This is a genomic window from Phyllobacterium endophyticum (assembly GCF_003010935.1).
GTDB lineage: Bacteria > Pseudomonadota > Alphaproteobacteria > Rhizobiales > Rhizobiaceae > Phyllobacterium > Phyllobacterium endophyticum.
The window spans coordinates 113545-169417 of the sequence record NZ_PGGN01000002.1; the positions used below are offsets into that span (position 1 = coordinate 113545).

Sequence of the window (55873 nt, forward strand, 5' to 3'; positions counted from 1 at the left end):
GCGTCCGCCTCGCCAAATCGTTGAAAGGTTCGGCGCGGGCGGTAGGAGCATTCCGGGTCGCCGAAATGGCCGAAGCCATCGAACAGGCGCCAAGCGATAGCAGAAAGATCAGGGATATGGAGCCCGTGATCGATGACGTTCGCGACTATATAGCTGCGATCACGCGCTAGGATCAAAATCGGTCGATAGGCTTAAGTCACGCCATTTTCGGTCCGCCTCGGTCTTGGCGACGTCGTTGTTTTCAACCGCGTTCACGGCGTCGCTTCCTAGAAGCAGTCTCAGCGGCGGCTCATCCAGACCGGCGATCTGGACGATGACTTTGGCCGCCTTGGCGGGATCGCCTGGTTGCCTGCCATCGTAGTCGCGCTGGAAACGGGCGGCCGCACCGACTGTCTGAGCATATTCTGGGCGTCCATCGCGGATCGTCGTCGAAGCACCGGCAAAGTCCGTGCGAAAGCCACCCGGCTCGATGACCGTCACTTTGATGCCGAGTGGGCCAACTTCCTTGGCGAGCACTTCCGAGAAACCCTCCACGCCCCATTTCGCGGCGGAATAGGGCGCGCGGCCTAGCGCTCCTATCCGGCCTCCGACTGACGAAAACTGAATGATATGTCCCGATTTCTGTTCACGCATAACCGGGATCGCGGCCTTGGTGACATTGATGACACCGAACAGATTGGTCTCGATCTGTGCTCTGAACTCGTCGAGACTGGTATCCTCGATTGCGTTGACATTGCCGTAGCCCGCATTGTTGACGAGAACATCCAGCCGGCCAAATGTATCGACAGCGCTTTCTATTGCGGCCTGCGAAGCTGCCGCATCGGTGACATCGAGTGCAAGCGCACGAACCCTGTCGCCATGGCGTTCCACGAGATCGGAGAGCTGGGATGGATCGCGCGCTGTCGCTACGAGATTGTCACCAGCTTGTAGAACTGCTTCCGCCAGAGACCGGCCGAGGCCTCTGGAACTGCCCGTAATCAACCAGACCTTTGCCATTCATACCTCCTTGGCTATCGGGAGGCATATAGCCCGGACAGTATCATCTTGAAAGAAGGCACCTGTTGGAACTATACATACCTTCTGGTAACAAGGGATCTGCAATGACGGCGAAACCTCCACAGCAATTCATCGATTTCTGCGACACGATGACTGATGAACAGGACGAATTTGCGCGCGAAATGCTCGAGCGGGTGTCGGCAAAGTGGCCGCTGCGAACCTTGCAGATTTTGCAGGCCGCAGGTGGTCCATTGCGGTTCTCCCGCGTGCTCGAGCGTGTTGGAGGCATCAGTCAAAAGGTGTTGACGCAGACTTTGCGCATGCTGGAGAGGGATGGGCTGATTACACGAACGCTCTATCCGCAGGTGCCGCCCCGGGTGGAATATGAGTTGACGCCGCTTGGCTACGAGCTGCTCTTGCAGACGGTGCCGCTTTGGCACTGGATCATAGAGCATCTTCCGGTCTTCACGGCCGCGCGCAGCGGGGCTGGCCACACGCCCTGACAGCTGCGTCAGGTTATACAATTGACTTGCCGGGCAAAAACCCTATGTGAGCGGTAACTTCCTGCTTTGGGGCGAATTTCATGGCAAAGATCACTTTTGTCACTCATGACGGCGCGCGTATCGATACGAATGCGGAGAACGGCTCGACCGTGATGGAAAATGCAATCCGCAACGCGGTGCCGGGCATCGATGCGGAGTGCGGTGGTGCCTGCGCCTGTGCCACATGCCACGTCTACGTCGACGAAGAGTGGACTGCCACGACGGGCGAGCCGGAGGCGATGGAAGAGGACATGCTGGATTTCGCCTACGATGTTCGTCCGAACTCCAGATTGTCCTGTCAGATACGGGTCTCGGACGATCTCGATGGGCTCGTCGTTCACGTTCCGGAGCGCCAGGCCTGATTGGTCTCGGCTGATATCTCAACGACCCATTAGAACAGCGGCCGCGAAGGCTGTATCACGCGGCTTCGCCATGCATTCTCTTGACCTTGGCGAGCGCAATCGCTACGCGCATGGCAGCCCGCGCCTAAACGCGCCAGCCATGCTCACTTTATTCGCGCGATATTTCACGACCGGCATGAGGACTTTTCAATGAGCGAGATTATCAAAACCGATGTTGTCATCATTGGCGCCGGGCCTGTCGGTCTGTTTGCCGTGTTCGAGCTTGGACTCTACGATCTAAAATGCCATCTGATAGATATTCTCGATCGTCCCGGCGGCCAATGTGCCGAACTCTATCCTGAAAAGCCCATCTACGACATTCCTGCCTGGCCGATCATCAGCGGACACGACCTCACCGAAAAGCTGATGGAGCAGATCAAGCCGTTTGCGCCGCAGTTTCATTTCGACCGCATGGTTACGAAACTCGAGCGCCAGCCTGACGGTTCGTTCCACGTCGAAACCGACGAGGGAGAGGTGTTCGAGGCCAAGGTCGTTGTGATCGCGGCCGGCGGCGGCTCGTTCCAGCCGAAACGTCCACCGGTTCCGGGCATCGAAGCCTATGAGGGCAAGAGCGTCTTTTACTCGGTACGCCGCATGGAGGAATTTCGCGATCAGGACATCTTGATAGCCGGGGGCGGCGACAGCGCGCTCGATTGGGCGCTAAACCTGCAGCCGATTGCCCGCAGCCTCACCGTGGTTCACCGCCGTGCCGAATTTCGCGCCGCGCCCGACAGCGTCAAGAAGATGTTCGAACTGGTCGACAGTGGCAGCGTTCGCTTCGAACTGGGTCAGGTCTCCGGGCTGAAAGGCGGGGACGGCCAACTCACCCATGCAACAATCAAGGGTGCCGAGGGTGAAATAGACATTCAGGTAACGCGCCTCCTGCCGTTCTTCGGTCTGACCATGAAGCTTGGCCCCATTGCCGATTGGGGGCTTAACCTGCACGAGAATCTCATTCCGGTGAGCGTCGAAACGTTTGAGACATCCGAATCTGGTATCTTTGCGATCGGGGATATCAATACCTATCCCGGCAAGTTGAAGCTCATTTTATCGGGTTTCCACGAGGCAGCACTGATGACACAGGCGGCCAAGCGTATCGTCAGCCCTGGCGAGCGAATTATATTCCAGTACACGACGTCTTCGACCAGCCTGCAGAAGAAACTCGGCGTGGATTGATCTGATCAGGGGCTTTTCGCAAATTCGCGCTTCAGGCGAAATACCAGCAACCGTTCGAAGCGGCTGTCGAAGTTTACGGCTTCGACTCTGTCGAACTGTATTTGCTTCAGATCGTGCTGCTTCATCAGCTTGGCTGTCAGGCCGTCGATATCGGTTTTCAATCGTGCACAATCGTTGCGCCAGGAGAGGCCCTTGATCGCGCGTTCCATGTCACCCGCAGCCGTGCGCGCGATGCCAATGTGGCTTTCTTCGTGCCGCCTGATATCGGCCGAAAGCGTGTCCCATATAATCGCAAGATCCGCCTGCGCGGTGCGCCGCTGCTTCCAGCGCGGCAGGTAAACCGTGGCATGTACGGTGATATCCGCGTCGACCACGCGGCAATTCTTGCCGTCCGAGCCATATTTGATTCGGCTCTCGAAGCGCATCTTCGTCATGCCTGGATGCCGCTGGCCGGTCTTCTGCAGCACCGGTCCACGACGATAAAGCTCACGGTCAAGGTCCGCCGCCGTCCGTCCGTTGAGCGTGAAATAGTCGTACTTGCGCAAGACGGTGGCTGCATCGGCGGCAGGCATGGCGCAAAACAGCGCCATCACAAGTGCTGTAGTTCTGGCAAAAACATTCATCAGGCGTTTTCCTTCGCTTCGCCAAACTCTGCACGATCCAGAGACTGCCGTCAAAAACATTGCAGATGAATTGACGCCGCTCACGATCTGTTCAAAAACAGGTCAATGTTTCGAAAGCATCACGGGAGCTCCACAATGCAACGGGAATGGCAATTGGCCCATGGGAGGTCTCTCACCCTAGGCGACCGGGCGCTGATTATGGGCGTTCTCAATGTAACACCGGACTCCTTTTCCGATGGCGGGGTGCACTATTCCCTGGATCAGGCTTTGGAGGGCGCGCGGGCAATGATCGCAGAGGGCGCTGCCATCATCGATGTGGGCGGAGAGTCCACTCGCCCTGGCGCCAGTCGTGTGGAACCTGCCGTCGAGCAATCGCGTATATTGCCAGTCATCGAGGCGCTCGCAAAAGAGACGGATATTATCATCTCAGTCGATACCTATCGCGAGGAAACTGCGCGCGTCGCCGTCGCTGCCGGCGCCCATATCGTCAATGATGTGTGGGGCGTACAGCGCGAACCGGCGATTGCCGATCTCGCGGTCGAGACCGGAGCAGGGCTCGTCATCATGCATACGGGGCGAGAGCGGGAACGTGATCCGGACGTTATCGTCGATCAGTTTGCGTTTCTCAACCGCTCGCTCGAAATCGCCAAAGTGGCCGGTGTTTCGCGCAACCAGATCGTTCTCGATCCGGGTTTCGGTTTTGCGAAGGACACGGCGGAAAACATTGCGTTGATGGATCGTTTTGCCGAGCTTGAGGCTTTCGGCTATCCGTTTCTCGTGGGGACATCGCGCAAGCGCTTTCTAAGGGCGACCTCTGGAGGTGAGCAACAGGAATGGGATGCCGCTACGTCCGCCTCATCGGCGATCTTGCGCATTGCCGGTGCTGACATATTTCGAGTGCACAATGTCGCGATGAGTCAGAGCGCACTCGCCTTGGCGGACGCCGTATTGCAATCGCGCAGGGCGAGGTAATGACGGCCTCGAACCGCAACGCGTGGCTTGGCCTCGGCGGTAACATCGGCGATCCGGTTACATCTATGGCGAAGGCATTGCGCGATCTCGATGGGCGAGGCGATACGCGTGTCCTCAGCGTGTCGCCAGTCTATAAGACGCCGCCTTGGGGCAAAATCGATCAGCCCTGGTTCCACAATGCCTGTGCCGAGGTCGAGACCTCGCTGGATCCGGAAGCATTGCTTGCAGCTTGCCTCGACGTGGAACAGCGCCTGAAACGCCAGCGGCTTGAACGCTGGGGCCCGCGCATCATCGACATCGATGTGCTGGCCTATGAAGGCCTTGAAAAGTTCGAGAGCCCGACATTGACCTTGCCGCACCCGCGCATGACCGAACGCGCCTTCGTCATGGTTCCGCTTGCAGATATCGCTCCCGATCTGGTGATCAGCGGCAGGACTGCCTCGCATTGGTCTGCGCTATGCGACCGAACAGGCGTCGACATTGCCCGCAACGATGCGAACTGGTGGAAGTGAAAGGGTCGGCTGAAAGCGGCTGGCGGTCCGATATTTTCAGTTTTCGGCGATACTGCCAACCGCCGTACCGTCGACGCGTTTCAAGGTCATTCCGACGACTGGAATAAGGGCCTCGTCGAGCCGCACCGAAATCGTGACGTTCATTGTGTTGTCGTCGTTGAATTTGGCTTGCATGGCGCCGTTCAATTGTTTGCGGCTGATGGCGAGCACAACACGGTTGCCGGAGACATTGCCGCCAGTGATATCGAGGCCCTTGCCGGCGGAACCATCGAGGAAGCTGCCCTTGTAGCTGTTGCCGGCGCGAACAATGGTCGCTTTCATCGGCTGGTTGAAGATGCCGACGCGGCAGCTTCCGTCAAGCGTCATTCCGGCCTTTTCCGCCGGCGTGCTGCCATCCAGCGTGCATACGAATTTGGTGCCCTTGTACTTGCCCGCTACGATTTCGCCGGGGCCAACCCATTGACCTTCGACGGTCTGGAAAAATTGGGCATCCTTGTCCTTGGCTTGTGCCGGCGACGCCAGGAACGCGCATGCGAACAGGGACAGGGTAGCGGCTGCTGCGCTTCTTTTCATCGACAAGACTCAACACAAATCATTGGAATGGGTACTCAAGCGATCATCGTCCGGAATGGTTAACGGATGGTTGCTATTTCAAGCTAAAATGCAACCCCGTCCGCGCCTGTTTTTCCGTGCTATGGCTTCTTGGCACCACCCAGCCGCGCCAAGTCGCCGATGAAATCGCCGATGCTGGGGCGCCGTTCCGCATTGAATGGGAAGGGTCGGACCAGGTCCATCGCAGAAATGCCGATCCGTGCGGTCATCAGCCCATTGATGACCCCTTCCCCAAGCCGCGCGGAAAGCCGTGCTGCCAGGCCGTGACCGACCACCTGCTGGATGATGCTGTCGCCCATTGCCACAGTGCCAGTGACAGCGAGGTGGGCTATGACGTTGCGCGTGAGCTTGAGGAAGCCCAAGGTGCCCGGCCTGCCGCCGTAAAGCTCCGATAGACGGCGGATAAGCCGCGCGGACTCGAAAACCACATAGCCGATATCGACCAGAGCCCGCGGACTGACTGCGGTGACGATCGAGACCCGCTTGGATGCGGCAAGGATCATCTCGCGCGCTTGCCTGTCGAGCGGGCGAAGAAGCTCCGCCTCGGTAAGCCTGATCAGGTCCCGGCCGTCGATCACGTCGTCGCGAAGATCATGCAGCAGAGCGCGACCCTTGGCGGTCGCCGGCAGGGTCTCGGCAATGGCGACAAGCTTCGCGACAGCTGACTTCGCCGCACGCGCGTCATTGGCCGAGGCAGCTTTCGCCGCTTCGTCGCGCAAATGCTGCACCGACGCGAGGCGGCGCAACGCCAAGCCCTCACGAACGACAATGGCAATGAGTGCAAATCCCGCGAGGACACTGACGCCGAGCGCTACCCAGCCAAGCCATGGCGCGCGCTCGAAAAGCGTTCGAATGAGGTTGTCTGCCCAAAGGCCCAGCCCCAGTGACGCCAGCAATCCGAGTGCGCCGGTGAGCAGCGAGGCAAAAGAAAAACGCTTTTTCTGTACAAGTGCAGGCGGCGGCGTCAACGCGTCGAGTTCATTTGCTGCAGCAGGATCAAGGTCGAACACGTCGACGGCGGCAGGCGTGATCACCGCCACATCTTTTATCGCGGTGGGTTTGCGCTCTTGTGTTGATGCAGCTTTGCGCGGAACCTCTTTTCGCTCCGGCTGGTCGATACGAAATGAAGCTGGTTTGCGAGAGTTGTTGTCCGTCATGCGAGGCGATCTCCGATGAGGAACTGTAGCGCGCGATCAAGCCTGATATGCGGCAACGACAGGGTAAGACCCTCTGCCGTCTTTTCCAGCCGGGGCGGGCGAAAGCGAACAAACCGTATGGCCGGGTCCTCAGAAACAGATTCGGGAAGTTCAAAGATTGAATCAGGTCTTGTCGGCAAGTCTCCGGGAAATATCGCTGTTTCGGTCTGGCCGTCGAACTTCTCACCGTCGATGGTTTCGCCCTTTAGCGGCGTACCGACGATCACCGGCAACGTTTCCTTGCCCTGTGTCACTGTTGCCTCGCGGGTCGTCCGTACCGCGGCCATTGCAAGAACATCGACGCTTGCTCCTGAAAAGTCGGCGCGGCTGACAGCACGATCCACCAGCCGTCGCACGATGGCCTGCAGACGATCGTGACTTTCGTGATGCAGATGATCGGCCTTGGTCGCAGCGACGAGAATACGGCTAATTCTCCGCTGCACGAGACCTGTCAGGAAGTTCGTGCTGCCAGGGCGAAAGCAGGAGAGGATTTCCGTCAGCGCCCGTTCCAGATCAGCGACCGCGGACGGTCCGGCGTTCATTGCCTGCATGGCGTCGACAAGCACGATCTGCCGGTCGAGACGCGCAATATGCTCACGAAAAAACGGCTTCACGACGTGCGTTTTGTAGGCCTCGTAGCGCCGCTCCATCATGGCCGCCAGTGAGCCGGGACGCAGCTTGCCCTTTTCGAGAGCCGGCAGCGGCGCGAAGGTAAGCGCAGGCGAACCGTCGAGGTCACCGGGCATGAGGAAGCGGCCGGGCGGCAGTGTCGACAGCGCGCGTTCGTCAGCCTTCCCGGCCTTCAGATATTCAGTGAAGCTCTTGGCAAGGCGCTGCGCCGTCATCTCGTCGGCATCGGCATTCGCATCTGCGCCGTCCGAGACCTTGAACCAGTTCACCGCGAGGTCACGATGGCTTTCGAGCTGTGCCAGTTCGAACGAATCCCTCGAAAACTCCGCGTAGGACTTGCCAAGCAGCGGCAGATCCAGCAGCCATTCTCCGGGATAGTCAACGATATCGACAGAAAGCCTGCCACCGGAGAACATGCGGTTCCACATGGAGGCCGATTCATATTCGATTGTCAGGCGCAGCTCGGAAATTGCACGCGTAGAGTCCGGCCATATCCGCTCTTCGATCAGCGCCTTCAGATGATCTTCATATTGGAATCGCGGCACCGCGTCGTCGGGCTGTTCCTCAAGGTAGGCGCGAGCGATCCGGCCGGACTTCTGCGCCTGGAACAATGGCAGACGGCCGCCATGAACGAGATTGTGCACCAGCGCGGTGATGAATACCGTTTTTCCGGCCCGCGACAGGCCCGTTACACCGAGCCGCAGCGAGGGCGATACCAATGCGCTGGTACGGTCGGCCAGCGTATCCAGTGCAATCTTCGCTTCGTCCGTAAGTGTTGTAAATGTTCCCAATTTCAACCGTCCTGTGGCCACGCTGGTCTCTGCCCCATTTGGGTGGGCAATGTCTTGATGGCAAGCGAAAGCTGGTCAGAGATGCTCGGATGGCGAAAAGAAAGCGTGCAGGGTACCTGTTCCCGGACGAATTTCTGCGAGGGGCACGTCAAATTGGATGACGGCGAGACCTGCCGTCGGAAAGCCGGCAACGAAAGTCGGATGTGAAGGCGGATTGCCACGCCCGGCCAAGGCCGTCGCCAGTTCCTCCATCATGGGGTTGTGACCGACAAGCATAACGGAGTTCGCGGCTTCATGTTTGAGACCGGTCAGGCGAATAGCCATGAGATAGGCATCTGGGCCGGCGGAATAGAGCTTTTCAGATTCTTCCAGAATGAAGGGAGGCTCGATATCGACATATTCCAGCGTTTGTCGTGCCCTTATTGCAGGCGAGCATAGAACGATTTCCGGTTTCAGCCCGGATCGCCTGAGTTCCTTGCCCAGGACCTCAGCGGCCTCGATACCGTCCTTGTCCAGTACGCGGTCGAAATCTTTCTGGCCCGGGGATGGCCAGACTGCTTTTGCATGCCGGAGCAAATAGACCTGGCTCATCGCACATCCTTTATAATTCTCGTCAAGACCTGCCACGGTTCCTTGGAAGACGCAAATCGCGGGTGAAATCTCCGGCTGAAAGTGTGACAAATATCAAATAATTGTGCAAAACAGAGCTGTAGAATTAGTGGGCGAAGTGCATTTTTGTGAGGCGGACTACAACCCTTAGTAGAGCTTTTGAGCTATAAAAACTCGAAATTTGCCGGTTTTTACCCCTCGATTAGTTCAGAAAATCCGAGAATCCAGACGTTTTTGCCGACATTTTGTGCAGAAAAGCAGCTTTTCTTTGTTTGATTTACACGTCTTTTTGTAGTTGTGCGCCCATCTGACACGACCTATATAGGCCTCCTCGCGTCTCACAGGTGCAGGGTGATTCAAAGATGAATAAACTGATCGATCTTGACTACAAGCCCACGGATGACGAGCCCTTCATGAGTGATCGGCAAAAATCCTATTTTCGTGAAAAACTGATCAACTGGAAAAATGACATTCTGCGGGAGGCGCGTGAAACGCTTGAGATCCTGCAGCAGGAAAATGCCAACCTGCCTGACATAGCAGATCGTGCATCTTCCGAAACGGACCGCGCCATCGAGCTTCGGGCCCGTGATCGCCAGCGCAAGCTTATCTCCAAAATCGACGCAGCCTTGCAGCGCATCGACGACGGAACCTACGGTTTTTGCGAGGAAACCGGTGATCCGATCAGCCTGAAGCGTCTGGATGCGCGTCCCATAGCAACGTTGTCAATCGAAGCTCAGGAGCGTCACGAACGACGCGAGAAAGTCTATCGCGACGACTGAGATAATCGAAATCAAAGAAGGCCCGGATTTCCGGGCCTTTCTGTTTCAAGATGAAAGCTCGTGGTCCAAGATCTCAGCGCTTCTCCGGTCTCGACAGATCCCCCAGCAGCCGTTCCATCTCATCTTCGATACTTTCGATCTTCTCCGGCTTTTCATCCTTGCCGGGAGCGATATTCAGTTCGCTGCCGAGGTCGGTTTCGAATGCATCGCTGAAATCCATATCGCCCAGGGTAATCTCCGGCTCCTCGGATTCCAGCGGTCCTTCTATCGTCGGCTCTCGATACACGGGGGACGCAGTCTCTCTATGAGCGGCAAAAGGAAACGCCGTTGCGGTTGTCGTCCTGGTTTCAGTGGCAGCCAGGCTCGTTGCGGGCTCCGGTGTATCGATTTTTGGTTCGGCACGAGGCGAGGTCCCGAAGGAAGGCGAGGCGGTGCGCTGCCAGCCGTTGTCTCGCGCTGGGGCGTCTCGCGCCGGGGCGGCGACCATTGGTGCAGCACCCGGCGCAACGATTGCTGCATCTGGTGTCCTCGATACGGGCGGCACTGGCTGCGCTGGTGGAATCGGCGACAGGTTCTTCGCCGCTTCAGCCTGCTTCGGTGGCTCGGGCGCGCGCATGGTCCTCTGTGCTTCGGGTTGTGGCGCCAGTGGACGCTGTACCTGTGACGGGGGTGCTGCCTGGACCGGAGGGGAAGGTGGTTGCGTTGGAGGCGCAGCAGGCACCGCGCGCTGCTGTTGCCCGCGCGGCTCTTCAGAGGCTCTTGGTTCGGGCTTTTCTGGCTCGGAAACAGCTGTCGAAGCCGCTGGTTCAGCCCGCTGTTGCCGCGCGAACTGACGAATATTCTGCTCTATGACCACGTCGCTCGGACCCCCGATCAGGATCAGATGCTCGACGTCGTCGCGGCGCACGAGAACCAGCCGCCTGCGATTGTCGACCGCCGCTGCGTCCGTAACCGAGAGGCGCACTTGCCGGTTGCGTCCGCCTGCAACGAAAGTGCCGCCAGTAATTCGCCGCAATACTGCAAAGACCAGCAGGAGCAGCGCGATCACCAGAATGAACAGAAGTATAAATCCCACGATAGGGGCAGCACTTTCGCCGACGATAGTGGCAAGCCAGGCGTTCATGAAAAGCTCTCCTTGTGCGTTCTTCGGGCCCAAAACCTGTTCCCCGACATGGGCTTCGAAGCATTACTTTATGCGACACTAGTGCTTGCCATTGTCAGCCGCAACCCTGGAGCCTTCAACGCGGTTCCGCCTCCTCTCGCACGGGTTGTCTGCGCACAATAAGGCTGATCTGCGTGCGGATCGTTGGAAACCGTGGAATAATAGCGGTCATATCAAGGATGGGGTTTATGCCGCCCCAAAGATATGATCCAAACGATTCGAGAATAAACACCGGCTCAATGTCGCTGGTGATGCAGAAAAGGGGTTTGAGACGCATGTCTCAAGAAACGAATAGCGATCTTTATCCGGAACCGATCATCGCGAACACGAAATCCAACAAGGCGGGGTTGCGTCTTGTCCTCCTCGGCTTGCTGCTTATCGGCGTTTCGATCCTCTATTTCATCTATCGTGACCAGCTCGGACAGCAGTTCCTGCTTGGTCTTCTCGGAACGCTCGCCATGACTGGCGTGTTCTACCTGTTCGGCTCCGCAATCAATGTCATCCAGTTTACGCCCCGTGGGACAAGCGACGAACTCACCCGTGCGTTTGTCGATACTTTCCCCGAAGGGACGGTCGTTTGCGACCAGAAGGGCCGCATCGTCTATGCAAACAGAGCCTATGCGGAACTGACTGGCGTCACCAATTCCAACGATGTGCGCGCGATCGAACATATTCTTTCCAGCGAAGCCGCGGCCTCCGATCCGATCTATCGCCTGGCCAATGCCGTGCGCGATGGTGTTTCGGGCCAGGAGGAGTTGCGCCTGTCACGTCCGCTCGATCCGTCGCGGGAGCCGGTACCGACATGGTACAGGGTCAAGGCGCGTCCAGTGGCCGGCATACCCGACCAGACGACACCGGTATATGCGTGGCAGATCGCTGACATTTCGGCCGAACGCGCCGAACAGGAACGTTATTTCCAGGACATACAGGAAGCCATCGATCATCTCGACCACGCTCCGGCCGGCTTCTTCTCTGCCGATCCGGATGGCCGCATAATCTATATCAATGCCACGTTGGCGGAATGGCTTGGGGTCGACCTCACGCGCTTTACCCCCGGCTCCATGATGGTTCGGGATATAGTCGCAGGCAATGGCATGGCGCTGATCAACGCCGTCAAGACTGAGCCGGGCACCAGCCGCAACACTGTCATCGATCTGGACCTTGCCAAATCGAACGGCCAGAGCCTTGCCGTGCGGTTCTATCATCGCGTCCAGGCGCAGCGTGATGGCAGGCGCGGCCCGACACGCACCATCGTGCTGAATCGCGCCGAAGGCGAGGACAATTCAGCCGCCTTGCGCGCCGCCGAGGTGCGGTTCACCCGGTTCTTCAATTCCGCATCCATGGCTATCGCCGCCGTTGACGCAACAGGCAAGATCCTGCGGACCAATGCGCGTTTTCTTGGGCTGTTCGCGCCTGTGGTCGATCGCGATGACATAGACCGGCGTATTCCGCTTGAAACTGTCGTCCATGAACGGGACCGCGAAGCCTTTGACCGGGCGCTCGCGGCGGCCTTTGCCGGAAAAGCCGAAATTTCGCCTGTGGACACCGTCATACCCGGCAACGAGGACCGCCATCTGCGCTTCTATGTAAGTCCTGTCTTCGATGCGGGCTCCGAGGATGGCGCAGAGGAAGCTGCCATTGTTTCGGTGGTCGAGACGACTGAGCAAAAGGCACTTGAGGCCACGATGGCGCAAAGCCAGAAAATGCAGGCGGTGGGACAGCTTGCGGGCGGTATCGCACATGATTTCAACAATGTGCTGACCGCCATCATCATGTCGTCCGACCTGCTGTTGACCAATCATCGGGCGTCCGATCCATCATTCGCCGATATCATGAATATCAAGCAGAACGCCAATCGTGCCGCTTCGCTGGTGCGGCAGCTTCTTGCGTTTTCCCGCCGCCAGACATTGCGACCGGAGGTTCTCAATCTCACCGACGTGATCGCCGACGTGCGCATGTTGCTGACACGGCTTGCCGGAACACAGGTCAACCTCAAGATCGAGCACGGCCGCGACCTGTGGCCGGTGCGCGCCGATTTAGGCCAGTTCGAGCAGGTTGTGGTTAACCTTACCGTCAATGCACGCGATGCCATGCCGGAGGGCGGTAATTTGACCCTTCGTACACGCAACGTGACCGAAGCCGAAAGTGCCGAACTGACATATCGCGATCTCGTACCGGGTGATTATGTGCTGGTCGAGGTTGAAGACAGCGGTACCGGCATGACGCCCGAAGTCATCGAGAAGATATTCGAGCCGTTCTTCACGACGAAGGAAGTCGGGAAGGGCACGGGACTCGGCTTGTCCATGGTGTATGGTATCATCAAGCAGACAGGGGGTTCGATTCATGCCGAATCCGAGCTCGGCAAGGGAACGACCTTCCGCATATTCCTGCCGCGTTATGTCGAGGAGAAGAAGCCCGATATTCTGGATGCGAACGGCGAAGTCGTGCCGACCGAAATGCCGAAGAAAGAGAAGAAGACGGAAAAGGCCACCGATCTCTCCGGCTCCGCAACCGTGCTCCTGGTCGAGGACGAGGATGCCGTCCGCATGGGCGGGGTCCGCGCGTTGCAGTCACGCGGCTACACCGTGCATGAGGCCTCCAGCGGTGTCGAAGCGCTCGAAGTGATGAAGGAGCTTGATGGCAAGGTGGATATCATCGTTTCCGATGTGGTCATGCCCGAAATGGACGGGCCGACTCTGCTGCGCGAATTGCGCAAGGACTACGGCGATATCAAGTTCATTTTCGTGTCTGGCTATGCGGAGGACGCTTTCGCGCGAAATCTGCCGGAAGACGCCAAGTTCGGCTTCTTGCCGAAGCCATTCTCGCTGAAACAGCTGGCGACCGCAGTCAAGGAAATGCTGGAGAATTGAGGCTTCAAGTCATCGAAATGGATCAACGATTCTGACACCTTCAACGATCTGGCCATGCGACAGGTCCTCAGAAAAGAGCTCGCTGCATCCAGCCTCACGCGCGGCCGAAATAATTGCGCTGTCCCAATAGGACAAGCCGAAAGCTCGCTTTATCTCGAGGGCACCTTGCAAGATTGGTACGGTATTATCCTGAACACGGAACCGCAGCCACGTCTTGATCAGCCCGGCAGCCAATTCGTGTGGAAGGGGATCGGTGCGTGAGACGCGCGTTGCCTGGACATAAAACTCTTGCAATACCTGCACCGAAACAACGCAATCATCCCGATCCGTGAGCGCAATGGCCCTCATGCGCTTGCTCACCTCGTCGGCGGCGGTACTGATGGAATAAAGCAGGATAGTGGTATCGAGAAAAGCTGTCACTCTCGAAGGCTACGGTCATGAAGCTTGTCGCGGGAGAGGCGGTCCCCGGCCCGAAACAGCTTGACTGATGCTCGCAGTACAGCCTCCTCCCGTCGCAGCCGCTCCGCCTCCGTTTCGATCATCGCGATATCCGACAGGAATTGACGAACTAGCGCCGAGACGGATGTGTCCTGCTCTGCTGCTTTCATCCGGGCACGGCGGTAAATGTCGTCTTCGATGGAAACTGTGATATTTTTCATAGTTACACAGTATCACAGTTTTGGGTGAATCCAACTCTTGCCTAAGAGCTGATCCGCGACCCACTCCTCAGTTCCCGTTCAGCCATCCAGGCCCTCGAACAGTGCGGTCGACAGGTACCGCTCGGCGAAGGAAGGGATGATGACGACAAGGTTCTTGCCCTTGTTTTCAGGGCGCTGGCCAACTTCTATGGCGGCCGTCAACGCGGCGCCTGATGAAATCCCCACCGGCACGCCTTCAATACGTGCTACGAGACGCGCATTGGCGAAGGAATCCTCGTTCGAGACCTGCACGACCTCGTCATAAATGTGAGTGTCGAGCACGGCGGGAGCAAAGCCTGCTCCTATCCCTTGTATCTTGTGAGGGCCGGGGTTGCCGCCGGAAAGAATGGGGGAATCCTTCGGCTCCACCGCTACCACGAGAACACCCGGTTTGCGTTGTTTCAGTACCTGGCCCACGCCGGTGATCGTACCGCCGGTGCCGATGCCTGCAACCAGGATGTCGACCGAACCTTCGGTGTCGTTCCAGATTTCTTCGGCGGTGGTACGGCGATGGATCTCAGGGTTGGCCGGGTTGTCGAATTGCCCGGGGATAACTGCGTCACCGATAGTCTCGACCAGTTCGTTGGCCTTGGCGATGGCGCCTTTCATGCCCTTGGCGCCTTCGGTCAGGACCAGTTCCGCGCCGAGCAGCTTGAGCATCTTGCGACGTTCGACTGACATGGTTTCAGGCATTGTGAGGATTAGCCGGTAACCCTTCGCAGCGGCAGCAAATGCGAGTGCGATGCCGGTGTTTCCAGATGTAGGTTCGATAAGCGTGGTCTTTCCGGGCGTTGCTCTGCCTTGGACCTCGAGCGCTTCGATCAGTGCCACGCCGATCCGATCCTTGACGCTGGAAATAGGATTGAAGAACTCGAGCTTCGCAAGAAGATTCGCGCCGACGCCCTTTTCCTTGGCCAGTTTGTCCAGACGGATGAGGGGTGTATCGCCGATCGTATCGACAATGGAATTGTAGATGCGGCCCCGGCCTGGCTTGCGCACGCTCTCACTGCTCATGAAAATTCTCCTGATCCTGATTTGGGTGGTGCTGCAATCTTATGAGCCCCACTTGGAAATTCATAGTTGAGCTCGTGCGCAAACTCGCTTCCGAGTAGAAGAAAATACTAATATTCGGCCGGTTTGGTATCATTGTTCCTATCAGGAGGAGCGCCCGGCGATGGCGAGCGCGGCTCCCGCCATGAAAGCTGCGGCGGTGCGGTTCAGCCGCTTGAGCGCCTGAGGCGAGGCGAGCAGTCCTCGCGCCTTTGCGGCCAGTGCGAGATAGGGAACCAGAACCACGAGCAGAACCAGTACGGTCAGCGCGGCGAGGATCGAATAATCACCGAGCGTGATTGTCTGAAGGTCGACAAGAGTGGGTGTCAGCGCGATATAGAAAAGCATGGTCTTTGGATTGCCAAGCGTAACCGCCAGACCTGCAACGATGCTGGAGATGGCCCCGCCACGGCTCTTTTTGGCTTCGATCTTTTCCGCCGATATCCCGGATGTCCAAAATCCCCAGGCGAGATAGGCAAGATATGCGACGCCTGCCCACTTGATCACCAGGAACACCGTTCCGAACGTCTGTGCCACCATCGCAAGGCCAAGCACGACAGCTGTCAAATAGGTGAGGTCGCCAAGGATCAGCCCGAGCGACATGAACAGGGAAGAGCGGAAGCCGGAACCGAGAGCCCTGGCGACGAGGGCGGTCACACCCGGACCCGGAATGGCGGCTGCAATGGCGAGGGCGCCTGAATAGGCAATAAAACCGGCGAGCGTCATTATGTTCTCTATCAGGTAGGTTGGCGGAGGCGGACGATACTCCGAGGCTCGCCTCCTGTCCATGCACTGCTAAAAAGCGCCGGAGCATCTTGAACAATCGATTGTCAGGTTATAGTTTAGAACTATTCTAAATAAGGATGACATCATGCTCAGCCGCTTCTTCGGTCATCGCCGCCACGCCCTCGAATCCCTGTCGGAGCAGCAATTGCTGGCCTTGGCCATATCTTCCGAAGAGGACGATGCGAGAATCTATCTGGCCTACGCGGATGGGTTGCGCGAGGATTTCCCGCAGAGTGCGAAAGTGTTCGACGAGATGGCAGAGGAGGAGAACCGCCATCGTCAATCGCTCATAGAGTTGCATCGGGAGCGCTTCGGCGATCAGATACCGCTCATCCGAAGGGAACATGTCCGCGGATATTACGAACGCAAGCCTGACTGGCTGATCCGCCCGCTTGGTATCGACAAAGTCCGCGATATGGCCGAGAAAATGGAGGAACAGGCCTACCGCTTCTATACGGAAGCGGTAAAGCTTGTTCGCGATGCTCCGACCCGCAAGCTTCTGGGCGATCTTGCAATCGCTGAAAAGACACACGAGTCGCTGGCGCATCGTCTCGGCGATAAACATACGCCCGGCAACGTGCGGGAGCTTGAAAAGCAGACGGAAAGGCGTCAGCTCATCCTGACCTATATCCAGCCGGGGCTTGCTGGCCTCATGGACGGTTCCGTCTCGACCCTCGCGCCTATTTTTGCCGCGGCCTTTGCTACGCAGGACACGTGGCAGACGTTCCTCGTCGGCCTCTCGGCATCGCTCGGCGCCGGAATTTCCATGGGCTTCACGGAAGCAGCTCATGATGACGGCAAATTATCGGGACGAGGCTCACCCTTGAAGCGCGGTCTCGCCAATGGACTGATGACGGCCATTGGCGGTCTCGGTCATGCTCTGCCGTATCTCATTTCAGACTTCTGGACGGCTACCATCATCGCAGCGATCGTCGTCTTCATCGAACTCTGGGCGATTGCATATATCCAGCATCGCTTTATGGAAACACCATTCTTCCGTGCCGCCATACAGGTCGTTCTAGGCGGGGGTCTGGTGCTGGCGACGGGCATATTGATCGGCAACGCGTGATACATCTTTCAGCGTGGTGGACTAAGCCCCAAGAGCCGAAGCCGGCTCAAAACATCGGCGAGTTTCTGCTTTGTTCTCAGTCGGTTAAGACTAATTATTCATGAATTCATCTTGTTTTAACCAACGCTATTCAGGAGGCGTTCATCTTTATGCGCTAAATTTTAACTAATTTATCGCTATCGGCCCCGTCCGGTATGCCAAAGGCAAGAGACCGAAGATGATGACCATGATTATACAACTGCGCGATACGTTGCGCGTCGTTCGTGAATTCATTGCACCGAGCTACCGGCCCGAGCGCTATTACATGCGCGGCCCGGGACCGGCATGTGCGCAGCGTAATCACCGGATTCAAGCGTGATGGTACACGCGCGCATCAAGCGGAGCTTCATCACGGGCACGCAACCCATAATCACGTATGACGGACGCAATCCGCAGCCGGTAATCGGCAAAGATTGCGGTGCGGCCGTCGCGTTGAGCCAGGCGATGTTCCTCGGTCTGGCGCCAGGCCGCCACTGACGCTTCATCGCGCCAAAAGGACAGCGAGAGATAGCGGTTCTCGTTGGCAAGGCTGCGGAACCGCTCGATCGAAATAAAACCGTCGATGGTTTCCAGGAGCGGCTTCAGGTCGGCTGCCCTGTCGAAATATTCATTGCTCCGACCCTCGGCCGGTTCCACCTCGAATATCACCGCGATCATTTCACGATCCTCCGTTGGTTCCCGTCACCAGGCGGAGGAATGTTCGTTCCTCGCGGCGGATGAACTTCTTCTCTTTTGAGAACTCGTAATTGTCCCGGCCAAGCGGATCGGCCATGAGCCGGGCGCGATAGGCTTCGTAAGCGGCGAGATTCTCGATGTTATAGACCCCATAGGCCAGTGTGGCTGAACCCTCGTGCGGTGCGTAATACCCGATCAGGACAGCGCCGCAGCGGGGGATCGCTTCGTTCCAATTGCGCGCATACGTCTCGAAAGCTTCCTTCTGGTAGGGGTCGATCTCGTATCTGATAAAACAGGTGATGGACATTTCAATCTCTCCTCGGTTCGAATTCGATCGATTCATAGGGAGATTTCAGCGTCGATGCTTCGAGCACCACCGAACTATGATGGCTCCTTGCAGACTTTGATGATCAGGGGTTCAGAGGCGCTGGCGCCGATGCTTCGGCACATGTCATCCGCACAGAACGTCCACCCGCCGGAAGTCGCGCCGGAGGCGGCCAAAACGAGTTTCTTTTGCATGGGGACTTTCGGTGTGAAGATCCACCAGCCATCCCTTAGCACTGCTCCCTCGGGTGGCTCCATGCCCGCTCCGGAACCCCTGATCCGCGCTTCGACGATCCGTAGCCCATCCTGATCGACGTGCCAGACTTCCTCCCAACGGGTTCGCTCGACAGAATGCGTCCAGGCAAGCGAAAACACTGTGGCGCTGAAAACGGCGGTCTTGCCAGCCGCAAGCAGGCACAGGCTCATGGAACGGAGACAAGCCGCGCCGCCCGCGCACGCCATAGATGCTGGCCGATGAGCAGTATCGCAAGCGCAAAGCCGGCCTCGTCGGTCATTGGCAATGCGAGAACCAGCAATAGCCCGGCCAGCAGGGCCAGGGAACGTTCCCACAGCGCCATTCGCATCATGAGAAATCCGACGACAGCGGCGCCCCAAAGCGCAATCCCCAGGCAGGCCTTGAGGACGATATATGCCACCTCCGCCGGATAGCCGATGACAGCGGCCATCGGCCCGGCATCCTGCAGCATGAGCGCCGGCGTATAGACTGCCATGAATGGTACGACGAAACCGGCCACGGCGAGTTTCGTTGCCTGTATGGCTATTTTCATGCCCGACACCTTTGCCATGGGTGCGGCGGCAAATGCTGCGAGAGCAACAGGGGGTGTAAGGTCAGCCATGATGCCGAAGTAGAAGACGAACATATGACTGACAAGCAGGGGCACGCCGAGCGCAAGCAGAGCGGGGCCTGCAAGCGATGATGTGATGATGTAGTTTGGAATTGTCGGTATGCCCATGCCGAGCACGAGGCAGGTTATCATCGTCAGGACCAGCGACAAAAACAGATTGTCTCTGCCGATGTCGATTATGGCGCCGATGAACGTCGAAGCAATGCCTGTCAGGGTCAGCGTTCCGATGACGATACCGACAATGGCGCAGGCGATGCCGACGGGGAGGGCGTTCTTGGCGCCCTCTGCCAGCGAATCGCGGCAGATCAAAAGCGTTTCACGCCCGCCCCTGAACAACAGGCATGCGAGGATCAACGATCCGATCACCAGCGCAAGCACGTTGACGCCGAATTTCACGAAGGCCGCGGCAGCGAGACCAAGCGCGATCCAGAAGACCACGCGAAATGCCATGGGCCCGATCAGCGCGGCAAGCGGCGTGCCGAGTATCAATACGATCGTCAGGGCGAGGCCCATGGTTCCCGCGAAAATGGGCGTATAGCCGGCAAACAGGAGGTAGACGAGGGCGGCCAGTGGCAAGACCAGCGGCCAGTGCTGGCGCACCGCATCCCAGGGATTGGGCAGGCTTGCCTTGTCCATGCCCTTCAAGCCGGCCTTGCCGGACTCCAGATAGACCATCCAGAAACAGGCGCCAAAATAGAGAAGGGCCGGAATGATAGCCGCCTTGACGATATCGGCATAGGGCACGTTCAGCGTCTCAGCCATGATGAATGCCACGGCTCCCATCACCGGCGGCATGATCTGGCCGCCCATGGAGGAGGTCGCTTCGACGCCGCCGGCAAATGCCGGACGAAAGCCGAAGCGTTTCATCAGCGGGATCGTGAATTGCCCGCTGGCGACCACATTGGCTACTCCGGAACCGGAGATCGTTCCCATCAGCGCGGAGGAAAGAATGCACACCTGACCCGGGCCGCCACGAACGCCGCCGACAAAGCCGAACGCGAAGTCGTTGAACAGCGCGATCATTCCCGCGCGCTCCAAAAACGCTGCGAAGACGACGAATATGAAGATGTAGGCCGCCGAGACATATACCGGAGTGCCGTAGATGCCCTCCGTGCCGAAGGCGAAATTGTCGATGATCTGTTCGAAGGAATAGCCACGGTGAACGAACGGGTCCGGCAGATACTGACCCGTAAAGCAGTATAGAAGGAAGACGAAGGCAATGATCGCGAGGGGCCATCCCATCAGGCGGCGGGCCGCCTCGAAAACGAGCACGATCAGAACGATGCCGACGGCAAGATCGACGGGGTTGAGAAAGCCGCTACGCTGGATCAGCGGGAGATAAAATACCCAATTGTAAAGTCCTGTGCCGAAACCCACGATCCCCAATGTCCAAAGGATCCATTTGCCCCAGCTGGTCCGTGCCCTCAAATTGCCGAGCAGCGCAAAGCCGAGAAGCAAGAGAAATCCCACGTGCATGGCGCGCTGCACCTGGCTCGGCAGCGAGCCGTAAGCTGCAATGTAAATTTGAAACAACGAAAAGGCCACGGCGATGCCATAGGCGATCTTGCCCGAAAGACCATCGCCAAAACCTGCAGGCAGGCCGTCGACTATCTCGTCTTCGACATGTTTTGAGCTTTCGGTCGCTTGCATGGATTTTGCCCTTGTCGCTCGCTGGTGCATGAGCCTTTGCCGGTGAAACGCCATTGCCTTTCATATGGGCAATGGCGCCTCTTTCTGGACAGGAGCCTTATTTGATCAGGCCTTTTTCCTTGTAGTAGCGCTCGGCGCCCGGGTGAAGCGGAATTGGCAGCCCAGTTGTCGCATTCTCCAGTTTGATCGCCTTGGCCGCCGCATGTGATGACGCAAGCTTGTCGACATTGTCGAACAGCAACTTGGTCATCTGGTAGGCGATTTCGTCAGAAACGCCATCATGTGAGACGAGGATATTGCCGACGGCTGCGGTCGGGACGTCTTCCTTCTGGCCCTCATACGTGCCGGCGGGTATCGTGACTGGGAGATATGGCGCTCCGATCTTCGCGACCGTTTCGGCGGGCACTGCCACGACGTTGATGGGAAGTGATGTTGCAAGATCGCGAATCGATGCCACGCCAAGCCCGGCCGACTGCAAGGTCGCGTCCATCTGCCGGTTCTTGATCAGTTCGACCGATTCGGCAAACGGCAGGTATTCGATCTTGCCCAGGTCCTTGTAGTCCATGTCCGACGCGGCAAAGATAGTTCTCGCATTCAACTCCGTGCCCGAGGCGGGAGCGCCGACCGAGAGGCTTTTTCCTTTCAGGTCGGCAATCGTCTTGATGCCTGAATCCTGGCTTGCAACGATCTGGATGTAATTCGGATAAATCGCCGCGATAGCCCGCAGCTTGTCGAGCTTGGCCGGAAATCCCGCTTCCTTGTTGCCCTCCCAGCCGAGCTTGACGGAATCCGCAAGCGCAAAGCCTATCTCGCCCTTGCCTTGCTGCAGAAGGTTCAGATTTTCGACCGAAGCCTTTGTGGCCTGAACCTGCGTCCGCGCGCCTTCGATTCCCTTGCCATATATTTCTGACAGGGCAACGCCAAGCGGGTAGTAAACGCCAGACGTGCCGCCGGTGAGGACATTGATAAACTCGGCGGCCTTCGCTGGCGCGACCGCCAGACCGATTGAAAGCGCCAGGGTGCCGGCTGCGAGTATGCTGGATTTCAGATGCATCATTTTAAATCTCCGCCCTCATTGGATTTGCGCTGCCCTCCCGGCATGCGGCCTTGATGCATTTTTAGTGACTGAAGAGAAATTGCCAACCTTTTATTTCCGCTAGGCAATGTGAAGTTAAGCCGCCACTTGATACTTCGAGCGTTTTCGAAGCATTATTGCGGGAAGTATGACAGCGTAAACTGGCTGGCAAATACGGAAACGGCCATGTCGAACAATGCGAAATTTGCGGAGATAGCGGCACTTGCCGGCGATCCTGGTCGCGCGAGCATGCTCAACGGCCTCATGGACGGCCGTGCACTTACCGCGACGGAACTTGCAAGGCTTGCCGGTGTCACCCCGCAGACTGCCAGCAGCCATCTCATGCGGATGACGGAGGCAGGCTTGCTCTCGGTGGAGAAGCAGGGGCGGCACCGCTACCACAGGTTGGCGTCTCCGGCCGTCGCCCAGATGATCGAGAGTATCATGCGGCTTGCCGCGCCGGACATCGCCACGAAGCCATTGCGCACCGGTCCGCGCGATGCGGCGCTGCGGGCAGGACGTACCTGTTACGACCACCTCGCCGGCCGCCTTGGTGTTTCGATTGCCGACGCGCTGGTCAGTTCTGGCCATCTTCGTCTCGGACTCGATGCCGGGGAGGTAACGGATAGCGGGGTCGCGTTGTTTGACCGAGCGGGGATCGCAATCGAAGCCACTGCCAGGCGCGGTCGCGTTTTGTGCCGGCCATGCCTCGACTGGAGCGAAAGGCGCCCGCATCTTGCCGGCGCGATTGGTGCTGCATTATGCAGCCACTGTTTCGACAACGGGTGGATAAGACGGATCGATGGCACGCGCGCCGTGTCTGTAACGCCGCAGGGGCGGCGGCAATTGTTCAAGACGTTCGGCGTCAGACTTGGTTAGAGGTGCCGTGTGATCCCGCCGTCGACGCGGATGTTCTGCCCCGTGATGTAACCGGCGTCGTCCGACAGAAGGAAAGCGGTGGTCTTTGCGATTTCGGCTATTGTCCCGACCCGTTTCATGGGCACCTTGTCGGCGGTCTCGGGTTTGTGGTCCAGACTGTCGATGAAGCCCGGGAGCAGGGCATTCATGCGGATATTGTCGGCAGCGTAACGATCGGAATATAGCTTTGTATAAGCTCCCGCAGCAGCGCGATACGCACAGGAAACGGGAAAGATCAGGCTCGGTTCGAACGCAGCAAATGTCGTGATGTTGACCCAGGCGCCCTTGCCCTGCTTCAACATGTAGGGCGTCACCAGCCGCGCCATGCGCACCAGGCTCAGAACCATCAGGTCATTGCCGATTGCCCATTTCTCGTCGGTGATATCGAGGAGATCGCCTTTTGGGGGATGCCCCGTGTGATTGACCACCGCATCGACGCGTCCATAGACCTGCACCGTCCGGGTGACCAGCGCCTCCAGATCGTTGGCGTCGCCTGCCGAACCCTTGATGCCGATGCCGCCAAGTTCTGCCGCAAGCTCGACCGCACTGCCTGACGGCGACATGAGACCAAGACGGTAGCCACGATCGTGCAGTTCGCGGGCGATCGCGGCGCCCATGCCGCGTCCTCCACCGGTGATGATTGCAACAGGTGCCTGTGAGGTATAGTTCATAGCTGCTGGCCTTTCAGGTTTTCGAATGGTGCGAAGCATGTTGGATCGGGATTGCGAGCGCAAACGAATTCAGGATGGAACAAGGCTCAAATATTTTGAACGGACCTGCGATGTCCTGATTGAAGTGCCCCTGGCAAGACGCCAACTTTCGCGATTTTCCTTACCCTTCTTTTGCCCGAATCACTCGTATATTCCCTGCCACATCCAACCGGGGAACTGATTCCATGATGAAGAAATTTGCCATCGGCTGCCTTGCGGCGACCTTTCTTGCGGGCTGCACCACGACCGATCCCTACACGGGCCAGCAGAAGATGTCGAACACGGCTGGCGGCGCCGTCATCGGCACGGCGGTTGGAGCGCTCACCGGCCTCGCCATCGGCGGTGGTGGCAAATCCGGGCGCAACGCCGCGCTGATTGGCGCTGGTATCGGCGCCCTCAGCGGCGGTGCGATCGGCAATTACATGGATCGTCAGGAATCGGAACTGCGTGCACAGTTGCAGGGTACCGGCGTTTCCGTGACCCGCAATGGCGATCGGATCATCCTTAACATGCCATCGGCCATCACCTTCAATACGGATCAGGATCAGGTGAAGCCGGAATTCTTCTCGACGTTGAGTTCTGTAGCCATCGTTCTGCGCAAGTTCGACCGGACGATCGTCGACGTTGCGGGCCATACGGATTCAACAGGCAGCCTGCAGCACAACCAGCTCCTGTCGGAGCGGCGGGCGCTGTCGGTTTCCAATTACCTGACGCAGCAGGGTATAGACAATCGCCGTTTCGACGTTCGTGGATATGGCCCGACGGAGCCTGTCGCCACCAACGCCACCGAGGCCGGTCGGGCGCAAAACCGCCGCGTCGAAATCCAGATTTCGCCGCTTACTGAGTAACGCCCAGCGATACCGCTATCCTTGCGGCCAGCCGCGCATTGTTCTCGACCAGAGCGATGTTTGCAGTCAGGCTTTCGCCGCCGGTGATATCAAGGAGTTCCGAAAGAAGAAGTGGCGTTACTGCTTTGCCGGTGACGCCCTTTCTTGTTGCGCGCGCGATTGCCTCGCTGATGTGCCTGCCCATGATCTCGGCCGGAATTTCGCTTGCCTCGGGAATAGGATTGGCGATGAGCATGCCACCGGCGACGCCGAGGGATTCGCGTGCAGCCTGGAATTTTGCGATGGCAGCGGCGCTGTCGAGCCGCAGCGGTGCCTTGAATGGGCTCTGCCGCGACCAGAAGGCAGGCATCACGTCCGCGGCGTAAACCACCACCGGAACACCTTTGGTTTCCAGCACTTCCAGCGTTTTCTCTATGTCCAGGATAGCTTTGGCGCCCGCCGAAACGACGATAACCGGTGTGCGGCCGAGCTCTTCCAGATCCGCCGAAATATCGAAGCTCAACTCCGCGCCCTTGTGTACCCCGCCAATGCCGCCTGTCGCGAAAACCTTGATACCCGCAAGGTGCGCAGCGAGCATCGTAGCGGCGACGGTTGTGCCGCCTGTGCGGCCTTCCGACAGGGCGAAGGGCAGGTCGGCGCGCGAGAGCTTCATCGCGCCCTTTACCTGCGCCAGGGCTTCCCGCTCTTGCGGCGAAAGCCCGATCTTTAATCGTCCGTCCACGATGGCGATGGTCGCTGGAACCGCCCCTTCCGCCATGATGATGTCCTCGACGCCGGCTGCCATGCGGCTGTTGTCCGGGTAGGGCATTCCATGGGTGATGATCGTGCTCTCAAGCGCAACCACCGGCATCCCTGCGACAAGCGCGTCTTGAACAGCGGGCGCTATGTCCATGAAGGGGTTCAACATTTCGGTCATGATCATTATCCTTTATGTAAGCGCAGTGGCTTCGGGTATTTGCGCCAATGCGCTGTCGAATTCGTGTTGGCTGAAGCGCGCGCTGGCGGAATGAACTTTCAGCGTCAGCATGGAGGCTGCCAAACCCTCGCGCAGCGCAGCATCGAACGGCGCGCCCCGCATCAGCGCAGCTATTGTACCACCAGCCAGAGCATCGCCTGCGCCCGTTACGTCCAATATTTCGCTGACGGCGGGCGGGGAGATCGTAAAAGCGTCGCCGTGCATAAATGCGAGAACCGCATCGCCGCCATTGCTGACGACAGCGCCCGTCAAACCGGCAGCGCGCAGCGACTGATAAAGTTCAGCCGATTTTGCTTGCGGGCCGAGGCCCGTAAGCGCCAGTGCCTCGCGCCGGTTCATGAAGAGGCAGGTGAGCCTGGCGAAGACCGGAGCCAGGCGCGGCACTTTTGCCGGCGAGATCGCCAGCGCAAACAATGGCCGCTCTCCGGCGAGTGCTGTCAATCTCTGCAGCGCCTCCGAAGGCAAGTTCGCGTCGCAAAATACTGCGTTGGCGATGGCGATCGCGTCGCGAACCTTGCGCCGGGTCAATTGCCGCGGAAGTACCAGCTCATAGAGTTCCATATCCGCGATAGCAGCCACCACGTCGCCGCACTCATCGAGAATGGCCGTATAACTTGGCGTCGGACGGTCCATATAAACAACAGAGCCGTCGCTTATCCCGGCTGACTGTATTGCCGCAGCGATGATTTCACCATTTCTGTCACCGCCGCGGACCGAGAGGATTTCGGCGCTGATTCCCCGTTGAACCGCCAGCCGCAAAGCATTGAACACGCCGCCGCCCGGCTCTTCACGCATGATACCGGGATTGGATGCACCCGGCACGAAGGGTACCAGGCTCTGGCCCCGCCTGTCGAGGTGAGCGCCGCCGACAGCGAATATCCGCGGCTTGTCGAATTGGGTCATGTTCTATCGCGTGTCCGGATAAACTTGAGGTTGTGGGGTAGCTCAGTGAGCCACTCTCTCTAGAGCGCTGGAGCGCGTGGCGCAATCACGGGAGCGATTCGAAATGCCATGCCGGGTTCCGGGTTCAGGCATCGTGCCGGAGGCGATCGGCGCCTGCCGTCCTGAAGCTGGACCATTCAGGAACATCATGAGAATATTCTGGCTTTTTCATGAGATTTCAACAGGTTGTGCCTCTTGCCAAATGAGAACAAAACAGATACAAATAAATTCAGATACAGGAACATTCCGGACTTCATGCACAACACAGGGGTAGTGTAACATGGCTCAAAATTCGTTGCGGTTGGTTGAGGGTAATTCAGTGGATAAAACGAAAGCGCTGGATGCGGCATTGTCCCAGATCGAGAGGGCCTTCGGGAAGGGCTCGATCATGCGGCTTGGTCGCAATGAGCAGGTGGTGGAAATCGAAACGGTTTCGACCGGCTCGCTGTCGCTGGATATAGCCTTGGGTGTCGGCGGATTGCCGAAAGGCCGCATCGTCGAGATTTACGGGCCGGAGAGCTCGGGCAAGACGACGCTTGCCCTCCATACGATTGCCGAGGCCCAGAAGAAGGGTGGCATCTGCGCCTTCGTCGATGCTGAGCATGCACTTGATCCGGTCTATGCCCGCAAGCTTGGAGTGGATCTTGAAAATCTTCTGATCTCGCAGCCCGACACCGGTGAGCAGGCGCTTGAGATCACGGATACGCTGGTGCGCTCGGGTGCGATCGATGTGCTGGTCGTCGATTCGGTGGCCGCGTTGACACCCCGCGCTGAAATCGAAGGCGAAATGGGCGACAGCCTGCCGGGCCTGCAAGCCCGTCTGATGAGCCAGGCGCTGCGCAAGCTCACCGCTTCCATTTCCCGCTCCAATTGCATGGTCATCTTCATCAACCAGATCCGCATGAAGATCGGCGTCATGTTTGGCTCGCCAGAGACCACGACAGGCGGCAACGCACTGAAGTTTTACGCATCCGTGCGTCTCGATATTCGCCGTATCGGCTCGCTGAAGGAACGCGATGAGGTCGTCGGCAACCAGACCCGCGTCAAGGTGGTCAAGAACAAGCTCGCTCCCCCATTCAAGCAGGTCGAATTCGACATCATGTATGGCGAGGGTGTGTCCAAGACGGGTGAACTGGTCGATCTTGGCGTCAAGGCTGGTATCGTCGAAAAATCCGGTTCCTGGTTTTCCTATAATTCGCAGCGTCTTGGCCAGGGCCGCGACAATGCAAAGCTGTTCCTGAAGGAAAATCCGGAAGTCGCCAACGAGATTGAACTGGTGCTCCGCCAGAATGCCGGTCTCATTGCCGAGCAGATGCTCGACAAGGGTCCCGATGATGTCGAGGACGATGGTCCGGACGCCGCCGAAGGCTGATCTGCCTGCCATCTCTGTTCACGACGACAAACCCGCATCCATATACTGGCTGCGGGTTTTTTGCGCTTTCGGGTTGCTTCGAAGTCAGTGCTGATCGTTCCGGAGGCGCGTTCGCGTCCTAGTCTAAAGTCGGGATTGATTGTCGGCGCGATGCCGTCATGCTGCGTATCAAGCCGACATGCTTATGCGGCGAACAAAGCAATTTTTATTTCAATTTTTTTGAGAATGTTTTTCAAGGGGGGAATTATGGCTGACGGCAAGCAGGCGGCGAACGCATGGAAAGTACTTTTCTTGCTTTTTCTCGCCAATCTTCTCAATTTTTTTGATCGCGCTGTTCCGGCGATACTCAACGAGCCGATTCGCCATGAATGGGGGTTGAGTGATTTCCAGCTTGGCATGATCGCTGCGGCGTTCACGGTCGTCTATGCGATTGCCGGGTTACCCCTGGGGCGCCTGGCCGATACAGGCTCGCGTAAGAAGATCATGGGTTGGGGGCTGATTGTCTGGAGCCTGTTCACGGGTCTCAACGGCGCAGCGTGGAACTTCGCCTCGTTCCTGGCCGTGCGCGTCGGCGTCGGTGTGGGGGAGGCCGCTTATGCGCCCGCCGCAACGTCGATGATAGGCGATATGTTTCCCTCGCACCGGCGTTCTCGTGCCATGGGTATTTTCATGCTCGGCTTACCTCTCGGCCTCATTCTGGCGTTCTTCACCGTGGGTGGTATGGTCAAGGCATTTGGTTCGTGGCGAGCGCCCTTTTTCATTGCCATGGTGCCAGGCATCATTCTCGCCATCTTCATGTTCTTCGTCAAAGATCCAAATCGTGGTGCGGCCGAGGATACACCGGTCTCCAATGCGCCGATCAGCCAGCCTCTTCGCAAGGTTTTGCAGGTCCCGACCATGTGGTGGATTATTCTCGCAGGCATTACCGCGAACTTTGCTGTCTATTCGACCAATTCGTTCATGGTGCCGCTGCTTCAACGCTATTTCGGGCTGGCGCTGGAAAGTGCTGCAATTACCACCGGTTGCATCGTCGGCGTCACCGGATTGGTGGGTTTGACGCTCGGAGGGTGGGTGGCAGATAAGTTGCATGCGTACTCCGATCGTGGCCGGCTCTTGTTTGGAGCGTTCGGGCTCCTTGCCGGGGCTCTGGCAACTGGCTACGCGCTGACGCTGGGGAGCAACGAGATAGGTCTCTTTGCGGCAATCTTCAGCATTGGTTGGCTCATGCAGTACAATTATTTTACCTGCACCTATGCGGCAATTCAGGATGTTATCGAACCAAGGCTGCGCGCAACGGCGTTCGCGGTGTTCTTTGCCGCACTCTATCTGCTCGGCGGCGCGTTCGGTCCAATGGTTGTCGGACTATTGTCGGATTACTTTTCGGTAGAAGCCATGAACGCAGCCGGCGCTGCCGGTATGACCGAAGAGTTCAAGGCAATCGGTTTGCACAATGCGCTGTTCCTGATTCCCGTGACCCTCTTTCTGACCGCGGTGTTCCTGTACTTCGCAGCGAGGACATTCCCGGCCGATGCCAAGGCGATGACGGATGACATGAGCTGGAACACCGTGCCGGCGTAGAACAGACGATTGGCGCAGTTTCGGCTCTGCCCGTTTAACGGCAATGTTCGCGCTGTTTTTTTAAGTCTGACCCATCCGGGAGTGTCATAAATCCCTGGACAGGCCGCCAGCGCGATCCGGAGGGATTTTCTGGACAGGTCGCGGCCCTGTCGCTACAAGCGTTGCGTTCTGCCCCTTCGGTGAGAGAAGGGGCGGATTCCGTTTGGATAAAGCAGGTCAGAAGGCAATAATATGAGTGGCGTCAACGAGATCCGGTCGACATTTCTGAACTATTTCAAGAAGAATGGCCATGAGATCGTGGCGTCAAGCCCGCTCGTGCCGCGTAACGATCCGACGCTGATGTTCACCAATGCCGGTATGGTCCAGTTCAAGAATGTTTTCACCGGTGTCGAGCAGCGTCCTTACAGCCGCGCCACCACGTCGCAGAAGTGCGTTCGCGCCGGAGGCAAGCATAACGATCTCGACAATGTCGGCTACACCGCGCGCCATCACACTTTCTTTGAAATGCTCGGCAATTTTTCCTTTGGCGACTATTTCAAGGAAGAAGCGATATCGCTCGCATGGAATCTCATCACCAGGGAGTTCGGCCTGTCGAAAGACAAGCTGACAGTCACCGTATACCACACGGATGATGCTGCCTTCGACCTGTGGAAGAAGGTCGCCGGCTTGCCCGAAGAGCGTATCATTCGCATCGCTACGAGTGACAATTTCTGGGCAATGGGCGATACGGGCCCGTGCGGTCCCTGTTCGGAAATATTCTATGATCATGGCGACAGCATTTGGGGTGGGCCTCCCGGCAGCCCGGATGAGGATGGCGATCGTTTCATCGAGATCTGGAATCTCGTCTTCATGCAGTTCGAGCAGGTAACGAAGGAACAGCGCGTCGACCTGCCGCGGCCGTCTATCGACACCGGCATGGGACTGGAGCGCCTCGCGGCGGTTTTGCAGGGCAAGCACGACAATTATGATATCGACCTGTTCCAGACGCTGATCCACGCTTCGGAAGAGGCGACCGGCGTCAAGGCGGAAGGTCAGTTCCGTGCCAGCCACCGTGTCATCGCCGATCATCTGCGCTCGTCAAGTTTCCTGATTGCCGATGGCGTGCTGCCTTCTAACGAAGGCCGTGGCTATGTCCTGCGCCGCATCATGCGCCGCGCCATGCGCCATGCCCAGCTTCTTGGCGCAAAAGACCCGTTGATGTATCGCCTGCTGCCGGCGCTGGTGCGCGAGATGGGCCAGGCCTATCCTGAATTGATCCGCGCGGAATCGCTGATATCCGAGACATTGAAGCTCGAGGAAACCCGTTTTCGCAAGACGCTTGAACGCGGCCTTGGCCTGCTCGGCGAAGCGACGGAAACTTTGGGTGAGGGCGACAGTCTTGACGGCGAAACCGCGTTCAAGCTCTACGACACATTCGGCTTTCCGCTCGATCTGACGCAGGATGCATTGCGCCAGCGCGGCATCAGCGTTGATACGGAAGGCTTCTCCGCGGCCATGGAGCGGCAAAAGGCCGAGGCCCGCGCCCATTGGTCCGGGTCGGGCGACGCGGCAACCGAAACCATTTGGTTCGCCGTGCGTGACAAGGTCGGCGCGACTGAATTTCTCGGCTATGAGACGGAAAAGGCAGAAGGTGTCATCACGGCATTGGTGCGGGATGGCGCGCTGGTCGATAGCGCCGGCGAGGGCGACGCCGTGTCCATCGTCGTCAATCAGACGCCCTTCTATGCCGAATCCGGCGGCCAGCAAGGTGATACGGGCACGATTTCCGGTGATGGCTTTACGGTGAGCATCACCGACACGCAAAAGAAAAACGATGGTGTCTTCGTTCATATCGGTACCGTGACAAAGGGCACGGCGAAGAAGGATGCGCCGGTCGAGCTCAGCGTGGATCATGTGCGCCGGACCCGCATCCGCTCGAACCACTCGGCGACACATTTGCTGCATGAGGCCCTGCGCGAGACACTTGGAACCCATGTCGCGCAGAAGGGCTCGCTCGTCGCGCCAGACCGGCTGCGCTTCGATTTCTCGCACCCGAAGCCGATCTCGGACAAGGAACTCGCTGTGATCGAAGATCTTGCCAACGAGATTGTCTTGCAGAATGCGCCGGTCACCACACGCCTGATGGCCGTGGACGATGCGATCGCGGAGGGCGCCATGGCGCTCTTCGGCGAAAAATATGGTGACGAGGTGCGCGTGGTTTCCATGGGAACGGCGCTACACGGCGAAAAGGCGGGCAAGAGCTATTCGACCGAGCTTTGCGGGGGTACGCATGTACGCGCTACCGGCGATATCGGCCTGATCCGCGTCGTCTCGGAAGGCGCTGTCGCCGCGGGCGTCCGCCGTCTCGAAGCTTTGACCGGAGAGGCGGCCCGCCGCTACCTTGAAGAACAGGACGAACGGGTCAAGGCAATCGCCGGCGTGTTGAAATCCACGCCTGCCGAAACATTGGCGCGCGTCTCGGCACTGATGGATGAGCGTCGCAAGCTTGAACGGGAATTGACCGAGGCCCGCAAGCAGCTGGCGCTGGCCGGCCCGTCGAGCGGCGGTGCACAGTCGGAAACTGTCAACGGCGTCACCTTCATCGGCAAGGTGGTCAGCGGCGTCAATCCGCGCGATTTGAAACCGCTCGCCGATGACGCGAAGAAGACGGTCGGCTCCGGTGTGGTCACCTTCATCGGCGTTTCTGATGATGGCAAGGCAAGCGCAGTCGTTGGCGTTACAGATGATCTCGTGGGCAAGTACAGCGCCGTCGATCTCGTCCGCATTGCCTCGGCTGCACTTGGCGGGGCAGGCGGCGGCGGGCGTCCGGATATGGCACAAGCTGGCGGCCCCGATGGCTCCAGGGCCGAGGAAGCCGTGTCTGCCGTGCGCGAAGCTTTGGCCGGATAATTGCTTTCAATCCAGCCGCGTGTATCGCGCGGCTGGAAGCTACCTGAAGTTGTTATTGGCAATAAATTGGCAAGTACGACTAAGTGTTTAATCTTGCACAATTGCTTTTATATAGTAAAAGTTATATGGTCTCCAAATTGATTATTTCATAGTATCGCCGAATTAGCTCCGAAATCTTGTGTTTTTCTATTTTGATCCGAAATTACGGTAGCCGATGGCGTACGCCCGGATATCCGGCAATATCCGGTGGTGTGGAGGTTTTTGGCGATCCCGATGCGGGTTTTTTGTGTGTCTTCTTGGGAGATTGGCTTGGTAGGGCGCGTCTTCATTCTACTAGCGCTTGCTGTCGGACTATGTTCATGCATGACGCAGTCAGCAGTTGTCAAAGATGTGCACGTGGGTGATGAGATTGCTTACGGGCCAGTCGCTACGGCCTATTACGCAGTTCTTGAATTCTTGCAGATCAGGCCATTCTATTCCATGAAATCAGGATACGGTTTCGAGACCCGCTTCGGTAGCTATGGCAAAGCTTCGTTTGTCGAGGTGTGGAGTTTTGGAAAGCAGTTAGACTACAGCAAAGGTGTGTCGCAAAAGAGGATTTGCTTCCAGGCGCCGTGTCTTATCGAAGAGACAGGCCTTGTCCTTTTAGGCGAGGCCGATTTTCGGGCGGCGGCGCAAAACGGTTTTGCTTTCGCGATGGTAGGCAAGCTACGCAGGATCAACGGCAAGGTATCGGCGCAGGCTTTTGGCGAGGTATTGAAGCTCAAAGGGCAGCTTGCTCCTGCGTTGTCGGCGGTGCAGCCGCCTCCCAAGCCCTACCCGGACCTGGCCTTGGAATTGGACGGGAAATCGGGAGAGTTGCGCCCCCGTGAACAGGCACAACCAGCGGTGGAATCCGACTGACGTCACCTCGCGAGAAAACCTCTCGCTGCTGCAATGTGCATGGGCGCAATGCTGTAGCGGTTCAGTCCCGCCATTACCGTCGGATCATTTTCGGCAAATTGCACCGCTTGGTTGTGATCCGCGACTTCGAGAAGCGCGATGCCAAACCAGCCACTCGGATCCTGCACGGGACCATAGGCGAGGACTGCTCCTTCCTCGAAATATTCGCTGACATAGGTCACATGCTGGCGCATCAATTCCTGTTCGTCATCATTCATGTCGTCGGCGAAGGTCGGGCGCGGCGGGATCAACCGAAAAAAGAAATGCTGTGTGGTCATCGTCTCAGTCCCCTCGTTTCGATGGCGCTGTGGCGCGCAATCATACCGCAGGAATTTGCCACTTGCGATCCGGTAAATATTTGCCGCTTTGTGAGCGCTGTTTTCCGGCGCCTGAGCGAAAATTCGTCAAGGCGTGGCAAAAATGATGTTTCGAGCACCGAAGCGCGGCGTATTGGTGTTCGGAAAACGCCATCTGCAAAGCCCCGTTGCAAATTACCCTTGGGCTCTTACGCGATCCATTTCGCGTCCAATCAGTCCGCCGAGCCGCTGCATACCTGTCTCGATCGCTTCGGCATTGGGCAGCGAGAAATTCAATCTTATCGTGTTTCCGCCGGTGCCATCTGCGTGGAAGGCGACACCCGGCACGAAAGCCACGCGGATCTGCTCGACTGAACGGGCGAGCAGCGCCGCTCCGTCCATGCCATCGGGAAGCGTCATCCAGACGAACATGCCGCCCTCGGGCCTTGTCCATGTCACGCCCTCGGGCATGTGCCGCGCCAGCGCGCCAAGCATGTGATCCCGTCGTTGCCGGTAATGTCCGCGGGCTTTCTCGACCTGCGCATCGAAATGACGTTCGGCCACGTGGTGAATGACCATCTGGTTGATGGTCGGGCTATGCAGATCCGCCGCCTGCTTGATCAGCACCAGCTTGGCGATCACTGGCTGTGCCGCGCAGACCCAGCCGACGCGCAATCCCGGCGTAAGGCTTTTGGAAAAGCTGCCGGAGTAGAGGACGCGCGTGCGGTCGATATGGCCTTCGCGTTCGATATCGAGTGCCAGCATTGAGGGCGCATTCTCTCCCTCGTAGCGAAGTACCCGATAGGCGGCGTCCTCGATCAGCGGAATGTCCAGTTCATGCGCCAGCTCGACCAGTTTCACGCGTTCTTTTCGGCCTATGGTCTCGCCAGTCGGATTGGAGAAATCGCCTGTAAGATAGGCGAGTCTTACCCGACCGCCTGCCGCCTGCGCATTGGTTCGGTAGGCGTCGGGCGTCGTGTTGCCACCCTCGGGAATGAGACGGTCGTAACGCGGCTCGTAGGCGTTGAAGGCCTGCAGCGCGCCGAGATAGGTCGGCCAGGTGGTGAGGATCGTGTCGCCGGGCGAAATGAACAGCTTGCCGAGATAGTCGAGCGCCTGCTGTGATCCGGTGGTGATGATAATATTGTCGATCGTGCAGGCAACGCCAAGTGCTGCCATATGCTGTACCAGCCACTGGCGCAGCGGTTTATAGCCCTCGCTGACGGAATATTGCAGTGCTGCGTCCGCGTTCTCGTCAAGGACCGCGCTATATGCCTCCTTGATCGCTTCTTTTGGAAAAAGCGCCGGATCCGGAATGCCGCCGGCGAAGGAGATGATGTCCGGCTGGTCAAGCAGCTTCAACAGCTCACGAACTTCCGAAGCACGCATCTTCCCGGTGCGTGCCGAATACCGGGCATCCCAGTCGCTCATCTCATTCCTCCGCGTTTGTGAACGCACTCGACTGTAAATCCATAAATATGTCAATAATGCTGTCGTATATTTCGAGACAAACATAAAAAAGCCCCGGCGCAAGCCGGGGCTCTTTCCATGCATCAGGTGCCGGGATCAGGCAGCCATGGCTTTCGACAGGTTCTCGTTGATCTTGTCGAGGAAGCCGGTGGTCGACAGCCAGGGCTGATCCGGACCGATAAGCAGGGCGAGATCCTTGGTCATATAGCCGGCTTCGACAGTGTCGACGCAGACCTTTTCGAGCGTAAGCGCAAAGCGCTCCAGTTCCGAATTGCCATCGAGCTTGGCGCGATGTGCAAGTCCGCGCGTCCATGCGAAAATGGAAGCGATGGAGTTGGTAGAGGTCTCTTCGCCCTTCTGGTGCTGGCGGTAATGGCGGGTTACGGTACCGTGGGCGGCTTCTGCTTCCACGGTCTGGCCATCCGGTGTCATCAGCACCGAGGTCATCAGGCCAAGCGAGCCAAAGCCCTGCGCAACGATATCGGACTGCACGTCGCCGTCATAGTTCTTGCAGGCCCAGACATAACCACCCGACCACTTCAGGGCCGATGCAACCATGTCGTCGATCAGGCGGTGCTCATATGTGATTTTCTTGGATGCGAACTTGTCCTTGAATTCTGCGTCGAACACGTCCTGGAAAATATCCTTGAAGCGGCCGTCATAGGCCTTGAGGATGGTGTTCTTGGTCGACAGATAGCAGGGGACGCCGCGATTATAGGCATAGTTGAATGAGGCACGGGCGAAATCGCGGATCGAATCGTCGAGGTTGTACATGGCCATGGCGACACCCGCGCTTGGCGCGTCATAGACCTCGTGTTCGATCGTCGCGCCATCTTCGCCGACGAACTTGATCGACAGCTTGCCCTTGCCGGGGAACTTGAAGTCGGTGGCGCGGTACTGGTCGCCAAACGCGTGACGGCCGACGATGATCGGCTGGGTCCAGCCGGGAACCAGGCGGGGCACGTTCTTGGCAATGATCGGCTCGCGGAAGATGACGCCGCCGAGGATGTTGCGGATCGTGCCGTTGGGCGACTTCCACATCTTCTTCAGGCCGAATTCCTCCACGCGCTGCTCGTCCGGGGTGATCGTGGCGCATTTGACGCCGACGCCATATTGCTTGATCGCATTGGCCGCATCGATCGTCACCTGATCGTTGGTCGCATCGCGGTGCTCGATCCCGAGGTCGTAATATTTCAGGTCGATGTCGAGATAGGGATGGATCAGCTTTTCCTTGATATATTGCCAGATGATGCGGGTCATCTCGTCGCCATCAAGCTCAACGACCGGATTTGCAACCTTGATCTTTGCCATGGATAGTCAGCCTCTTTTTTGCTGCAACTTGAGGTGTCAGCACTGGATTAAAGTGAGGGTTCGCGCCCCTATAGCACCATGGTCACAGAACGCAAAGTGAGCGTTGCGGTTTATCTCCCCCCTTGTGGGGGAGAAAGGATTTTCTTGGATTTAGCCCATGCTAGATCCCTAGAAAATCCAAGAGAGGGGATATTGTGCTGGGCGTGAAATACCCTCTCTTGCGATTTCTAGCACTTGGCAAGGGCTATGATGCTGAAATCGCTTTCTCTCCCTCAAGGGGAGAGATACCGGTGGCATCCACCCATTGCCCATCAAAAAAACGCGAGCTATGACGGCGCAAGATAAGACTGGGAAATGGAATATGGCCGGTACAGACAGACAGCGCACACTGATTGCCGAAGGGCCGGCGATCATACTGGTCGAGCCGCAACTGCCGGAGAATATTGGCATGGTGGCGCGTGCCATGGCGAATTTCGGCCTGGCGGAGCTTCGCCTGGTCAAGCCGCGCGAGCAATTCCCCAATGACAAGGCGCGCTCTGCCGCGAGCAAAGCCGACCATATCATCGATGCGGCGCGGGTTTATGATGACCTGCGATCGGCAATCAAGGATCTGCATTTTGTCTACGCGACGACGGCGCGCGAACGTGACGCCTTCAAGCAGGTTCGCGGACCCGTCGAAGCGGGACAGGTCCTGCGCCAGCGTTTCAAGCAGGGCGAGAAGACCGGCATTCTTTTCGGGCGAGAGCGTTTCGGCCTCAATAATGACGAAGTCAGCCTTGCGGATGAACTGGTGACATTCCCGGTCAATCCGGCATTCTCGTCGCTTAATATCGCACAGGCGGTTTTGCTCATGTCCTATGAGTGGATGAAATCAGGTCTTGAGAGACCCACTGACACCGCCTTTCGCGGGCCGGAGCTTGAACCCGCGCCAAAGGAGCAGTTGCAAGGCTTCTTCAACCACCTCGAAGACGCCTTGCAGGCGCGCGGCTATTTCCGGCCGATGGCGCGTAAGGAGATCATGGCCAACAATCTGCGCGGCGTGCTCACGCGGGCGGGTTTCTCGGATTCGGAGTTGAAGCTCCTGCGCGGCGTCCTCGTGTCGCTCGATTATTTCAGTCCCAAGACCCCGCGCGGCTCCGGTGCGCCGGAAGGGCGCAAGCGCGAGAAATCACCGGCGAAGAAAACCAGCGGGGAATTGCCCGGCGATGAGTGAGAAAGCGGCGGACCGGCCAATCCTGGTTTTCGACAGCGGGATTGGCGGCCTGACGGTACTGCGCGAAGCGCGGGTGCTGATGCCGGATCGGCGGTTCGTTTATATCGCCGACGATGCCGGCTTTCCCTATGGCGAATGGGAAGAGGCTGCCCTGTGTTCCCGCATCGTCGCCATGTTCGCCGGCCTCATCGCCGAGCACAACCCGCAGATTGCGATCATCGCCTGCAACACCGCTTCTACGCTGGTGCTCGATGACCTGCGAGCGGCCTATCCCGCTGTGCCTTTCGTCGGTACGGTTCCCGCGATCAAACCAGCCGCCGAGCGCACCTCATCCGGCCTCGTGAGCGTGCTGGCGACACCCGGCACCGTCAAGCGCGCCTATACCCGCGATCTCATCCAGTCATTCGCCGCCAGGTGTCACGTGCGCCTTGTGGGCAGCCAGAATCTTGCCCGCATGGCAGAAGAGCACATACGCGGCGACCACATCGATGACGAAGCCATCCGGGCCGAAATAGGACCATGCTTCTATGAAAGAAGTGATCAGCGTACCGATATCGTCGTCCTCGCCTGCACGCATTATCCCTTTCTCGCCAATGTTTTCCGGCGCCTCGCGCCCTGGCCGGTGGATTGGCTCGACCCGGCAGAGGCGATCGCCCGCCGCGCCTTGTCTCTGATCGAGCCTGATGGAACCGGAACCGAGCCCGAACATGGTGATGACATCGCCATCTTCACGTCGGGTAATCCCGATTTCTCGACCCGCCGGCTCATGCAGGGCTTCGGCCTTGCCACGGTGTGATTGCCTGATCCCTCATCGAAGTGACGGGAATGATCCGCACCCGCGCTGATCGCTGCGGCATACGACTTTCGCTCAATAGACGGCACACCTCCTAGTTGTGTACAGTCGGTATTATAAAACCATACCGTGTATAAACTTCGAGCCTGTCGTTTTATGGTCCTGTTCTATGAGGCTCCTCCGTCCGCATTGGCAAAAACTTTGATCGCATTGATAAGTCTATGCTTTTGATTGTGAGGTCGTGATGAAATGCTGGGCTAAGCTCCTTATGGCATCACTTTGGCTAAGTGCCTGCGATGGCAATTCCAGCAACACCGAAACCGGCAGTACGTTCGTCGCGACTGAGGTCGGTTCACAGGTCAAGCCGCCAGAAGAACCGGACAACGAGTTGAACCCGGACAACGAGCTGGCAGCAGATCCAGACAAGAAGCTGACAGCAAACCCAGACAAGAGCTTGACAATCAAGGCGGTCGCATCGTTCCCGCCCGAGGATCATGTGGTCAAAGACGACTACGTTTATAGCGCCGCGGCCGATGCGAACCTTCCGCTTGCAACCGTCGACGAAACGCCCGCCATCAAGAATCACCAGATGATGATCGGCGGCAAACTGGTGAACTACACGGCCTCCGCCGGCCATCTCATTGCCTATGCTCCCGGGAAGGTTGCACGAGCCTCCATGTTCTACATGGCCTATACGAGGGAGGACTTGCCGAAGGAAGATCGTCCCGTGACATTCTTCTGGAATGGTGGTCCGGGATCTTCGTCGGCCTGGCTGCATATGGGCTCGTGGGCTCCCAGACGCCTTGAGAGTTCGGATGTCGACAAGAATGTCTCCGATAGGGGAACGCGCGGTTTTTCCTTTGTCGACAACGCGGAAACATTGCTGGACAAGACTGATCTGGTGTTTGTCGATCCGCCGGGAACGGGCTTGTCGCAGGCCATTGCGCCCTACAAGAATAGCGATTTTTGGGGCATGGAGGCCGATGCGCAGGTAAATCGCGACTTTGTCGTTCGCTTCGTCGATCGCCATCATCGCCAGAGCTCGCCAAAATATCTCTACGGAGAATCCTATGACGGTATTCGCCTGCCCGTCCTCGGCAATCTGCTTGTCGCTGCAGGGGGTCGCAATTTCGCGCCGGATAAAAGCGGCAGGAAGCCTGTCGCCCTTTCTGGAATCATCCTCGGTTCGCCGATACTCGACCTCGGTACGAATTGCAGCCAGGGCGGCGATGTCAGCTGCGCAGGATATCTACCCTCCTATGCCATGGCTGCCGACTTCAACGGCAGGGCGACCAGGCGGGGAACGGCGTCTGCCTTGGAATATATCGATCAACTTCGGACCTTCGTCGCTGAAAAGTACAATCCCGCGCGCGCAATCTGGTACTCGCCAGTCCTGTCGAGGGCCAAGGCCGTTCATGCTGAGGCCAACCGCCAGTACGACAAGCTCTTCGGGCTCTGGCAGAACGCCGCCAGCGCTCGCAAGTGGGCCATCGACGTTGAAACCCGGGCGGATGCCAGCAGCAAGGCCACGGAACTTGCAAACCTGCTTGTTGCCACCCCTGCAGAGCGCGCCGCTTTCTCCAAGGCGTTTATGGCCGATCCCCTGAGCGAGTTGAAGCAATTGGTCGCCGGAACGAAACTCGAGATCGAGAGAGCATTGACGCCTGCGTGGCGGGACTATGCGCAAACGGAGGCCGGAACGAATTTCATCAAGGATATGACGGGTATTACCGGCCTAGACCTTGATTGGCTGCGCGAGTTTGAAGTGTCTCCCGTCAAGTTTCCGGGCAAACTTCTGCCCGCAACAAGCATTGGTGTTTTCGACGCCCGAGTTGACATCTCGCATCCTGGCAGCCCTGCCGCTGCGCTCTATACCGGTTCAGCGTTTGCTGAGGCAATCAAGAGTACCCTGCCGGCGATGTTCAACTATCACAGCGCTTCGCCCTATATGCTGCGCGATGACAGCATTCGGGCTCACTGGAAATTCGAACGCCAGCACAAGCTGGCGTCCTTCAGAACCGGACTTCCTGATCTCGTAGAAAGCCTGGAGAGCGATCCGGCGCTGCGGGCGCTGGTTCTGCACGGGTACTATGATCTGCTCACGCCGTTCCACCAGACCGAACTTGATCTTGCCGGTGCCGGCTTGTCCGGCCGTGTCCCTGTCGACCTCTACGAAGGCGGGCACATGTTTTTCGATGATGACAAGGCACGCGTTCACGCGAAAAGGACACTGGACGGTTTTTTCGACAATCGGCCGGGGAACAAGACTCCTACGGCTGTCGTGTTGAACTAGGCCAAATGCCACTATCCCACGACGGCAGCGCCGGCACGATCTTGCAGAACCTGTGATTGCCTAAAATTGGCTCATCTAAGCGGAGCGGCGTAAAAATAGACAATTTTCGACTATCGTCGAATTGACCGCACATAAGCTTTATCTGTTACATCCGCTAAAGTAGCTCAATAATTTCATTGCTATGAGGTGTGATTTCATGACGAAGATTCATCTGTTTGCGATTGTCTTGGCATCCTCAGGGTCTTTCCTGGCGATTTCACCACTTGGGGCTGGTGAGCGTATGGGCTTCCCGCCACCAGATCCGCCCGGTACGGTTCGTCCGGCGATGACGGCCGAAAACATCCAGAAGGAACTCGAACAGCGGCTCAACGCTCAGTTTGAGGCCGCCGCGGGTCCCTCCGGCAAGTTAACGGCGCAGAAAGCCAAAGACGCCGGTTGGGGTTTCGTTGCTGATCATTTCAACGAAATCAGCAAAAGTGGCCGCAGTTCGGTCAGCCTTAATGACATTAGGACTTTTATGAGCGTCCGCTCGCCGTTAACGCCAGTCACGCCCGAGGCAGCCTCGGGCGCCCCGTCCAAAGCCATCGAAAAGAAGCCGATTCAAATCATCGAATAAGGTGGGCTGCTTTGGTTGCCGGCCCGCCGCTTTCATCGCATGGGTGGCCGCACGACTACAATTCAATGATCAAGCTATATTTTAATCAATTGCGAGGACGTGATGAATTACCGGATTATGTTCGTTTCAGGTTTGCTTTTCCTTGCCGCATGCAATGATTCCAAAGAAACCGAGCAGAGCACATTTATCCCCCCGAAAATCAATCCCGTGATACCGGGGCCAGTGATCGACCCGGTGAAGGTCGATCCGGTGAAGCCTGTGCCGGTCGTCGACCCGGTGAAAATTGGGCCGTCTCCCTTTCAACCTGACAATGTTGTCGAAGACAAGACGCTTTACAGCGGCGCGATCGACGCAAATGTAGACATTTCGTCCGTCAGCGAGACACCCTCTGTCAAAAACCATGAGATGATCATCAACGGAAAAACCGTAAAATACACGGCTCGAGCAGGCCATCTTATCGCCTATACGCCGAAAGATCCGAAACATCCCGAGAGAAAGCAAGCCCAGGCCGCGATCTTCTACATGGCCTATACCCGCGATGATCTGCCGAGGGAAAACCGTCCGGTCACCTTCTTCTTCAATGGCGGTCCGGGCTCCGCTTCGGTCTGGCTGCATCTTGGTTCATGGGCGCCGAAGCGTCTGAAGACCGGTATCCCCAATATTCCAGAAGAATTTTACGCAGCAAAGCCACAGAGCATGCCATGGATCGACAACGAGGAAACGTTGCTCGATAAAACCGACCTCGTCTTTCTCGATCCGGCAGGGACCGGACTCTCCACGGCGATTGCTCCTTACAAGAATAATGATTTCTGGGGTATGGATGCGGACGCGCGCGTCAACACCGATTTCGTTACCCGCTATGTCAACTTTTATAATCGCCAAAGTTCGCCGAAATATCTGTATGGCGAATCCTATGGCGGCATCCGGGCACCGATTATGGCCAATCTGATGGAGGCGGCCGGAACCACCGACTTCGAACAGGACAGATCCGGCAAGAAGCCGGTCGTCCTCACCGGCGTTGTGCTGAATTCGCCCATCCTCAACTACGAGACGAATTGCGGCCAAGACGGTGATATCAGTTGCGCCGGGTTCCTGCCGACAGAAGGAATGGTGGCTGACTACTACCAGAAGGGAACCATGCGCGGCGCGGCGGCCAAACTGGACTATGTTGATACGTTGCGAACCTTTGTCAGGGATAAATACAATGCCGCCCGCGACATCTGGTATGATCCCGTACTCGCAAGCGCCAAGGCAACTTATAATCGGGCCGATTTCCAACTTACGCATCTCAAGACATATTGGAACAATGCTGAGGAGTCACGTGCATGGGCCGCCCTGCCAGCAAGGAAGGAAAACGCCCTGAGCTATGCTACTTCCTTGGCAAATCTGTTGATTGCAAACAGAACCGCGCGACAAGGGTTCATTGATCAGTTTGTCGTAGATCCCTATACGGCGCTGCAGGATTTCACGGACGACGCCAAAATAAAGGCGGATGGGGCGGTGACCGACGCGTGGCGGGACTATGCTGCAACGCCTGCTGGCCGAAGCTTTGTCGATGAAATGACGGCAATTACCGGACTTGGCATCCCGTGGGCAACCGAATTCGAATTGTCATCGAATGGGTTCATGAAGAAAATCAAGCCAGACTCCAATCTCGGCATCTATGACGCCCGCGCGAACATTCCCAAGCAAGGCGGCTACGATATCACCTTCTACGAGGACGAAGCATTTCAGGCGGCCATCAAGGACGTGCTGCCGGATGTGTTCAATTACCGCAATGGCTCGGTCTATTCGACCAAGGGTGACGTTATCAATCGCAACTGGCGGTACGAGCGCGCCGGCAAGCAACTCAATGCTCGAAGCAGCCTGCCGGATCTGGTCAGCATGCTGAACTACGATCCATCTGTCAAGTTGCTGGCCCTGCATGGCTACTACGATATGGTGACGCCATTCCACCAAACGGAACTCGACCTGGCGGGTGCAGGTCTTGGGCGCCGCGTTCCTGTCAGGAATTTCGAAGGCGGGCATATGTTCTACTATGCAGAAGAAGCACGCGCACCCGCAAAAAAGGCGCTTGAAGAATTTTACGATGCGCCAGCCTGGGGGTCAAAGCCGGCATTGGTAACGAACACGGCAACCGTGCTCAATTAGGCATTTGGTCAGATCGCATCAATCCTGGAAGCAGCTGAACTTCTTCCGGGATTGCCTGCTTGGGCATTTCCGCCAAGCTCCTTCCTGATCGCAGGCGCGACCTTGGTACCGTAAAGCTCGATTGCCCTCAGTGTATTCAAGTGCGGAAGGCTGCCGAGATCGATCTGCAGCATGAAACGGTCGTGCTGGAAGTAGCTGTGCTGTAGCATGATCTTGTCGATGATCTCCTGCGGCGAGCCCACCAGCAGCGCCCCTCGCATCGTACGCCCGGCCTCGTACTGGGCGCGATTGCTCGGCGGCCAGCCGCGTTCGCGGCCGATCTTGTTCATGACCACTTCGTAGGAAGGCCAATATTCGTCCGAGGCCGCCTGCGAGCTCTCGGCCACATATCCATGCGAATTGATGCTGACTTTCAGCTTTTCCGGAGCATGCCCCGCCTTGGCGCCCGACTGGCGATAGAGATCGACCAGCGGCTTGAAGCGATGCGGCTCGCCGCCGATGATGGCCACCGCCAGCGGCAGACCCAGTGTTCCGGCGCGTACGACCGAGGCCGGCGTGCCACCGACCGCGATCCACACGGGCAGGGGATCCTGCAGTGGACGCGGATAGATTGCGAGATTGTCGATTGGCGCGCGGAATTTGCCGCTCCATGTGACGCGTTCGCTGGCGCGCAGCTTCAAAAGAAGGTCGAGTTTCTCGGCAAACAGATCGTCGTAATCGTTGAGATGGTAACCGAACAGGGGGAAGGATTCGATGAAAGAGCCGCGTCCGGCCATGATTTCGGCGCGGCCGGAGGAGATCAGGTCGAGCGTCGCATATTCCTGGAAGACTCTCACCGGATCGTCGGAGCTCAACACTGTAACCGCGCTTGTCAGGCGGATATTCTTCGTTCGCGCCGCCCCGGCCGCCAATGCGATAGCAGGCGTCGAGATGACGAAATCCGGGCGATGGTGTTCGCCGATACCAAACACATCCAGCCCGACCTGATCAGCAAGAACCACCTCCTCGATGAGGTTCTGCATGCGCTGGTGGGCGCTGATGGCGACGCCTGTTGCCGGATCGGGGCTCATCCCCGCAAATGTATAAATCCCCAGTTCCATGGTTCCTACCCTACATTAAGCTCTGCCGCATAGTTAAGTGCAGGACGGTGCCATGGGAAGAACGCACGTTGCGGTTGCTGAGGCACCAAAAGGAAACCGGGTTGTTTGCCTATCTCCCCCCTTGTGGGGGAGAAAGCGATTTCAGCATCTTAGCTCTTGCTAAGTGCTAGAAATCGCCAGAGAGGGGATTAAGTGCTGCAGGAGCATATCCCCTCACTTGGATTTTCTAAGGATTTAGCAAAGAGGCTAAATCCAAGAAAATCCTTTCTCTCCCGCAAGGGGAGAGATAATCGGCATCGACTTTCACCTCAATAGCCTACGGTAAAACGCTCCCTGCTATGCTTCGGCTTTTCTGCCTCATCGACAATCGCCACGGCCAGATCGCTGGCGCTGATCGCGCTGTTGCCTTCGGCGTCGAACACCGGATTGTCCTTGCCGAGCCGGTATTTGCCTGTCCTCGCTCCGGGTGCCAGATGGAAAGGCGGGGATACGAAGCTCCAGTCGAGTTCGGTCTCGCCGCGCAGATCGTCAAGCGCCTGGCGTGCGCCCAGTGCGCCTTCCTTGTATTCGGCGGGAAAACCTTCGCCATCGACAAATTGCGTGCCATCGGGCGCATAAAGGCTGCCCGCGCCACCGATGACGATCAGCCGGCCGATTCCCGCCTGCTTCGTTGCTTCGGTGATCGATTTGCTGGCCGCGATGTGGACTGCCTTGATATCCGGGTTGGTCCAGCCGGGATTATAGGCCGAGATGACGACATCATGGCCTTTGAGCTTGGCTGCGAGGTCGGATGCGTCGAGCGCATCGGCCTTCACAGCCGTGACGCCGTTCAGCTTTTCCACCTTGTCGGGGCTGCGGACCAGCGCCGTGACACTATCGCCGCGCGCAACGGCTTCCTTCAGAATTTCTGTGCCGACAAAGCCGGTAGCGCCAATGAGTGCGATTTTCATGGTAAGCTCCTTTGACGCGGGTACGCATCATTTTCTGGTTACTATTCATAACTAGGCATGTTAAATCGTCTTGAGAAGTACGCACTTTTTCCGTTTCAGGGCACATGGAAGTAACCGCCTGAAGCAAGTCCATGAAGTTTGGAGCGGTCTTCCCGCTGGATCCAGGTGAAATCCGCATGCAGAAAATGAGCCTGATATGAGTATTCATTCGAAAACCGAGGGAACAACACCGCTGCTGGAATCCATGCCGGCGATGCAATCGGATGGTGCGGGCGGGTGCCCGATGCGCGAAGTGCTCGACATTGTCGGCGACTCCTGGAGCCTCTTGACGCTGATCAACCTTCAGTCCGGTCCGCGAAGGTTCAACGTTCTTCGCCGCATGATAGAGGGCATATCGCAGCGCATGCTCACAGTGACGTTGCGTTCGCTGGAGCGGGATGGCCTCGTCAGCCGTTCGGTCAAGCCGACGTCGCCGCCAGAGGTGACCTATGCGCTGACCGATATCGGTCATTCCATTGCCGTGCCCCGTAGGCGCACTGGGTGAATGGGCGGTAGCCAACCGCGACCACTTGCGCAGCGCACGCAAGGCGTTCGATGCGGCAAAGGAGGATAGCTGATCATAGCATTCATCTTGGAACCGCCTTCCACCCCTTGCGTTTCTCCCCTGTCAACTTTTCACAGGGAGAATGACAATGCCGGCAAAATCCCAGGCCCAGCAGAAAGCCGCGGGCGCTGCCCTTTCGGCCAAGCGCGGCGACACGAAGAAGAGTGAGCTCAAAGGCGCGTCCAAGGGCATGTACGAGTCCATGAGCGAAAAGCAGCTTGAAGAATTCGCCGAAACGGACCGCAAGAACCTGCCGAAGAAGAAGACGACCAAACATTGATCCACTCGGCGCGCGGCTACTGGCAGATGCGAGCTGCGCAGCTTTTCCCGTGACAGCCGAGATCGAGATGCAGGTTGCCCTGATGCGATGCATCTCCCTCGGGGCCGATCACCGTCATGAAGCGATCGCAACTCGCCTTGTGCAGCCCGCGCCAGAACGCCTGTTCCTCGGGCGTTCCCTTCCAGCCTGACGTCAGTTCGGTCGATTTGCCGTTCTTGAACTTGAAGGAAACAATGTCGACGGCATTGGCAAAAGCGTGTTCGGAAACACGTCCCTGATGGCCGTTGTTGACTTTACGGCATTGATAGTCCGAGCCCGTGGTGATGCTCTCGATCTCCGCGCCAAAACCCTTTTGCGCCTCTTTCTGTATCTCGACCACCCAGTTGGCGAGCGCCCCGGCCATTGCACAATTGGTGGTGATTGCACCGGCGAGCTTCACCGCATTTCCCTTGCCGATCGCCGTGATCTTCAGCGGTGACCGTTCGCCGCACACGCCTTCCGAAAGCGGCGGCACCAATTCACCTTGTACCTCGCCGTTCATCAGCGCAGGACAGGCACTTTGGTAGATGCGGTCGGGCGACACGGAGGGATCGGCTTTTTCGGCGCTCTCCTCATGCTCCGGCCGGCCTTGATCCTTTCCGGCCGTGTCCGGCAAGGGACCCTGCTGTGGTGCCTTCGGTGCTTCCGGCCTGGAGGGCTGCGAGGATTTTTCCGCCGGTGTAACCTCAGGCGCGGGCTTTTGATCCGGGAGGGGCGTCGTCTGCGGATCCGCTTTCTGCACCTCCGTTGCGGGCTTTTCAGCCGGCGTCGGAGCATCGGACGCGGTTGCTGCGCGGGGATTGTCCTCAGGGATTGGCGGTACTTGCGGTAAAGGCGGAACGATGGTTCTCGCCTGTCGCGTGTTATGACCACGCCGATGCCGCGCATCCGCATCGCCGGTCGAACCAACGATCATGGTGCTTGCAATAAAGGCGGTAAGGGCTAAAAGAACGATCGTCGAGCAAGGTGACTGCCGCGAGAATAGTGTCATTAGCTGGCGCTACTCCTGTTGAGCGTCCACCCTAACGTCTCAAACGTGGCATCGGTTTCAATTTATATGAGCCGCTGAAACATGCGAGCTACGTCGGACAGCTTCAAAAGGCAATTCTGCCCCGCGTCTTGACATCTTGAAGCCTTCCCACTAGAAGGCACCCAGCGCAGGGCTTGACGGCTCTGCGTTTCATTTGACGTGTCCCGTGAGTGATCTCGCAAAGCGTGCGTGGGTCGTTCTGTCAGTCTTCGAAAACGGAAGGCAGAGGAGGGCGCGTTTCCTTGAACCGGGCGTTGAGCTCCGGTTTGGTTTGTTTGAAAGGAAATGCGATGAGCAAGCGCGAATCGTCCAAGTATAAAATCGACCGCCGTCTTGGCGAAAATATCTGGGGCCGTCCGAAATCCCCGGTCAATCGCCGTGAATATGGCCCCGGCCAGCATGGCCAGCGCCGCAAGAGCAAGCTTTCCGATTTCGGTGTTCAGCTGCGTGCAAAGCAGAAGCTGAAGGGCTTCTACGGCGATATTTCGGAAAAGCAGTTCCGCAAGACCTATGAAGAAGCCGCTCGCCGCAAGGGTGATACTGGTGAACAGCTCATCGGTCTGCTCGAGTCGCGTCTGGACGCGATCGTGTACCGCGCCAAGTTCGTTCCGACGATCTTCGCAGCGCGTCAGTTCGTCAACCACGGACACGTCAACGTCAACGGTCGTCGTACCAACATCCAGTCCTATATCTGCAAGGCTGGCGATGTGATCGAAGTGCGCGAGAAGTCGAAGCAGCTCGTGATCGTTCTGGAAGCCGCTCAGTTGGCTGAACGCGATGTGCCTGAATATCTCGAAGTCGATCACAACAAGATGGTTGCCAAGTACACCCGCGTTCCGGCATTCTCCGATGTGCCTTACGCTGTACAGATGGAACCGAACCTGGTTGTCGAATTCTATTCGCGCTAATCAGTTCCAAGTTTGAAAGAAGCCGCCGGAGAAATCCTGGCGGCTTTTTTATTGTTTCGACCGGAGCTCCCGCATGACCGACCTTCAGGCTATCGTCGACAGTGTTTATAGCGATCTTGCCAGCAGGATCGGCGAGGGCAAACTTGCTGATTATATTCCCGAGCTCGCCAGGGTCGATCCAGGGCAGTTCGGCATTGCACTCGTGACGACCGACGGCAGAGTCCATACGGCTGGCGATGCGGAAACCAGTTTCTCCATCCAGAGTATCTCGAAGGTTTTCACGCTTACCCTGGCGCTCGGCAAGATAGGTGATGGCTTGTGGAAACGCGTCGGGCGCGAACCCTCGGGAAACACCTTCAATTCAATTGTCCAGCTTGAGCAGGAAAAGGGCAAGCCGCGTAACCCCTTCATCAATGCAGGCGCCATCGCTGTTGCCGATGTGGTGCTTGCCGGGCATTTGCCCAAGGAAGCCATAGGCGAGATCGTGCAGTTCATCCGCCATCTCGCCGATGACGAGAGCATCGCCATCGATCACAACGTCGCCCGCTCCGAGACGCAGACCGGCTACCGCAATGTTGCGCTGGCGAATTTCATGAAATCCTTCCGTAATCTCGATCATCCTGTCGAGCACGTCCTTGGCGTTTATTTTCATCATTGCGCCATTGCGATGTCATGCCGTCAACTCGCGCGTTCCGGTCTTTACCTTGCGTCGGCCGGGCGCAATCCGCTTAATGGCGGCAGCGTCGTGTCGGCGAGCCGCGCCCGGCGGATAAACGCTCTGATGCTGATGTGCGGCCATTATGACGGCTCCGGCGATTTTGCCTATCGCGTGGGCCTTCCGGGCAAGAGCGGCGTCGGCGGTGGCATTCTCGCCATCGCTCCCGGCAAGGCATCCATCGCCGTCTGGTCGCCGGGCCTGAATGAAGTGGGCAATTCTCAGCTCGGTTCAGCGGCGCTGGAACTTCTGGCACAGCGCACCGGATGGTCCGTGTTCGGGCAATAGAAATGCGCCTCCCTCTCAGGAATGAATGTCCAGAACCTCTTGCGTTCCGGTCGCTACCTTGTCAATGAAACACGATGAGGTGTTCAGATGACCATTCATGAGCCAGACCTTCCGGAATCGACGGATGGTGCCGGGTGCCACCCGATGTTTCTCGGCGTGCCGTCCAACGTAGAGTTCAACAAGCTGCGCAAGAGGCTTTTGCGCAACACTCGTCAGGCGCTTGAGGATTTCGCCATGGTAAAACCGGGTGAGCGCTGGCTTGTCGGGCTTTCTGGCGGCAAGGACTCCTATGGCCTGCTCGCCTTGCTGCTCGATCTGAAATGGCGCGGTTTGTTGCCGGTGGAACTCGTCGCCTGCAACCTCGATCAGGGCCAGCCGAATTTCCCAAAACACATCCTGCCGGACTACTTGACTGCGAACGGCATCCCGCACCGCATCGAATATAAGGACACCTATTCGATCGTCACGGAAAAGGTGCCGGAAAATCAGACCTACTGCTCACTCTGTTCGCGGCTGAGGCGCGGTCATCTTTATCGCGTGGCGCGCGAGGAGGGCTGCTCGGCACTGGTCCTCGGCCATCACCGCGAGGACATCCTGGAGACGTTCCTGATGAACCTCTTCCACGGCGGGCGGTTGGCAGCAATGCCGCCGAAACTGCTTAATGACGAGGGCGATCTCATGCTGCTGCGTCCGCTCAGCTATTGCGCCGAGGACGATCTGGAAAAGTTTGCCGCTGCCATGCAGTTCCCGATTATTCCCTGCGATCTCTGCGGGAGCCAGGACGGCCTGCAGCGCAACATCATGAAGGCGATGCTTGCCGATATCGAAAAGCGCATGCCCGGCCGCAAGGAAATCATGATCCGGGCGCTGGCCAATACTCGGCCAAGTCACCTGCTGGACCGGAAGATTTTTGATTTTGCGGGGCTGGCGGCCAGTTAAGATCAGCGCTTTTTCGAAATCAGGGGAATAGTTTTACGATGGCTGCGATGGCCGCAATCGTCGCCACGGACGTCCCGAAGAAAAATGCACCCATCCGCACAGTAAGCCGAAGCGTCAGCAGCTCCAGAGCGATGTTCAGATCAGATTTGGTTACCAGTTCGGGCATGATGAAATCCCTTGCGGCTTCTGCTTGCGCTTTGGCATGGGCGGGACTGATTCCGCCCTGTTCCAAACGTATCGCATAACCCAGAGTATCAAATGAAATTGTCATAGTCAGCCCTTCAAGATACCCGAATGTTAGGCGACAGGCCGGATGTCAGCAATTCAACCAAAGTTGAAAATGCAATTGAAGCAATGGCAGTTTTGGCAATGCTTGGGTGACTCGATTGCCTCTGCGCACAGAGCTCAAACCGGCTTGTTGTGCGGCTGGAACAATTTTCCTCTCTCGGCGATGAGCACAAACACCAGCCCGATCAGCGAGAGCACGAAAAACCCAGTCACAAGCGGCAATGTTGTTCCATTATAAGCCTGACCGATAAGCGCGCCGATAAGGCCGCCGCCAGCCGTACCCATGAAGCCCAAAACCGACGATGCCGTGCCCGCCACGTGCCCAAGCGGTTCCATGGCCAGGGAATTGAAATTCGAGCCGATCCAGCCGAACTGGAACATCGCCAGCGAGAAAAGCAGAAGATAAAGTACAAATGGCGTCGGGTGCGGGCCGAAGAGGGTCAGCAGCAGCCAGATACCGTTGATCCCCATGAATGCAAGCAGCGCTCCATGTGACAGGCGGCGCATGCCGAAGCGGCCGACGAAGCGCGAGTTCATGAATGAGGAAAACGACATGGTGATCGCCACGACGGAAAAGGCGAGCGGGAACCACACGCCGAGATGATAGATCTCGACATAGATCTGCTGGGCGGAATTGATAAAGCCGAACATGGCGCCAAAGATGAACGCACTCGCGAGCGCATAGCAGAGCGCAACGCGGTTGGTCAGCACGATCTTGAAGGCCCGGGCCACCGACACAATCGTGAAAGGACGACGGTCGGTAGGCTCCATCGTTTCAGGGAGGCGAAAGAACATCCAGGCAGCGACAGCCGTCGCCATCAAAGCCATGAATATGAATATCAGCCGCCAGTCGCCGAATATCATGACGATCTGGCCGGTACCGGGCGCGATCACCGGCACGATCATGAACACCATCATGATCAGCGACATTGCCTCGGCCATTTGCCGGCCGCCATAAACGTCGCGAACGATGGAAATGGCGATAACCCGGGTGGCGGCGGAGCCAATACCCTGCAGCGCGCGGAAAAACAGCAGCGCGCCGAAGCTCGGCACGAACACGCAAGCCATGGCCGACGCAATGTAAATGACAAGGCCGCAGAAGATTGGCACCTTGCGTCCGAAGCGGTCCGACAGGGGGCCGAAGAACAGCTGCGCCACGGAGAAGCCGAGAAGATAGGCCGAAATCACATATTGCCTGTGATTTTCACTGCTGATGCCCAGTGCCGCGCCAATTTGTTGCAACGCCGGCAGCATGACATCGATCGCCATCGAGTTGACTGCCATCAGCATGGCCATGAGACCGATGAATTCTACTTTACCCATTCCCTGCAGCCGCGAGGGAGATGTGTCAGCGGAGGCATCCATTTTCAGACCTGCGAAACAAAAGGAAAGGCGTCGGAACGGCCGACGCCTTTATCATGGAGATTCCGGAATTTGCCGGAACCGTTTGATTTTGATGCGTAATCAGGCTGCCTTGGTGGCAACGCCCTTTTCGCTGAGGAGAGACTGCAATTCGCCCGCCTGGAACATTTCGCGTATGATATCGCATCCTCCGACGAATTCACCCTTCACGTAGAGCTGCGGGATGGTCGGCCAGTTGGAATAGTCCTTGATGCCTTGGCGAAGTTCATTGGACGAAAGAATGTTCACGCCTTTGTAATCGACACCGATATAGTCGAGGATTTGGACGACCTGCCCGGAGAAGCCGCATTGCGGAAAGCCGGGTGTGCCCTTCATGAAGAGCACGACGTCATTGCTCTTGACTTCATTGTCGATGAATTCGTTTATACCGCTCATTTTCGGGTTCCTTTCGCGGCCGCGAGGGAGGAATCACGGCCCAAAATACGCTTTGAGGTCAAACTACCTCAATTCTTTGCCCAGAAAAAGCACGATGGGCGCGTGAACGCAAGTAACTTGTCTGATAGTAGATGGTACGTTGTGCGTGGTTCGACAAGCTCACCATGTGGGATGTTTGTGCACTATTCTTCGCTGTGCTCCACAACTTGGCTCCTGCAATCCACCTACCTACCTCATGGTGAGCTTGTCGAACCACGCATGCACGGTTACTCCGGCGCGCTGGTCTGCAAGGCGAGGGCGTGCAATACGCCGCCCATGTTGCCCTTCAGTGCATCATAAACCATCTGGTGCTGCTGGACCCGCGATTTGCCGCGAAAGCTTTCGGCAACAACTTCCGCGGCATAGTGATCGCCATCACCCGCCAGATCCCTTATCGTTACCTTTGCATCCGGGATGGCGTCTCGAATCATTTTCTCGATGTCGCGCGCGTCCATTGCCATGTTTCATTCTCCTCAAGCGGCCTGAATTTCTTCTTCTGCCTGACCGCTCATGTAGTTAGGAAACCACGATTCGTGGGCTTTTGTCAGGTCTGCAACAGATATGGAGAGGAGGCGTCCGATCGTCAATGTGTTACCGCCAACCGTGCCAAGCTTGCGGAATGGAACGCCGGAACCTTCCGCGTTCAGCATGACGAGGTTTGCCATATCAGGGGCAACCGCCACCACGTAGCGGGCTTGGTCTTCGCCGAACAACAAGGCATGCGGAGCAGCCTCGCCGATTGTCACGCTGGCGCCTTTGCCGGAGGCCATGCACATCTCGCTGAGCGCTATGGCAAGACCACCATCGGAAAGATCGTGGCAGGCGCTCACTTGACCGTTGCGAATGGCAGAGCGAATGAAGTCGCCATTGCGTTTCTCGACGCCGAGATCCACGGCGGGAGCGGGGCCGTCTGCCCGGCCGTGCAAGTCTCGCAGATAGATCGATTGGCCAAGATGCGTGCCGTCTCCGCCGACGAGGATCAGCACATCGCCGTCAAGCATGGTTCCGATCTTCGCAGTCTTGGTCCAGTCGGGGATGAGGCCCACGCCTGCGATCGTCGGCGTTGGCAAAATTGCCTGCCCGTTGGTCTCGTTATAGAGCGAGACATTGCCGGAAACGATCGGAAAACCGAGCGCGCGGCAGGCATCGCCTATGCCGCCGATCGCTTTGACAAGCTGGCCCATGATTTCCGGGCGCTCGGGGTTACCAAAATTGAGATTGTCTGTCGCAGCCAGCGGTTCGGCGCCGACAGCGGTCAGATTGCGCCAGCATTCGGCCACGGCTTGCTTGCCGCCCTCATAGGGATCGGCCTCGCAATAACGCGGCGTCACGTCCGAGGAAAAGGCGAGCGCCTTGCTGTGATGGCCATCCACGCGCACCACGCCGGCGTCGCCGCCCGGCACTTGCAGCGAGTTGCCCTGGATCAGCGTGTCATACTGCTCGTAGACCCAGCGGCGGGACGAAAGATCCGGTGAATTGAGCATTTGCAGCAGCGCCGCGCCATAGTCCTCGACTTCGGGCACATTGCCGGCAGGCAGCGGTGCATGCTTGCCCGGCTCCATCCACGGCCGGTCATATTCCGGAGCCTGATCGCCCAGATCCTTGATCGGCAGGTTGGCGACTTCATCGCCGTCATGCAGCACGCGAAAGCGCAGATCGTCGGTCGTATAGCCGACAATGGCGAAATCCAGCCCCCATTTCCTGAAGATTGCTTCCGCCTCTTCTTCCTTTTCCGGGCGCAGCACCATCAGCATGCGCTCCTGGCTTTCGGAAAGCATCATTTCATAGGCAGTCATCCGCTCTTCGCGCACGGGCACCGAGTTGAGATCGAGTTCGATCCCGAGATTGCCCTTGGCTCCCATCTCCACCGCCGAGCAGGTGAGGCCTGCGGCGCCCATGTCCTGGATGGCGATAACCGCGCCGGATGCCATCAGTTCCAGTGACGCCTCCAGCAGGCATTTTTCGGTGAAGGGATCGCCAACCTGCACGGTCGGGCGCTTTTCCTCGATGGATTCGTCGAATTCAGCCGAAGCCATTGTCGCGCCGCCGACCCCGTCGCGGCCGGTCTTGGCACCGAGATACACCACCGGAAGACCAACGCCCTTTGCTTCCGACAGGAAGATGGCGTCGGTCTTGGCAAGGCCCGCAGCAAACGCATTGACGAGAATATTGCCATTGTAACGCGCGTCGAAATTGACCTCGCCGCCAACAGTCGGCACTCCGAAGGAGTTGCCATAACCGCCAACGCCTTCAACCACGCCGGAAACGAGGTGACGTGTCTTCGGGTGCGACGGTTCGCCGAAGCGCAGCGCGTTCATTGCCGCGATCGGCCGTGCGCCCATGGTGAACACATCACGCAGGATACCGCCGACGCCGGTCGCAGCACCCTGGTAGGGTTCGATATAGGACGGATGGTTGTGGCTCTCCATCTTGAAGACCACGCAATCGCCATCGCCGATATCGACGACGCCGGCGTTTTCGCCCGGTCCTTGGATGACCTGCGGGCCTGTTGTCGGCAGCGTACGCAGCCACTTTTTCGAGGATTTGTAGGAGCAGTGCTCGTTCCACATGGCGGAAAAGATGCCGAGCTCGGTGAAGCTTGGCTCGCGCCCGATCAGATCGAGGATGCGCTGATATTCGTCCGGCTTGAGCCCGTGCGAGGCAACGAGTTCCGGTGTGATCTTGACTGTATTCGAGATGGTCATGGGTCCTGGAATATCCGTGCGGGGTTCGGCGATCTCGCCATGAGGGGCAGCTTTTCGCCTTCTTTAGCTTATGTAGTCCTGCGGCGCGATAGGAAAAAGGACTGAATCAACAGACGGGGACCAGGGTTGAGGTGCTGCGCTTGTCCGGGCCGTTCACGAAGCGTAACGTTGCACGCAAAGCGGCAAAAGGTTCAAGGGGGAACACAGATGACGGGCAGACTGGCGGGCAAGGTTGCCATCGTTTCCGGCGGCGCAACCGGCATGGGCGGAGCCGCATCGAAACTTTTCGCTGCCGAGGGCGCGAAAGTCGCGATCATTGATCGCAACGAGCAAGCGGCAGCGGCCACAGCGTCGGAGATTACCGCGGAGGGCGGCACTGCCAGCTATTTCGTCGCCGACGTTTCGGATGAAGCACAGGTGCAGAAGGCCGTCGCGGATATTGCCGCGAAGTATGGCAACGTGACGGTCCTCTTCAATCACGCGGGCACCATCGTCATAAAACCATTCCTGGAAACGACGGTCGATGAATGGGATTGGCTGCACGCAGTAAATGTGCGCTCCATGTTCCTGATGACCCGTGCCGTCATCCCGCTCATGCTTGATGCAGGCGGCGGTTCAATTGTCTGCACCTCGTCCATTTCGGCCGTGGCGGCAACGCCGATGGAGGTTCTTTACGATACCACCAAGGGTGCGTGCCACATGTTCGCGCGCGCCATCGCCGTTGAGTTCCGCGACAGGAACATAAGGTGCAATGCCGTCTGTCCCGGCTT

At 57.8% G+C, this 55873-nt stretch carries 56 protein-coding genes and 1 pseudogene (2 of these 57 running past the window's edge); 27 read left to right on the top strand and 30 right to left on the bottom strand.

Features of this window, described 5'->3' with window-relative positions:
- On the top strand, positions 1–170 hold the end of the coding sequence (locus tag CU100_RS08410; RefSeq protein ID WP_106716156.1) for an Hpt domain-containing protein. Its footprint begins 199 nt before the window's first position; only the last 170 of its 369 coding nucleotides appear in the window; its start codon lies beyond the left edge, outside the window; the stop codon is at positions 168–170.
- On the opposite strand, the gene CU100_RS08415 is transcribed toward CU100_RS08410, so the two are convergent.
- On the bottom strand, positions 160–996 hold the full coding sequence (locus CU100_RS08415) for an oxidoreductase (RefSeq protein WP_106716157.1): 837 nt from the start codon (positions 994–996) through the stop codon (positions 160–162). The genes CU100_RS08410 and CU100_RS08415 overlap by 11 nt on opposite strands.
- A 104-nt stretch (positions 997–1100) precedes the next feature.
- On the opposite strand from CU100_RS08415, the gene CU100_RS08420 reads away from it, so the two are divergent.
- The 3 genes from CU100_RS08420 (at position 1101) to CU100_RS08430 (ending at position 3115) form a co-directional block, all read left to right on the top strand.
- Entirely contained in the window at positions 1101–1499 is a 399-nt protein-coding gene (locus CU100_RS08420) for a winged helix-turn-helix transcriptional regulator (RefSeq protein WP_106716158.1), read from the top strand.
- Positions 1500–1579: 80 nt separating this feature from the next.
- Positions 1580–1900 (top strand): 2Fe-2S iron-sulfur cluster-binding protein, encoded by a 321-nt coding sequence (locus CU100_RS08425; protein WP_106716159.1) that lies wholly within the window; start codon positions 1580–1582, stop codon positions 1898–1900.
- Positions 1901–2089: 189 nt separating this feature from the next.
- On the top strand, positions 2090–3115 hold the full coding sequence (locus CU100_RS08430; RefSeq protein WP_106716160.1) for an NAD(P)/FAD-dependent oxidoreductase: 1026 nt from the start codon (positions 2090–2092) through the stop codon (positions 3113–3115).
- Between the two features lie 5 nt (positions 3116–3120).
- On the opposite strand, the gene CU100_RS08435 is transcribed toward CU100_RS08430, so the two are convergent.
- A complete protein-coding gene (locus tag CU100_RS08435) occupies positions 3121–3738 on the bottom strand; it encodes a DUF922 domain-containing Zn-dependent protease (protein ID WP_245418971.1) in 618 nt (205 codons plus the stop codon).
- Between the two features lie 135 nt (positions 3739–3873).
- Here CU100_RS08435 and folP point away from each other — a divergent pair, with 135 nt between their 5' ends.
- A complete protein-coding gene (gene folP / locus CU100_RS08440; protein WP_106716161.1) occupies positions 3874–4710 on the top strand; it encodes a dihydropteroate synthase in 837 nt (278 codons plus the stop codon).
- Positions 4710–5222: a 2-amino-4-hydroxy-6-hydroxymethyldihydropteridine diphosphokinase gene (folK, locus tag CU100_RS08445; protein WP_106716162.1), complete on the top strand. Its 513-nt coding sequence runs from the start codon at positions 4710–4712 to the stop codon at positions 5220–5222. The genes folP and folK overlap by 1 nt, the downstream gene beginning before the upstream one ends.
- Positions 5223–5258: 36 nt before the next feature.
- On the opposite strand, the gene CU100_RS08450 is transcribed toward folK, so the two are convergent.
- From CU100_RS08450 to CU100_RS08465, 4 genes are all read right to left on the bottom strand, one after another.
- Positions 5259–5795 carry a hypothetical protein gene (locus tag CU100_RS08450; protein ID WP_106716163.1) on the bottom strand — a complete coding sequence of 179 codons (537 nt, stop codon included), beginning with the start codon at positions 5793–5795 and terminating at the stop codon, positions 5259–5261.
- Positions 5796–5914: 119 nt separating this feature from the next.
- On the bottom strand, positions 5915–6991 hold the full coding sequence (locus tag CU100_RS08455) for a YcjF family protein (RefSeq protein WP_106716164.1): 1077 nt from the start codon (positions 6989–6991) through the stop codon (positions 5915–5917).
- Positions 6988–8451: a YcjX family GTP-binding protein gene (locus tag CU100_RS08460; protein WP_106717174.1), complete on the bottom strand. Its 1464-nt coding sequence runs from the start codon at positions 8449–8451 to the stop codon at positions 6988–6990. Before CU100_RS08460 ends, CU100_RS08455 begins: the two co-directional genes overlap by 4 nt.
- 75 nt (positions 8452–8526) lie before the next feature.
- Positions 8527–9042, bottom strand: a complete 516-nt coding sequence (locus tag CU100_RS08465) for a SixA phosphatase family protein (RefSeq protein WP_106716165.1) — start codon at positions 9040–9042, stop codon at positions 8527–8529.
- A gap of 380 nt (positions 9043–9422) precedes the next feature.
- Between CU100_RS08465 and dksA the strand changes: the two genes are divergently transcribed.
- A complete protein-coding gene (gene dksA, locus CU100_RS08470; protein ID WP_091877580.1) occupies positions 9423–9839 on the top strand; it encodes an RNA polymerase-binding protein DksA in 417 nt (138 codons plus the stop codon).
- Between the two features lie 73 nt (positions 9840–9912).
- Here dksA and CU100_RS08475 read toward each other — a convergent pair whose 3' ends face one another.
- The gene (locus CU100_RS08475; protein ID WP_106716166.1) at positions 9913–10962 is read right to left on the bottom strand and encodes a flagellar biosynthetic protein FliO; all 1050 of its coding nucleotides are present in this window, start codon (positions 10960–10962) and stop codon (positions 9913–9915) included.
- A 314-nt stretch (positions 10963–11276) separates the two neighbouring features.
- Here CU100_RS08475 and cckA point away from each other — a divergent pair, with 314 nt between their 5' ends.
- A complete protein-coding gene (cckA, locus tag CU100_RS08485; RefSeq protein WP_106716168.1) occupies positions 11277–13871 on the top strand; it encodes a cell cycle histidine kinase CckA in 2595 nt (864 codons plus the stop codon).
- Positions 13872–13880: 9 nt separating this feature from the next.
- Here cckA and CU100_RS08490 read toward each other — a convergent pair whose 3' ends face one another.
- The 4 genes from CU100_RS08490 to CU100_RS08505 all read right to left on the bottom strand — a co-directional run bounded on the left by CU100_RS08490 (position 13881) and on the right by CU100_RS08505 (position 16345).
- Positions 13881–14291 (bottom strand): PIN domain-containing protein, encoded by a 411-nt coding sequence (locus CU100_RS08490; protein WP_106716169.1) that lies wholly within the window; start codon positions 14289–14291, stop codon positions 13881–13883.
- Positions 14288–14530: a DUF6364 family protein gene (locus CU100_RS08495; RefSeq protein ID WP_106716170.1), complete on the bottom strand. Its 243-nt coding sequence runs from the start codon at positions 14528–14530 to the stop codon at positions 14288–14290. Before CU100_RS08495 ends, CU100_RS08490 begins: the two co-directional genes overlap by 4 nt.
- A 78-nt stretch (positions 14531–14608) precedes the next feature.
- Complete coding sequence (gene cysK / locus CU100_RS08500) at positions 14609–15583, bottom strand: cysteine synthase A (protein WP_106716171.1); 975 nt, start codon at positions 15581–15583, stop codon at positions 14609–14611.
- 141 nt (positions 15584–15724) lie between these two features.
- Positions 15725–16345: a LysE family translocator gene (locus CU100_RS08505; RefSeq protein WP_106716172.1), complete on the bottom strand. Its 621-nt coding sequence runs from the start codon at positions 16343–16345 to the stop codon at positions 15725–15727.
- A 145-nt stretch (positions 16346–16490) separates the two neighbouring features.
- Between CU100_RS08505 and mbfA the strand changes: the two genes are divergently transcribed.
- Both mbfA and CU100_RS26795 read left to right on the top strand, forming a co-directional pair.
- Complete coding sequence (gene mbfA / locus CU100_RS08510) at positions 16491–17474, top strand: iron exporter MbfA (protein ID WP_106716173.1); 984 nt, start codon at positions 16491–16493, stop codon at positions 17472–17474.
- Between the two features lie 217 nt (positions 17475–17691).
- A complete protein-coding gene (locus CU100_RS26795; protein WP_170113771.1) occupies positions 17692–17832 on the top strand; it encodes a hypothetical protein in 141 nt (46 codons plus the stop codon).
- On the opposite strand, the gene CU100_RS08515 is transcribed toward CU100_RS26795, so the two are convergent.
- The 5 genes from CU100_RS08515 to CU100_RS08535 form a co-directional block, all read right to left on the bottom strand.
- Positions 17823–18170: an antibiotic biosynthesis monooxygenase family protein gene (locus CU100_RS08515; protein ID WP_106716174.1), complete on the bottom strand. Its 348-nt coding sequence runs from the start codon at positions 18168–18170 to the stop codon at positions 17823–17825. The genes CU100_RS26795 and CU100_RS08515 overlap by 10 nt on opposite strands.
- A 1-nt stretch (position 18171) precedes the next feature.
- Complete coding sequence (locus CU100_RS08520; RefSeq protein WP_106716175.1) at positions 18172–18495, bottom strand: NIPSNAP family protein; 324 nt, start codon at positions 18493–18495, stop codon at positions 18172–18174.
- A gap of 74 nt (positions 18496–18569) precedes the next feature.
- Positions 18570–18938, bottom strand: coding sequence for a DUF1850 domain-containing protein (locus CU100_RS08525; RefSeq protein WP_106716176.1), 369 nt, complete (start codon positions 18936–18938; stop codon positions 18570–18572).
- Positions 18935–21028 carry a TRAP transporter permease gene (locus tag CU100_RS08530; RefSeq protein WP_170113779.1) on the bottom strand — a complete coding sequence of 698 codons (2094 nt, stop codon included), beginning with the start codon at positions 21026–21028 and terminating at the stop codon, positions 18935–18937. Before CU100_RS08530 ends, CU100_RS08525 begins: the two co-directional genes overlap by 4 nt.
- Positions 21029–21125: 97 nt before the next feature.
- Positions 21126–22085 carry a TAXI family TRAP transporter solute-binding subunit gene (locus CU100_RS08535; protein ID WP_106716177.1) on the bottom strand — a complete coding sequence of 320 codons (960 nt, stop codon included), beginning with the start codon at positions 22083–22085 and terminating at the stop codon, positions 21126–21128.
- A gap of 204 nt (positions 22086–22289) precedes the next feature.
- Between CU100_RS08535 and CU100_RS08540 the strand changes: the two genes are divergently transcribed.
- Positions 22290–22982, top strand: a complete 693-nt coding sequence (locus CU100_RS08540; protein WP_106716178.1) for an ArsR/SmtB family transcription factor — start codon at positions 22290–22292, stop codon at positions 22980–22982.
- On the opposite strand, the gene CU100_RS08545 is transcribed toward CU100_RS08540, so the two are convergent.
- Entirely contained in the window at positions 22979–23692 is a 714-nt protein-coding gene (locus CU100_RS08545; RefSeq protein ID WP_106716179.1) for an SDR family oxidoreductase, read from the bottom strand. The genes CU100_RS08540 and CU100_RS08545 overlap by 4 nt on opposite strands.
- Positions 23693–23916: 224 nt before the next feature.
- On the opposite strand from CU100_RS08545, the gene CU100_RS08550 reads away from it, so the two are divergent.
- The gene (locus CU100_RS08550; RefSeq protein WP_106716180.1) at positions 23917–24579 is read left to right on the top strand and encodes an OmpA family protein; all 663 of its coding nucleotides are present in this window, start codon (positions 23917–23919) and stop codon (positions 24577–24579) included.
- Here the strand turns inward: CU100_RS08550 and CU100_RS08555 are convergent.
- Positions 24569–25495: a pseudouridine-5'-phosphate glycosidase gene (locus CU100_RS08555; RefSeq protein WP_106717176.1), complete on the bottom strand. Its 927-nt coding sequence runs from the start codon at positions 25493–25495 to the stop codon at positions 24569–24571. The genes CU100_RS08550 and CU100_RS08555 overlap by 11 nt on opposite strands.
- A gap of 12 nt (positions 25496–25507) precedes the next feature.
- Positions 25508–26458, bottom strand: a complete 951-nt coding sequence (locus CU100_RS08560; protein WP_106716181.1) for a carbohydrate kinase family protein — start codon at positions 26456–26458, stop codon at positions 25508–25510.
- A gap of 319 nt (positions 26459–26777) precedes the next feature.
- Between CU100_RS08560 and recA the strand changes: the two genes are divergently transcribed.
- The 4 genes from recA (at position 26778) to CU100_RS08580 (ending at position 33239) form a co-directional block, all read left to right on the top strand.
- Positions 26778–27869 (top strand): recombinase RecA, encoded by a 1092-nt coding sequence (gene recA / locus CU100_RS08565; protein ID WP_106716182.1) that lies wholly within the window; start codon positions 26778–26780, stop codon positions 27867–27869.
- 246 nt (positions 27870–28115) lie between these two features.
- A complete protein-coding gene (locus CU100_RS08570; protein WP_106716183.1) occupies positions 28116–29447 on the top strand; it encodes a spinster family MFS transporter in 1332 nt (443 codons plus the stop codon).
- Positions 29448–29678: 231 nt separating this feature from the next.
- A complete protein-coding gene (gene alaS / locus CU100_RS08575) occupies positions 29679–32336 on the top strand; it encodes an alanine--tRNA ligase (protein ID WP_106716184.1) in 2658 nt (885 codons plus the stop codon).
- Between the two features lie 363 nt (positions 32337–32699).
- Positions 32700–33239, top strand: coding sequence for a hypothetical protein (locus tag CU100_RS08580; protein ID WP_146141817.1), 540 nt, complete (start codon positions 32700–32702; stop codon positions 33237–33239).
- 2 nt (positions 33240–33241) lie between these two features.
- On the opposite strand, the gene CU100_RS08585 is transcribed toward CU100_RS08580, so the two are convergent.
- From CU100_RS08585 to CU100_RS08595, 3 genes are all read right to left on the bottom strand, one after another.
- On the bottom strand, positions 33242–33556 hold the full coding sequence (locus CU100_RS08585) for a YciI family protein (protein WP_106716186.1): 315 nt from the start codon (positions 33554–33556) through the stop codon (positions 33242–33244).
- 213 nt (positions 33557–33769) lie between these two features.
- Positions 33770–35005, bottom strand: coding sequence for an aminotransferase-like domain-containing protein (locus CU100_RS08590; protein ID WP_106716187.1), 1236 nt, complete (start codon positions 35003–35005; stop codon positions 33770–33772).
- Between the two features lie 135 nt (positions 35006–35140).
- A complete protein-coding gene (locus CU100_RS08595) occupies positions 35141–36355 on the bottom strand; it encodes an NADP-dependent isocitrate dehydrogenase (RefSeq protein ID WP_106716188.1) in 1215 nt (404 codons plus the stop codon).
- Positions 36356–36716: 361 nt separating this feature from the next.
- Between CU100_RS08595 and CU100_RS08600 the strand changes: the two genes are divergently transcribed.
- The 5 genes from CU100_RS08600 (at position 36717) to CU100_RS08620 (ending at position 43421) form a co-directional block, all read left to right on the top strand.
- Entirely contained in the window at positions 36717–37568 is an 852-nt protein-coding gene (locus CU100_RS08600) for an RNA methyltransferase (protein WP_106716189.1), read from the top strand.
- The gene (murI, locus tag CU100_RS08605; protein ID WP_106716190.1) at positions 37561–38364 is read left to right on the top strand and encodes a glutamate racemase; all 804 of its coding nucleotides are present in this window, start codon (positions 37561–37563) and stop codon (positions 38362–38364) included. The genes CU100_RS08600 and murI overlap by 8 nt, the downstream gene beginning before the upstream one ends.
- Positions 38365–38605: 241 nt before the next feature.
- On the top strand, positions 38606–40654 hold the full coding sequence (locus CU100_RS08610) for a S10 family serine carboxypeptidase-like protein (protein WP_106716191.1): 2049 nt from the start codon (positions 38606–38608) through the stop codon (positions 40652–40654).
- Between the two features lie 196 nt (positions 40655–40850).
- Positions 40851–41270, top strand: coding sequence for a hypothetical protein (locus tag CU100_RS08615; protein ID WP_106716192.1), 420 nt, complete (start codon positions 40851–40853; stop codon positions 41268–41270).
- A gap of 102 nt (positions 41271–41372) precedes the next feature.
- On the top strand, positions 41373–43421 hold the full coding sequence (locus CU100_RS08620; RefSeq protein ID WP_106716193.1) for a S10 family serine carboxypeptidase-like protein: 2049 nt from the start codon (positions 41373–41375) through the stop codon (positions 43419–43421).
- An 8-nt stretch (positions 43422–43429) separates the two neighbouring features.
- On the opposite strand, the gene CU100_RS08625 is transcribed toward CU100_RS08620, so the two are convergent.
- Together CU100_RS08625 and CU100_RS08630 are read right to left on the bottom strand one after the other, a co-directional pair.
- A complete protein-coding gene (locus tag CU100_RS08625; RefSeq protein WP_106716194.1) occupies positions 43430–44521 on the bottom strand; it encodes an LLM class flavin-dependent oxidoreductase in 1092 nt (363 codons plus the stop codon).
- A 308-nt stretch (positions 44522–44829) separates the two neighbouring features.
- Entirely contained in the window at positions 44830–45471 is a 642-nt protein-coding gene (locus CU100_RS08630) for an NAD(P)-dependent oxidoreductase (protein ID WP_106716195.1), read from the bottom strand.
- A 196-nt stretch (positions 45472–45667) separates the two neighbouring features.
- On the opposite strand from CU100_RS08630, the pseudogene CU100_RS08635 reads away from it, so the two are divergent.
- Both CU100_RS08635 and CU100_RS08640 read left to right on the top strand, forming a co-directional pair.
- Positions 45668–46088, top strand: a pseudogene (locus CU100_RS08635) (winged helix-turn-helix transcriptional regulator).
- Positions 46089–46163: 75 nt separating this feature from the next.
- Positions 46164–46355 carry a DUF3008 family protein gene (locus CU100_RS08640; RefSeq protein ID WP_106716196.1) on the top strand — a complete coding sequence of 64 codons (192 nt, stop codon included), beginning with the start codon at positions 46164–46166 and terminating at the stop codon, positions 46353–46355.
- Between the two features lie 16 nt (positions 46356–46371).
- Here the strand turns inward: CU100_RS08640 and CU100_RS08645 are convergent, their stop codons facing one another.
- Positions 46372–47385: an extensin-like domain-containing protein gene (locus CU100_RS08645; protein WP_106716197.1), complete on the bottom strand. Its 1014-nt coding sequence runs from the start codon at positions 47383–47385 to the stop codon at positions 46372–46374.
- Between the two features lie 329 nt (positions 47386–47714).
- Between CU100_RS08645 and rpsD the strand changes: the two genes are divergently transcribed.
- The 3 genes from rpsD (at position 47715) to ttcA (ending at position 50274) form a co-directional block, all read left to right on the top strand.
- Positions 47715–48332 carry a 30S ribosomal protein S4 gene (gene rpsD / locus CU100_RS08650; protein WP_106716198.1) on the top strand — a complete coding sequence of 206 codons (618 nt, stop codon included), beginning with the start codon at positions 47715–47717 and terminating at the stop codon, positions 48330–48332.
- A gap of 73 nt (positions 48333–48405) precedes the next feature.
- A complete protein-coding gene (locus CU100_RS08655) occupies positions 48406–49335 on the top strand; it encodes a glutaminase (protein ID WP_106716199.1) in 930 nt (309 codons plus the stop codon).
- An 87-nt stretch (positions 49336–49422) separates the two neighbouring features.
- Positions 49423–50274 carry a tRNA 2-thiocytidine(32) synthetase TtcA gene (gene ttcA, locus CU100_RS08660; protein WP_106716200.1) on the top strand — a complete coding sequence of 284 codons (852 nt, stop codon included), beginning with the start codon at positions 49423–49425 and terminating at the stop codon, positions 50272–50274.
- Between the two features lie 19 nt (positions 50275–50293).
- Here ttcA and CU100_RS08665 read toward each other — a convergent pair whose 3' ends face one another.
- From CU100_RS08665 to purL, 5 genes are all read right to left on the bottom strand, one after another.
- Positions 50294–50545 carry a hypothetical protein gene (locus tag CU100_RS08665; protein WP_106716201.1) on the bottom strand — a complete coding sequence of 84 codons (252 nt, stop codon included), beginning with the start codon at positions 50543–50545 and terminating at the stop codon, positions 50294–50296.
- 134 nt (positions 50546–50679) lie between these two features.
- Entirely contained in the window at positions 50680–51885 is a 1206-nt protein-coding gene (locus CU100_RS08670; protein WP_106717177.1) for a multidrug effflux MFS transporter, read from the bottom strand.
- A 141-nt stretch (positions 51886–52026) separates the two neighbouring features.
- Positions 52027–52359 carry a Grx4 family monothiol glutaredoxin gene (grxD, locus tag CU100_RS08675; RefSeq protein ID WP_106716202.1) on the bottom strand — a complete coding sequence of 111 codons (333 nt, stop codon included), beginning with the start codon at positions 52357–52359 and terminating at the stop codon, positions 52027–52029.
- Between the two features lie 266 nt (positions 52360–52625).
- The gene (locus CU100_RS08680; protein ID WP_099998651.1) at positions 52626–52859 is read right to left on the bottom strand and encodes a BolA/IbaG family iron-sulfur metabolism protein; all 234 of its coding nucleotides are present in this window, start codon (positions 52857–52859) and stop codon (positions 52626–52628) included.
- 12 nt (positions 52860–52871) lie between these two features.
- Positions 52872–55103, bottom strand: a complete 2232-nt coding sequence (gene purL / locus CU100_RS08685) for a phosphoribosylformylglycinamidine synthase subunit PurL (protein WP_106716203.1) — start codon at positions 55101–55103, stop codon at positions 52872–52874.
- Between the two features lie 207 nt (positions 55104–55310).
- Between purL and CU100_RS08690 the strand changes: the two genes are divergently transcribed.
- Positions 55311–55873: the 5' portion of an SDR family NAD(P)-dependent oxidoreductase gene (locus CU100_RS08690; RefSeq protein ID WP_106716204.1), read on the top strand. Its footprint extends 205 nt past the window's final position; the window shows 563 of its 768 coding nt (coding positions 1–563); its start codon is at positions 55311–55313; its stop codon lies beyond the right edge, outside the window.

Excerpts from the sequence above, each read along its gene's own strand:
- mbfA (WP_106716173.1), top strand. The coding sequence starts at position 16,491 with ATGCTCAGCCGCTTCTTCGGTCATCGCCGCCACGCCCTCGAATCCCTG.
- CU100_RS08545 (WP_106716179.1), bottom strand. The coding sequence starts at position 23,692 with ATGAACTATACCTCACAGGCACCTGTTGCAATCATCACCGGTGGAGGA.
- CU100_RS08590 (WP_106716187.1), bottom strand. The coding sequence starts at position 35,005 with ATGAGCGACTGGGATGCCCGGTATTCGGCACGCACCGGGAAGATGCGT.
- CU100_RS08665 (WP_106716201.1), bottom strand. The coding sequence starts at position 50,545 with ATGACAATTTCATTTGATACTCTGGGTTATGCGATACGTTTGGAACAG.
- cckA (WP_106716168.1), top strand. The coding sequence starts at position 11,277 with ATGTCTCAAGAAACGAATAGCGATCTTTATCCGGAACCGATCATCGCG.
- CU100_RS08680 (WP_099998651.1), bottom strand. The coding sequence starts at position 52,859 with ATGGCAATGGACGCGCGCGACATCGAGAAAATGATTCGAGACGCCATC.
- CU100_RS08655 (WP_106716199.1), top strand. The coding sequence starts at position 48,406 with ATGACCGACCTTCAGGCTATCGTCGACAGTGTTTATAGCGATCTTGCC.
- CU100_RS08645 (WP_106716197.1), bottom strand. The coding sequence starts at position 47,385 with ATGACACTATTCTCGCGGCAGTCACCTTGCTCGACGATCGTTCTTTTA.
- CU100_RS08625 (WP_106716194.1), bottom strand. The coding sequence starts at position 44,521 with ATGGAACTGGGGATTTATACATTTGCGGGGATGAGCCCCGATCCGGCA.
- CU100_RS08495 (WP_106716170.1), bottom strand. The coding sequence starts at position 14,530 with ATGAAAAATATCACAGTTTCCATCGAAGACGACATTTACCGCCGTGCC.
- CU100_RS08550 (WP_106716180.1), top strand. The coding sequence starts at position 23,917 with ATGATGAAGAAATTTGCCATCGGCTGCCTTGCGGCGACCTTTCTTGCG.
- CU100_RS08555 (WP_106717176.1), bottom strand. The coding sequence starts at position 25,495 with ATGACCGAAATGTTGAACCCCTTCATGGACATAGCGCCCGCTGTTCAA.
- CU100_RS08600 (WP_106716189.1), top strand. The coding sequence starts at position 36,717 with ATGGCCGGTACAGACAGACAGCGCACACTGATTGCCGAAGGGCCGGCG.
- ttcA (WP_106716200.1), top strand. The coding sequence starts at position 49,423 with ATGACCATTCATGAGCCAGACCTTCCGGAATCGACGGATGGTGCCGGG.
- CU100_RS08580 (WP_146141817.1), top strand. The coding sequence starts at position 32,700 with ATGACGCAGTCAGCAGTTGTCAAAGATGTGCACGTGGGTGATGAGATT.
- CU100_RS08535 (WP_106716177.1), bottom strand. The coding sequence starts at position 22,085 with ATGATGCATCTGAAATCCAGCATACTCGCAGCCGGCACCCTGGCGCTT.
- dksA (WP_091877580.1), top strand. The coding sequence starts at position 9,423 with ATGAATAAACTGATCGATCTTGACTACAAGCCCACGGATGACGAGCCC.
- purL (WP_106716203.1), bottom strand. The coding sequence starts at position 55,103 with ATGACCATCTCGAATACAGTCAAGATCACACCGGAACTCGTTGCCTCG.
- folK (WP_106716162.1), top strand. The coding sequence starts at position 4,710 with ATGACGGCCTCGAACCGCAACGCGTGGCTTGGCCTCGGCGGTAACATC.
- CU100_RS08415 (WP_106716157.1), bottom strand. The coding sequence starts at position 996 with ATGGCAAAGGTCTGGTTGATTACGGGCAGTTCCAGAGGCCTCGGCCGG.
- rpsD (WP_106716198.1), top strand. The coding sequence starts at position 47,715 with ATGAGCAAGCGCGAATCGTCCAAGTATAAAATCGACCGCCGTCTTGGC.
- CU100_RS08570 (WP_106716183.1), top strand. The coding sequence starts at position 28,116 with ATGGCTGACGGCAAGCAGGCGGCGAACGCATGGAAAGTACTTTTCTTG.
- CU100_RS08595 (WP_106716188.1), bottom strand. The coding sequence starts at position 36,355 with ATGGCAAAGATCAAGGTTGCAAATCCGGTCGTTGAGCTTGATGGCGAC.
- CU100_RS08520 (WP_106716175.1), bottom strand. The coding sequence starts at position 18,495 with ATGTCCATCACCTGTTTTATCAGATACGAGATCGACCCCTACCAGAAG.
- recA (WP_106716182.1), top strand. The coding sequence starts at position 26,778 with ATGGCTCAAAATTCGTTGCGGTTGGTTGAGGGTAATTCAGTGGATAAA.
- murI (WP_106716190.1), top strand. The coding sequence starts at position 37,561 with ATGAGTGAGAAAGCGGCGGACCGGCCAATCCTGGTTTTCGACAGCGGG.
- CU100_RS08465 (WP_106716165.1), bottom strand. The coding sequence starts at position 9,042 with ATGAGCCAGGTCTATTTGCTCCGGCATGCAAAAGCAGTCTGGCCATCC.
- CU100_RS08515 (WP_106716174.1), bottom strand. The coding sequence starts at position 18,170 with ATGATCGCGGTGATATTCGAGGTGGAACCGGCCGAGGGTCGGAGCAAT.
- CU100_RS08585 (WP_106716186.1), bottom strand. The coding sequence starts at position 33,556 with ATGACCACACAGCATTTCTTTTTTCGGTTGATCCCGCCGCGCCCGACC.
- CU100_RS08450 (WP_106716163.1), bottom strand. The coding sequence starts at position 5,795 with ATGAAAAGAAGCGCAGCAGCCGCTACCCTGTCCCTGTTCGCATGCGCG.
- CU100_RS08610 (WP_106716191.1), top strand. The coding sequence starts at position 38,606 with ATGAAATGCTGGGCTAAGCTCCTTATGGCATCACTTTGGCTAAGTGCC.
- alaS (WP_106716184.1), top strand. The coding sequence starts at position 29,679 with ATGAGTGGCGTCAACGAGATCCGGTCGACATTTCTGAACTATTTCAAG.
- CU100_RS08640 (WP_106716196.1), top strand. The coding sequence starts at position 46,164 with ATGCCGGCAAAATCCCAGGCCCAGCAGAAAGCCGCGGGCGCTGCCCTT.
- CU100_RS08525 (WP_106716176.1), bottom strand. The coding sequence starts at position 18,938 with ATGAGCCTGTGCCTGCTTGCGGCTGGCAAGACCGCCGTTTTCAGCGCC.
- cysK (WP_106716171.1), bottom strand. The coding sequence starts at position 15,583 with ATGAGCAGTGAGAGCGTGCGCAAGCCAGGCCGGGGCCGCATCTACAAT.
- CU100_RS08615 (WP_106716192.1), top strand. The coding sequence starts at position 40,851 with ATGACGAAGATTCATCTGTTTGCGATTGTCTTGGCATCCTCAGGGTCT.
- grxD (WP_106716202.1), bottom strand. The coding sequence starts at position 52,359 with ATGAGCGGTATAAACGAATTCATCGACAATGAAGTCAAGAGCAATGAC.
- CU100_RS08425 (WP_106716159.1), top strand. The coding sequence starts at position 1,580 with ATGGCAAAGATCACTTTTGTCACTCATGACGGCGCGCGTATCGATACG.
- CU100_RS26795 (WP_170113771.1), top strand. The coding sequence starts at position 17,692 with ATGATGACCATGATTATACAACTGCGCGATACGTTGCGCGTCGTTCGT.
- CU100_RS08560 (WP_106716181.1), bottom strand. The coding sequence starts at position 26,458 with ATGACCCAATTCGACAAGCCGCGGATATTCGCTGTCGGCGGCGCTCAC.
- CU100_RS08540 (WP_106716178.1), top strand. The coding sequence starts at position 22,290 with ATGTCGAACAATGCGAAATTTGCGGAGATAGCGGCACTTGCCGGCGAT.
- CU100_RS08670 (WP_106717177.1), bottom strand. The coding sequence starts at position 51,885 with ATGGGTAAAGTAGAATTCATCGGTCTCATGGCCATGCTGATGGCAGTC.
- CU100_RS08475 (WP_106716166.1), bottom strand. The coding sequence starts at position 10,962 with ATGAACGCCTGGCTTGCCACTATCGTCGGCGAAAGTGCTGCCCCTATC.
- CU100_RS08420 (WP_106716158.1), top strand. The coding sequence starts at position 1,101 with ATGACGGCGAAACCTCCACAGCAATTCATCGATTTCTGCGACACGATG.
- CU100_RS08435 (WP_245418971.1), bottom strand. The coding sequence starts at position 3,738 with ATGAATGTTTTTGCCAGAACTACAGCACTTGTGATGGCGCTGTTTTGC.
- folP (WP_106716161.1), top strand. The coding sequence starts at position 3,874 with ATGCAACGGGAATGGCAATTGGCCCATGGGAGGTCTCTCACCCTAGGC.
- CU100_RS08620 (WP_106716193.1), top strand. The coding sequence starts at position 41,373 with ATGAATTACCGGATTATGTTCGTTTCAGGTTTGCTTTTCCTTGCCGCA.
- CU100_RS08505 (WP_106716172.1), bottom strand. The coding sequence starts at position 16,345 with ATGACGCTCGCCGGTTTTATTGCCTATTCAGGCGCCCTCGCCATTGCA.
- CU100_RS08630 (WP_106716195.1), bottom strand. The coding sequence starts at position 45,471 with ATGAAAATCGCACTCATTGGCGCTACCGGCTTTGTCGGCACAGAAATT.
- CU100_RS08430 (WP_106716160.1), top strand. The coding sequence starts at position 2,090 with ATGAGCGAGATTATCAAAACCGATGTTGTCATCATTGGCGCCGGGCCT.
- CU100_RS08530 (WP_170113779.1), bottom strand. The coding sequence starts at position 21,028 with ATGCAAGCGACCGAAAGCTCAAAACATGTCGAAGACGAGATAGTCGAC.
- CU100_RS08455 (WP_106716164.1), bottom strand. The coding sequence starts at position 6,991 with ATGACGGACAACAACTCTCGCAAACCAGCTTCATTTCGTATCGACCAG.